This window comes from Vibrio mediterranei (assembly GCF_013364395.1).
In the GTDB taxonomy this organism is placed as follows: Bacteria; Pseudomonadota; Gammaproteobacteria; order Enterobacterales; family Vibrionaceae; genus Vibrio; species Vibrio mediterranei.
Genome location: NZ_JABXGK010000004.1, coordinates 1 through 57,671 on the forward strand (window position 1 = coordinate 1; position 57,671 = coordinate 57,671).

The following is a 57,671-nucleotide window of genomic DNA, read 5'->3' on the forward strand; positions in this document are numbered from 1 at the left end:
CATTAAAAGCTTAAGGGCTAATCCAATTTCGCTCGCCGCTACTTTCGGAATCTCGGTTGATTTCTCTTCCTCGGGGTACTTAGATGTTTCAGTTCCCCCGGTTCGCCTCGCTGAGCTATGTATTCACTCAGCGATAACTGCTTATGCAGTTGGGTTTCCCCATTCAGGAATCTCAGACTCACAGGTTTTTACTACCTAATCTGAGCTTATCGCAAGTTAATACGCCTTTCATCGCCTCTGACTGCCAAGGCATCCACCGTGTACGCTTAGTCACTTAACCATACAACCCCAAAGGGTCTTTGTTACGTAACCAAAGTTGTCTGCATTTTTATACATGTGCAGACTCGATTTTGCCGGACTCAAATTCCAAGAACACTTGAATGTGTGTTGGTACCTACATCTTTCGATATAGGATTTGAGAACTTTTAAATGAATAACATTAATCAAATGTTATTCGTCAGCTTTCCAAATTGTTAAAGAGCTATGCTCTGGGCCTAAACCCAAACCATCAATCTGTGTGAACACTCATCGCAATAATCTATTCGTATAAGGAGGTGATCCAGCCCCAGGTTCCCCTAGGGCTACCTTGTTACGACTTCACCCCAGTCATGAACCACAAAGTGGTGAGCGTCCTCCCGAAGGTTAAACTACCCACTTCTTTTGCAGCCCACTCCCATGGTGTGACGGGCGGTGTGTACAAGGCCCGGGAACGTATTCACCGTAGCATTCTGATCTACGATTACTAGCGATTCCGACTTCATGGAGTCGAGTTGCAGACTCCAATCCGGACTACGACGCACTTTTTGGGATTCGCTCACTTTCGCAAGTTGGCTGCCCTCTGTATGCGCCATTGTAGCACGTGTGTAGCCCTACTCGTAAGGGCCATGATGACTTGACGTCGTCCCCACCTTCCTCCGGTTTATCACCGGCAGTCTCCCTGGAGTTCCCGACATTACTCGCTGGCAAACAAGGATAAGGGTTGCGCTCGTTGCGGGACTTAACCCAACATTTCACAACACGAGCTGACGACAGCCATGCAGCACCTGTCTCAGAGCTCCCGAAGGCACACCTGCGTCTCCGCTGGCTTCTCTGGATGTCAAGAGTAGGTAAGGTTCTTCGCGTTGCATCGAATTAAACCACATGCTCCACCGCTTGTGCGGGCCCCCGTCAATTCATTTGAGTTTTAATCTTGCGACCGTACTCCCCAGGCGGTCTACTTAACGCGTTAGCTCCGAAAGCCACGGCTCAAGGCCACAACCTCCAAGTAGACATCGTTTACGGCGTGGACTACCAGGGTATCTAATCCTGTTTGCTCCCCACGCTTTCGCATCTGAGTGTCAGTATCTGTCCAGGGGGCCGCCTTCGCCACCGGTATTCCTTCAGATCTCTACGCATTTCACCGCTACACCTGAAATTCTACCCCCCTCTACAGTACTCTAGTCCGCCAGTTTCAAATGCAGTTCCGAGGTTGAGCCCCGGGCTTTCACATCTGACTTAACGAACCACCTGCATGCGCTTTACGCCCAGTAATTCCGATTAACGCTCGCACCCTCCGTATTACCGCGGCTGCTGGCACGGAGTTAGCCGGTGCTTCTTCTGCAGCTAACGTCAAACGAGCACGCTATTAACGTACCCGCCTTCCTCACTGCTGAAAGTGCTTTACAACCCGAAGGCCTTCTTCACACACGCGGCATGGCTGCATCTCGCTTGCGCCCATTGTGCAATATTCCCCACTGCTGCCTCCCGTAGGAGTCTGGACCGTGTCTCAGTTCCAGTGTGGCTGATCATCCTCTCAGACCAGCTAGGGATCGTCGCCTTGGTGAGCCATTACCTCACCAACTAGCTAATCCCACCTGGGCATATCCTGACGCGAGAGGCCCGAAGGTCCCCCTCTTTGGCCCGAAGGCATTATGCGGTATTAGCCATCGTTTCCAATGGTTATCCCCCACATCAGGGCAATTTCCCAGGCATTACTCACCCGTCCGCCGCTCGACGCCGTTAACGTCACCCGAAGGGTCAGTTAACTCGTTTCCGCTCGACTTGCATGTGTTAGGCCTGCCGCCAGCGTTCAATCTGAGCCATGATCAAACTCTTCAATTTAAGATTTTGTTCGGCTCAATGAATACTGACTTTAAACTACCTTAGTAGTCTAAAGCTATTATCGTTCCAACAGAACGATAATGAATTGACTGTGCCAAGTCTTTCGACTTGATTGGTCACTCAGTTCATTGAAAACCTAATTTGAAACCGAAGTTTCTAATTTGATTATCATCAACGAGTGCCCACACAGATTGATAGGTTTATATTGTTAAAGAACATTCTCTTCAAAACTCTGCGTTTCGCTTTCCGTTTGAAGAGGCGGCTATTCTAGCGAGATGATTCTAAGTGTCAAACACTTTTTTCTAATTATTTTTGATTTTTTCAAATTTAACTAGAAGACCATCTTGTCAGCTGAATGCCTTACTGACTATTGCCTTGAACCCTTGTAGGCTCTGCCGTGTCAGTGAGGACGCATTATAGAGATCCGGATCACATTGGCAAGCCTTTTTTAAAGAAAATCTTTAAAAACAGGTCATTTGTAACTTTATTGACCAATAATGGCTAAAACAGAACGTTTTTCACTCATTAATCCTTTAACTTACCCCATATTGCATCTTGGTAAAGCCTCAGATGTCTGTTACACGTACGAATTCTATAGTAACTAATGAGCGTTATTGTCTTCAAAATAGTAAGAAATTCGAGCTCGTGGGTTTAAGTATTCCCGAATCTCTTCTGGCAGCCTATCAGGGTGAATCACTGACTCCACTTTCAGCTCCTTCTCTTCAAGTGGAATGATGGGAGCTTGCAGTTTAGGTACGGTAGGATCGTAGATGAGTACATTCGGGCACAGTAAATTACCACTATTAATAGAAACGACGAGACCGACCATCTCATTAGAGAGTTTGACTACCGTACTAGGAGGATACACCCCCATATACTTAATAAGAATGTTTAGGTTTTCTTGGTTATACAACGCCTTTGTATGCTTATATAGATAAGACAAGGCGGTAAAAGGAATCTTTTTCTCACTCGGTATTTGGTGATGACATAGGTTATCAAACGCATTGGCAACAGAAATTATTTGTGCGAACGCATCAATTTCATTGCCTTTGAGACCTAACGGGTAGCCACTGCCATCCAACAACTCGTGATGTTGTTCGATGACGGTAATGACTTCTTGAGGCAGTGTATCCATCATACCAGCGATGTTGCTACCATACTTAGTGTGAAGTTTTAGGTAGTTAGCTTCTGGCTCCGTGAGCGGCGTAGTTTTTCTCAAAATTGCCGGTGGAATCTTCACTTTACCAATATCATGAAATAGTGCAGAAAGCGCTACTAGTTTGATCTCCTCGGCCTCTAATCCCCTTGCTTTAGCAATCATCATAGACAGCACCGAAACATTTAAACTGTGAAAGTAGATGTCTTCAAATTCACTTTTACTGCCCATTAAGTGCAAGGTCACTTCATCTTCAGATAAGAGAGTATCGACAATATCATCTACTAACAAACGTGCTTCTTTCGTCGCTTGTTCTGGCCGACTTCTGAGTTTGGCCATGACATTTCTAATTCGAGCCAAAGAGCGATCAAACTCTTTTTCGCAACGAGAAACTCTTCTTCGATAAGCGCTTAGTTGTTCTATACGCCTTTGCTTTTCTTCCCAGAGTAGATCCGAGCTTGCTTGAACATAAGCATTAGGTTCTTGAGAGGCTTGTTGAATAGGGAGCGGTAAAACATCACTTAAATCAGGGTTAACGTGGACGTACTTCACCCCTAACTGCTTAATAATGTGTACCTGCTCTTCTGATTTAATCTTAAAAACATTAAATAGAAACGGGTGGTCATTCCATTTGAGGGGAAGCCGGACATGAAGCCCAGGCTGAATTCGGTCCACTGAAATCTTGATACTTGCCACAATCCAACTGCAACTGACTGTAAAACACTCAGCGAGTTTAAAGAACTTCGTGCGCTAATTCATCTAATTATTATTAAAGTGTGACCAAATAATAAATTTGTAAACTAGCGCCTTTTCTATTGAGGGACGCTACTCTTGCTCTTTTTCGCGATTACTAAGAATAGCCGCAATTCTAGGATCTAGCGATTTACCATGTTGCTGCTCAAACTCTTCTCGCTTGAGATCAACGAGGTTTTTCACAGAGTGCTGAGCAAGGCCTTTTGGCACTTCTGTCACTAACTTGCCCTTCTCTTGCAAGCTCATCGCCTCACGATAAAACTCTTTAAAGCGACGGACAATCAGAGATTGTGGCAATCGACGAAGCTCATAGCCTTTGTTTTGCATAATCCACTTTTCCAGTTGATTATTGGGCTCTTTATTAACAACACGATTCAAAGCTTCCAAAGACTCTGATTCTGTAAGCTGAGTCTTGAGCAATGTCAATTCACCCATAATGGGTGGCCATTTTTCGCCAGCTTGAAGTCTCTCTCGGCAATGCTGCATGACACGCATTAACTCCGCTTCCGTTAAGCTATCTGCAAAATCGAGAAAACGTCCTGTTGGGCGTCGCCCGTAAGACTTAATCCACGTCGACTCATAAATACTCAGTAATGTACCGAATATATAGTTACACCAGTCACTAGGTTGACGTTCTTGTTCGACCTCGTTGATGCTTAAAGACTGAGACGATGACGAAGTTGTCGTCGAGACTTGAGTCGACTGCGGCTCACGGCGACCCTTATCAACTTTTGGAGTAACAGCATTAGAAGCCTTTAAATGCTCAAGGCTACCATTGACCCCCATTTCTCTGAGTTTCTTTTCCATTGTGCCAAAATCAACGCTTTTTGGCTTATTGCTGTTACTCATGTCTATTACCTATGTAAAGTGCGCACGTTGCGAGTCTTAAAAATTCGGATTCTTACCTTGTCCTCGTAAGTACTCACGAAACTCTTCTGAAGGACTCACATCACCAGACTTATTTGACGTTTGGTAAGATTGGCGACGTCTTTCTTCTGCTTGCTTACGTCGATCTTCCGCTTGTTTCTCGTTAACAATCCACAATCTAAGTTTATTAAGCATTTGAGTGACGTTGGTGTACTCATTTGCTCGGGTTTTGTAGTAAACCACAAACTTTTCCCAGAACAAGTTAGGATCAATCTCAAGTCGAGAAAAAGCGATCGTCTGCGACGCCCAGTCTGGTATTTCAAACTCATTGAGATCATGAGTTGATAAATATTGGCTGTTGGTGGCAGGCTGTGACTCTTTTTTACGAGAAGAAAACCCACTACTTTTATCCTTACGATAATTGGGTTGCTGCTCGCCAATCACCGCTTGTAAACTTCCCGAGCGTTTAGAGTATTCTAGCCAATCTTCAAGCTGACGTGCCAAACGAGTGATGTTCGTGGTGTTCGTCCCATGTTCACGTACAAAGTTTTGCCATACGCTGTCTCTGCTATTCGGCGGTACTTTATAGAGATCAAAGGAGGGTACTGCCCAACCTGGAGCACTCGATTCTTGCATCGTCGTAACGCGAGATGGCTGACGGACAACTGGAGCGGCACTTGAGGTTTCAATCACTGGCAATCGATTTGGTTCAGAACTTGCCAAAGTAAAGTGATGCCTTTGCCCTTGGGGGGTAGATTCAACCTGACCTTTAGTCAACAATCCCTTATTAGCAAGCGCAGTAAGCACATCTGCTAGCCCAAACTCTCCAAGTAAGCACTCTTTAGCAACATCTGACAGTGCAAAAGCCACATTCCCATCATTGCCGGAAATATCCGCTAACTTTAATAGTACTAACTTCTCACTAGCTGTGATGTCCGTTTGTTGCCAAGCAATATGGGTAAATTTTGCACTCACAGTAATTCTCCTATCTGTTACCTAGATTCTAGCGCTTCGACTGTTCATAAACAAACAGAGAAAAAGTGACCTTTGAGATTGGAACAGTATCAACGCTTATAAACGAGATCTATCGTCAATAGTTGGTAAGAGTTCGAAAAGAATAGGCTGCTGGATATGAGTCATCTTGCCGCAACGTGTTGGGCGTATCACAAGGTTTACATCTCGCAAAACGACGAAAGGCCGCTTAAATAAGCGACCTTTCTAATATGGTACCGGTGGGCGGACTTGAACCGCCACGCCCGAAGGCAACGGATTTTGAATCCGTCGTGTATACCAATTTCACCACACCGGCATCTTGGACTGATGTCCTTTGATGTTTGGCATTATACGTAAGCTCTCGTTGCGTGCAACAACAAAACGCTGAATATTCTATTGTTTGCTGATATTTTCGCCACAATGTGATGCTATTCGGGCAAAGAGGCTTTCTTCACGTCGATAGAATCGCTATCCTGTGGCCAGTTTTGGTTATTAAATGATGTATTCAATGGAAACTCAATCTCTTCCACCAGCGGGCTTTTTCAGACGACTTGGGGCGCTGTTTTATGACAGCTTAATTATACTTGCGGTTGTGATGATGGCCGGTGGCGTTGTTGTGGCAATCATGGAAGCGTTGGTCGCGGCAGGGCTAATGAGCTATGCACCGTATGCCGACGCCAGTGATTTTCTTGGCAGCCATCCCTTTTGGAGCCCTGTTTACACCGCTTACCTAGCGTTCGCGTGGATTTACTTCCTTGTGTTCTTCTGGACTCGCGCCGGACAAACATTAGGAATGAGAGCTTGGAAGATTGAGCTTCAAAACTTAGATGGTGGACGTATTACCGTGACTCAAGCGCTAATCCGTATCGCTACATCCGCGTTTGGTTTAGCAAACTTGTCGGTTCCTATCGACCCTCAAAAGCGAGGGTTTCATGATATTTGGGCGAAGACCAAGGTAGTTGTTTTACCTAAAGCAAAATAAACAACGATAAATATAAAAAAGGTGCCTTTCGGCACCTTTTTTATTACAAACGGCTTAGCAGACAAAAGTTAAGCTTTGTATGCTTTAAACGCGTTGATTAGACCATTAGTCGAACTGTCGTGAGAAGTGACTTCACTGTCGTCAGCTAGTTCAGGTAGGATTTGGTTAGCCAGTTGCTTACCAAGTTCTACACCCCATTGGTCAAAGCTGAAGATGTTCCAAATAATACCTTGAGTAAAGATCTTGTGCTCGTACATCGCGATTAGGTTACCTAGAGTACGAGGTGTGATTTGCTTCACTAGGATTGAGTTCGTTGGACGGTTACCTTCAAAAATCTTAAATGGTACAAGATCTTTGACTTCTTCCGCTGTCTTACCTGCTTTTGCAAACTCAGCTTCAACCGTCTCTTTAGACTTACCGAATGCAAGTGCTTCAGTTTGAGCAAAGAAGTTAGACATTAGCTTCTGGTGATGATCACTCACTTGGTTGTGAGAGATAGCAGGCGCGATGAAATCACATGGGATCAGCTTAGTACCTTGGTGAATTAGCTGATAGAACGCGTGTTGGCCATTTGTGCCTGGCTCACCCCAAATAATAGGACCAGTTTGGTAATCAACGGCTTCACCATTGCGGTCAGTGAACTTACCGTTAGACTCCATGTTGCCTTGCTGGAAGTATGCAGCAAAACGGTGCATGTATTGGTCGTAAGGCAGAATCGCTTCAGATTCAGCACCGTGGAAGTTGTTGTACCAAATACCGATAAGTGCAAGTAGTACTGGAATGTTGCTTTCTAGATCAGTTTCAGCAAAGTGCTTATCCATCTCATGAGCACCAGCAAGAAGCTCAACGAAGTTGTCGAAGCCTACAGCTAGAACGATAGATAGACCGATTGCAGACCAAAGTGAGTAACGACCGCCGACCCAATCCCAGAATTCGAACATGTTGTCAGTATCGATACCAAACTCAGAAACTGCAGTTGCGTTAGTCGATAGCGCCGCAAAGTGCTTAGCCACGTGAGCGTCATCTTGAGCCGAAGCTAGGAACCAATCGCGAGCAGAGTGCGCGTTAGTCATCGTTTCTTGAGTAGTAAATGTCTTAGAAGCAACCAAGAATAGCGTTGTTTCTGGATTTACTTTCTTAAGAGTTTCAGCGATATGTGTACCATCTACGTTTGACACAAAGTGCATGTTCAGATGGTTTGTGTAAGGCGCTAGCGCTTCAGTCACCATGTAAGGACCAAGGTCAGAACCACCAATACCGATGTTTACTACGTCAGTAATCGCTTTACCTGTGTAACCTTTCCAATCACCAGAAATAATGCGCTCAGAGAAACCTTTCATCTTCTCTAATACCGTGTTTACCGCTGGCATAACGTCTTCGCCGTTAACCATGATTGGCGTGTTGCTGCGGTTACGTAGTGCAACGTGAAGAACAGAACGACCTTCTGTTTGGTTGATTGTGTCACCAGCAAACATGGCTTTGATTGCGCCTTTAAGCTCAGTCTCGTTCGCTAGAGCAAATAGGTTCTTCATTGTTTCATCGTTGATTAAGTTCTTAGAGTAATCAACAAGAATGTCAGAGCCGAAGCGCGTAGAGAATTTGCCAAAACGGTCAGCGTCTTGTGCAAATAACTCTGCTAAGTCCATATCTTGCGCAGATTCGAAATGCGCAGTCAGTGCTTTCCAAGCTTCAGTTTGCGTTGGATTGATGTTTTTCAACATGGTCTCTATCCCAATTTTTAGTCGGTTTTATTCCCAATCCCCCCAAGGAAAAGGAACCCCCAGTTTAGCGAATAATAAACAGTATATTCTAAATACAGCCCAGTGCCTTTTTAGGTTCACTAGACGTTACAAACTTGTCTATGGTTTACAAAGTGTAGACTTTGTTTTCGTAATAATTTTTCAGGCGTAATTATGAACCAGAGCCATTGCACTCACCTTGAGTTAGGTCACGTAACGGTTCACAATATAAACAAAATAGGTAAACACCCTACCATTAAGCAGCACTATAATACATAGGAGTGATTATGTGGCAACAAAAGACATTGTACCTCAGCGCTAAGGCGCGCGGTTTTCATCTGATTACTGATGAAATTGAACAACAACTGCCACAGTTAAAAGACTACTCTGTAGGTTTACTACATCTCTTTATTCAACATACTTCGGCTAGTTTAACGTTGAATGAAAACGCGGATCCGACGGTACGTAGTGATATGGAAAGTCACTTCAATCGCTATGTCCCAGAGAATGCACCTTATTACAAACATACGTACGAAGGCAGCGACGACATGCCTGCTCATATTAAGAGCTCTCTTCTTGGAGCGAGCGTGACCATTCCAATTAACCAAGGACAGTTAGCTTTGGGGACATGGCAGGGCATTTACTTAGGTGAACATCGAGACTTTGGTGGGGAGCGACGAATTATTGCCACGTTGCAAGGGCAGATTTGAGGTAAAAACCCTTGCGATGCCTTTGATGGTTTACACCTTGCCTGCCTGTTGTGACGAGGCAGACAAAGGTTGGTTTGAAGGGCGCTGTAAGTAGATCCCTGCCTGCGCAGGAATGACAATACTTGGGTTTGGTATTGAAGTTCGGTATCAAATAGAGACCGACGTCACTTCGTACTGCTATAACTCATTTCAACGCGAGAAGTGAGCTTAGTCACCAGCTCATAAGCAATAGTACCAATGTGCTCGGCGACTTCTTCAGATGGGAGCTCTTCCCCCCATAAGATGGCTTCATCGCCCACTTGATCTAGGGCATCAGGACCCAAGTCAACAGTAAGCATATCCATCGATACTCGACCGGCTATTGGGACTTTACGACCATTAACTAGTACTGGTGTACCATTGGGTGCTGTTCGAGGATAGCCATCACCATAACCAATCGCAATCACCCCTACTTTGGTGTCCCTTTGACTAGTCCAAGTCGCCCCATAACCCACACTTTCGCCTTTCTTTACATCGCGCACAGCAATCAAGTGAGACTTTAAAGTCATAACTGGCTTAAAGCCCATATCGGCTGCGGTCTTATCTCCAAAAGGAGACACTCCATACATAATGATACCTGGACGCACCCAATCTAAGCGACTTTGCTGCCACTCAAGTAGGCCAGCTGAGGCTGCCATAGAGCGCTCCCCATTGCAGCCTTCTGTTAGTGACAGAAACAGCTCTATTTGCTGTTGAGTCATGGTGTTATCAAGCTCATCGGCACAACCGAAATGGCTCATATAACGTAGCGGCTTAGCCACGTTATCACAGCGATGTAAACGCTCGACGAACTCTTGGTATTGTTCTTCTCGAACGCCTAGACGGTGCATGCCGCTATCCACTTTAAGCCAAACAACGACCGGAGTTTCTAGCTCTGCCTGCTCTAGTGCATCGAGCTGTTCATAACAATGCACCACCGTTTGAATATTATTGGTCACCAACACAGGGAGATCATTGGGTGAGTAGAAACCCTCAAGCAGTAATATGGGTTTCACCACACCGCTTGCTCTTAGCTGCAGCGCCTCTTCGATGCGAGCTACACCAAATGCATCCGCACCCGTGGCATTTTTAGCAATGTGTCTCAAACCATGACCATAACCATTAGCTTTGACTACCGCCATGACTTTGCTATTCGGCGCTTTCTGTTTAATGCATGCTAGATTGTGCGCCAGCGCATCCAAATTAATGTGCGCTGTCGCTGCTTTCATATAACTCATACGTCTGCCCTACTACTCTTCGTCAAACGCAGGACCTGCGTAGTTATCAAAGCGAGAATATTGACCTTGGAAGGTTAAGCGAACCGAACCGATAGGACCGTTACGCTGCTTACCGATAATGATTTCTGCAATCCCTTTTAATGCACTGTCAGGGTGATAAACCTCATCACGATAAATGAACATGATTAAGTCGGCATCCTGCTCAATAGAGCCCGATTCACGAAGGTCTGAGTTAACTGGACGTTTATCGGCACGCTGCTCCAAGGAACGGTTAAGCTGCGACAAGGCAACAACAGGAACATTCAACTCCTTCGCCAATGCTTTAAGTGAGCGTGAAATCTCAGCGATCTCAAGGGTACGGTTATCAGAGAGTGACGGTACGCGCATCAACTGAAGGTAGTCCACCATGATAAGGCTAAGGCCACCGTGTTCGCGAGCAATGCGTCGCGCACGCGAGCGCACCTCGGTTGGGGTCAAACCAGAACTGTCATCAATGTACATGTTCTTTTTCTCCATGAGCATGCCCATGGTCGTTGAAATCTTCGCCCAATCTTCATCATCTAATTGACCAGTACGGATCTTAGTTTGGTCAACACGAGACAGCGACGCCAACATACGCATCATGATCTGTTCGGCAGGCATCTCCAAGGAGAAGATAAGTACTGGCTTATCATCCGACATCGCCGCATTTTCACATAAGTTCATCGCAAATGTCGTCTTACCCATCGATGGACGTGCTGCGACAATGATAAGATCCGAACCTTGAAGGCCAGCCGTTTTCTTATTTAAGTCATTGAAGCCCGTAGTCACCCCTGTCACACCATCTTGTGGCGTTTTATACAGGATTTCGATTCGTTCTAGTGTTTTTTCAAGTATGTTATCGACATTTTGAGGGCCTTCATTCTCACTGGTTCTTTCTTCCGCGATTTTAAAGACCTTACTCTCAGCCATATCAAGCAGATCTTCTGAGGAGCGACCTTGTGGGTCGTAACCCGCATCAGCGATCTCGTTGGCCACACCAATTAGATTTCGTACCAGAGCACGCTCAGCAACAATATCCGCATAAGCATTGATGTTTGCAGCACTTGGGGTGTTTTTCGCTAGATCGGCAAGGTAGGCAAATCCACCAACATCGTCCAACTGCTCTCGCAGTTCAAGGAATTCAGATAAGGTAATCAAGTCAAGCGGCTTGCTCTCTTCTAACAGAGCTTGAATGCCTTCAAAGATTAGACGGTGAGGACGACTATAGAAATCACTGCTGATCACCTTCTCGGCAACGGTATCCCATCTTTGATTGTCTAACAACAGACCACCCAGTACAGACTGCTCCGCTTCCAATGAATGAGGAGGGACCTTCACTGATTCCACTTGAGCATCTTTTACTTTTTGATTTCGGATATCCGCCATGACTCTACTCGATAACACATTATGACCAGACATTATATACTCAACTAAGTGTGGGCTAAAGCAAAGAAAACGCGACTAAAACGAGGATTACTCCTTCAAAATTTGACCTATTGCTGACGATGGTCGAATATGCCACACATATAATCCCGAACCCCGTATCCGCTCCGAGAGGTTTTTGTGTCAAAGAAGGTACTTTTTGGTCTAGTATTGCTTGCTTCGCCTGCGATCTATGCTGAAGAATTTCTCCCGCCAAGCGACACGGAAGACTCGCCGCCCTCACCACTTCAATCCGAAGTGGAATTTGGCTATCAAGCACACTCAGGCAATACCGACTCTCAATCACTTAATGCGCGTGTTGCTGCGGAATATACCGAGGGACGCCATCGTACCAGTGGGGAATGGAAATATTACCAACTCTATAAAGACGGTGATGAAGATAAAAATCAGCAGAACTATTTATTGCAAACTGACTACAAGTTAGGCCCTAAAGCGTATTTGTACGGAAACTATAACGGCTTCTCTTCACTTTATAGCTCATATTATGAAGATCATACCGTTTCAGGTGGTTTAGGTTATCAGCTCGCCAATCGAGACAATTTCCTGTTTGAAGTCGAAATCGGTCCGGGTTTTCGTTATCAAGAACCTAATCTTGATGAGATAGACGATAAAGACATTATTTTTAAGAACGTGGTTAAAGAAGCTATTATTCGAGGCAACATCAATTTGATTTGGAAGCCTTTGGATACTCTCACCGTCGGTACCAAGCTAACCGCTACATCTGGTAAAAGTAACACCCGTTTTGATACAGAATTAAATGTCACCAACGCCATTACTGAAACCATCGCGTTAAAGCTATCTTATGACAGCCAATACCACAGTAAAGTCCCTAGCCCTACTCTAAGCAAGCGCGACTCTATTTTCACCGTCAACCTGCTGTTCAGCTTCTAACCTTATAAAAATTGTAAAAAAAAACACCAGCCGAAGCTGGTGTTTTTCATTGTTCTTCTGACTGAGATTACTCAGCAGCAACAACTTGTAGGTTGATAGCAGCGAAAACTTCAGAGTGAAGTTGGATGCTGATTTCGAACTCACCAGTTGTGCGTAGAGCACCTTCAGGTAGGCGAACTTCGCTCTTAACTACTTCAACGCCAGCTGCAGTGATTGCATCAGCGATGTCGCGAGTACCGATAGAACCGAATAGTTTGCCTTCGTCACCAGCTTTAGAAGCGATAACAACAGCTTCTAGAGCGTTAACTTTCTCAGCACGAGCTTCAGCAGCAGTTAGTTGCTCAGCAACTTTAGCCTCTAGTTCAGCGCGACGAGCTTCGAACATTTCAACGTTACCTTTAGTAGCCATTACTGCCTTACCTTGTGGGATAAGGAAGTTACGAGCGTAACCAGATTTAACGTTAACTGTATCGCCAAGACCACCTAGGTTACCGATTTTATCAAGTAGAATAACTTGCATTGTTTAATCCTCTATCTAAATAAACGGTGCCGATTACTGATGCTTATCAGTGTATGGCAGTAGAGCTAGGTAGCGTGAACGCTTGATAGCGCGCGCTAGCTGACGCTGATATTTAGCGCTTGTACCAGTGATACGGCTAGGTACGATTTTACCAGCTTCAGTGATGTAGTTTTTAAGAGTTGCTACGTCTTTGTAATCAATCTCTTGTACGCCTTCTGCAGTGAAACGGCAGAATTTACGACGACGGAAGAAACGAGCCATGGGCTATCTCCTGATCTAAATTAAAGTCTTGTTGTCGGCAATTGAATCAATTACCAAGTACTAAATGAGTAACGAATTACTCTGCAGCTGCTTCTGGCTTAGCTTCAGTACGCTCTTCGCGACGTGGAGCACGCTCTTCTTTCTGCTTAAGCATGATAGAAGGCTCAGTGATTGCTGCTTTAGTACGCATAATCATGTTACGTAGAACTGCATCGTTGAAACGGAAAGCAGTCTCTAGCTCATCAATAGCTTCTTGTGGAGCTTCAACGTTCATTAGAACGTAGTGAGCTTTGTGAAGCTTGTTGATTGGGTAAGCCAGTTGACGACGACCCCAGTCTTCTAGACGGTGAACAGTACCGTTAGCTTCAGTGATAGAACCAGTGTAACGCTCGATCATGCCAGCAACTTGCTCGCTTTGATCAGGGTGCACCATGAATACGATTTCGTAATGACGCATTGGTTGCTCCTTACGGATTATTAGCTTCCACGTTTGGCTCGGTCGTCCAGAGGAAGCAAGGAACGAATAAAAAAGACCGAGAATTAAGGACCGCGAATGTTACAGAAAGGACGGAAAATAAGCAAGCAATTTTAGAGGTTTAAGAGGCTAAGCAATACCCCTCAATGCTTAGCCATCCAAAAAGCCTTGTTATTCATCAGCATAGATCTTTACAGTTAACTCACCATGGCAATCTACCGAGGCGCGGTACATACCTGAGCTATTCATACCAAAATGAACATCACCTTGAGCATCCACTGCAATTAAGCCACCCTCGCCACCCATGGTTTTCAGTTCACCTTGAATTACCGCTTCACACGCCGTATGAACGTCTTCTTTTAGATAGCGCATTCGCGCCGCGACATCACCTGCAACGGTTTTACGGATAAAGTACTCACCCATTCCGGTAGTTGAAACCGCAACATTGCCGTTTTCAGCGAAGGTACCTGCGCCGATAATCGCAGTATCGCCAACGCGGCCGTACTTTTTATTGGTTACACCACCAGTACTTGTCGCGGCAGCCAAGTTGCCATGGCTGTCCAGTGCCACCGCCCCTACCGTGCCGTATTTTTTGTCATCTGGATATTTCGATTCAGACAGGGCAAACAATCCTTTCTCTTTCATCGAAAGTAATTGTTCGTAGCGACGCTCAGTAAAGAAGTAATCTTGCTCGGTATATTCGTGTTGATGTTCAAACGCAAATTTCTCCGCGCCTTCACCGATTAATAACACATGATCGCTATCGCGCATCACATCTCGCGCCAGCTCAATGGGGTTACGAATATGACGAACGCCAGCGACCGCGCCTGCATCCATAGCCGCGCCATGCATCACAGAAGCATCCATCTCAACCATTTCATCATGAGTTAATACCGAGCCTTTTCCCGCATTAAAATGTGGCGAGTCTTCCATCACTTTAACCGCTGCTACTGTTGCATCTAGAGCGTCCCCACCCGCTTCCAATATCGCAGCGCCCGCCTGAACTGATTGAGTCAGTGCTGCCAATATCTCTTGCTTCAATGTCTCGGTCATCTGTTCACGCAATATGGTTCCAGCGCCACCATGAATCGCAATTGCAAAAGGCTTAGTCATACCGTTCGTTCCTACTTCCCTACTGTTTAAAACCAAAAAGACCTCCCATAGGGAGGCCTTTCAAAACTCAACGATTAGTGAGAACCACAACCGCCGCCACCGCAGCAACCGTCTTCTTTTTTCTCACCGTGGTCGTCACCACCACAACAGCCACCTTCTTCACCGTGACCTTCGCCGCCACAACAGCCGCCACCTTGGTGAATATGACCATGTTCAATTTCTTCTGCCTTAGCTTCGCGAATCGCAACCACTTCAACATCAAACGTTAGTGTTTGGCCTGCAAGCATATGGTTACCGTCAACCACAACTTCGTCACCGTCTACTTCCGTTACTTCAACAGGGATTGGACCTTGGTCTGTATCCGCTAGAAAACGCATGCCCACTTCGATAGTGTCAACGCCTTGGAATACATTCGCTGGTACACGTTGTACTAATGCGTCATTGTGTTCACCGTAAGCATCCTCTGGAGAAACAGTAGCTGTGAATTTATCACCCGCTTCTTTGCCTTCAAGTTCCTTTTCTAGACCAACGATTAGGTTGTTGTGACCGTGTAGGTAATCTAGAGGTGCTTCTACTGTTGATTGATCAACGACAACACCGTCTTCTGTTTTTACTTGGTACGCTAGACTAACTACTGCGTTCTGAGTAACTTTCATGTGAGCTCCAAAGGATTGGCCTTGAGAGATCATTAAAGCAAAGCCTTTTGCGAACAGCAAACCGACTCAAATGATCATCTCATCAAAAATTAATCCGCCTTTAAGCGGCGTGTTCGCATATTATGGGGTCAGAAATAAGAAACTCAATCATTCAGGCTTAAAAATTCCGATTAATTCCTCATCACTGCGTTCAGTTTTCTCTACAGCTTTTGGCGTGCGTTGTTCCTTGAACTCACACTCTACACACTCCACCCACTCAACATTGTTGTCTATCCACCAGCGCAAACTGTCTTGCTGGCTACACTTAGGGCAGCTTGCCCCCGCAATAAAACGTTTCTTGGTACTGCTCATGTTACTTCCTAATTCCGACCTTCAACCGCAATGGCTTTAACTTCAACGTTAATCCCAGAAATTACGCGATTGGCGATCATTTTCCATTTCACGGCCAAAGATTTCTTCGAGTTCTTTACGAGCTTCTTTCGATCTTTGTGCCAATTCTTTATCTTCACTGTGTTGAGGCAACAGCTCTTTAAGCATGGCATTATCCAGCTTTCTAAAGTGCGCTTCTGCGCGCTTTGCCTCATAAGGATGAAATCCTAGCTCCACTAATGCCTGTCGACCTAAATCCAAGGCGCCCAAAAATGTCTCTCGCGAATAACATTGCACGCCATGATTCATAAGCTGATAGGCTTCTACTCGACTTCGAGCCCTTGCTAAGACTCTAAGCTTTGGAAAATGGTTATGACAAAGGTCCACCACTTCCATGATCTCCTCAGGAGAATCGGTACAGATAATGATAGCCTCGGCTTTATCGGCGCCCGCCGCCCTTAACAAATCCACCTGAGTCGCATCACCATAAAACACCTTATAACCGTATTTTCTTAACAGGTGAATTTGGCTCGCATCACTTTCTAATACGGTAACTTTGACCTTATTGGCGTACATCAAACGACCGACAATTTGTCCAAATCGTCCGAAGCCAGCAATGATCACTCTCGGCTGTCGATCCTCAACATCGGTTTTAATGGTGGTTTCTTCTACTTGATTGAGTGATTTCTCAAACCATTTTTTCTGTCCCATAAGCAGCAATGGTGTGGTTACCATGGACAAACTCACCACAACCAGCAGAAAAGCAGACTCTTCGGCAGGCAATAGCCCTTGCGCGCTCGCCGCCGTAAAGATAACAAAGGCAAACTCACCGCCTTGACTCAAAATCGCCGCCATTTTACTGCGCGATTTCGGTCCGATACCAAACAAACGGGCCAGTACGTACAAGATAAGCCCTTTGATAATGACCAAAGACACCACAGCAAGCAGCACAGCGAGTGGTTCAGAAATCAGTAATCCAAGGTTTACCGCCATACCCACCGCGATAAAGAATAACCCTAGCAGCAGGCCTTTGAATGGCTCAATGGCGATTTCCAACTCATGCCGGTACTCACTTTCGGCAAGTAACACCCCTGCTAAAAACGTCCCTAAAGCCATGGATAACCCAAGCTTTTGCATAAAGGCAGCAATACCAATCACTAGCAGCAATGCGGCCACGGTAAACAACTCACGCACACCGCTCATGACGACATAACGAAACAGAGGACGAATCAGAAAGTGGCCGCCCACCAGCAAGCCTAAGACACCCGCTAACATCCAAATAATGTCCGCCCAGTTGCCCGCCGTGTTGCCTGCTAATAATGGCAGTAATGCCAACATTGGTATAACCGCAATATCTTGAAACAGCAGAACGGCAAAGCCGGATTGTCCAGTCTCGCCGCCTCCTAACCCTTGTTCTTCAATAACTCGAAGGGCTATCGCAGTAGATGAAAGCGCGAGGCCCATTCCTATCGCTAAACTGGTTTGCCAAGAGAGATTAAATAAAGAAGCAATAGCAGAAAGAATCAAAGTAGTGATGACAACCTGTGCACCACCTAAACCAAGGATGGGAACTCGCATCTGCCACAGCTTCTTAGGATTCAGTTCCAAGCCAATTAAAAACAGCAGCAGTACGACACCAAATTCGGAGAAATGAAGTATTTCATCCACATCGCTAATAAGCCCTAACCCCCATGGGCCAATGGCAACACCAGCCAACAGATAGCCGAGAACACTGCCCAATCCAAGGCGCTGGGCAATGGGAACCGCAACCACAGCAGCAGAGAGGAAAATAACACCGCTTTGCAAGAAATCGTTAGTCATCGCCATGTTCCACCTCCGCACCTTGCAGCGTGGACATCATCAAAGATTCATCAAACGGATGCATTAACCATTGGCGGTACAATTCCGCATGTTGATATCGATCCATATCACCGACACGTCGTGACCAATAGAGCACCAGCGGCTCCAGCCACTGCATTTTACACAAGGCAGCCGTTAGCTCGAATGGCTGCAAAATCTGCTCTAACGGGTACTTATTGTAGCCCGATTGACTAAAGGCAGACTCTTTACCACCAGTGGTAATGACACTGCGCCAGTACTTACCCTCCAATGCGCAATCATCACCAAAAGCAAAGCCTTTACCCAGCACACGGTCAATCCACTCCTTTAATAAAGAGGGGCAGGAATACATATAAAGTGGATGCTGAAGCACAATCACATCATGCTCGAGCAAAAGCTGGTGCTCAGCTTTAACGTCAATAAAGAAGTCAGGATACAGAGCGTACAGATCTCTTAGGGTGACATTATCAAGAGATTGAATCTTCTTGAGCATAACCTGATTGGCAATCGAGTTTTGCGGCTCTGGATGGGCATAGATGACCAGAACCTTGGGGGATGTGTTGGTGCTTTCGAGTATGGAAGTCATTCCTAGACGTCTATCCTTAAACCTAGCGATACCCTTAAAGCTTAAGGGTAGATAGATATGATTGTTATTTAAATCATTCTATTTTTGTTATCAGTTTGTTCCATCATAACCCAAACTTACGCCAAGGTGCAGGTTAGTTTGCGATGAGTAGGATCGGATAATGATCGACATTTAAACACTTTGCCCCTAGTATTCGTTGGTCAAAAACTCAATAACAAGCTAGCTGTATTCATATGATCACCTTCTCTGATATTCAATTGCTTCGAGGTGGTAAACCACTCCTCGATCAAGCCTCTGCAACCATTCACCCAGGTGATAAAGTAGGTTTAGTAGGTAAAAATGGTTGTGGTAAATCCACACTATTTGCTCTACTAAAAGATGAGCTTTCCATCGATGCTGGCTCGTTTAGCCAACCTGCGCATTGGGAGTTAGCTTGGGTAGCACAGGAAACCCCTGCGTTAGATCGCAGTGCTATCGAATATGTCATTGATGGTGATAGAGAATATCGTGCACTAGAACAAGATCTGGTTGAAGCCGAGAAACAAGACAACGGCACACTAGTGGCAGAGCTTCACGGTAAGATTGAAGTGATTGGTGGCTACAGCATCCGTGCACGTGCCGCTGAACTGCTTGATGGCCTTGGCTTTAGTCAAGCACAAATGAGTTGGAGCCTAACGCAGTTCTCAGGTGGTTGGCGCATGCGTTTAAACCTCGCACAAGCTCTACTATGCCGCTCTGATCTACTGCTACTCGACGAACCAACCAACCACTTAGATCTAGACGCCGTCATGTGGCTAGAGCGTTGGCTGCAAAACTATCCGGGTACCTTGGTTCTGATCTCGCACGACCGAGACTTTTTGGATCCGATCGTGGGTCGCATTATTCATATCGAAAACCAACTGCTAAATGAGTACACGGGGAACTATTCTTCGTTCGAAGATCAGCGTGCGCAAAAACTGATCTTGCAACAAGCGCAGTATCAGAAGCAACAAAAGCAGATGGCTCACATGCAAAGCTATATTGACCGCTTCCGTTATAAGGCGTCTAAAGCTCGCCAAGCACAAAGCCGTATTAAAGCGTTAGAACGCATGGAGAAGGTACTTCCCGCTCAGTTTGATAATCCATTCAGTTTCGAATTTAGAGAGCCAGCCGCGCTTCCTAACCCTATCATTATGATGGATGATGTCTCGGCCGGTTACGACGATAACGTCATATTAGAGAAGATTCGTCTAAATCTCGTTCCCGGTAGCCGCATTGGTCTGCTAGGTCGTAATGGCGCAGGTAAATCGACACTGATTAAGCTGCTTTCTGGAGAGCTCAACGCAAAGGGTGGCGATCTCAACTACTCGCAAGGCGTGAAAATCGGTTACTTTGCTCAGCATCAATTAGAGACACTTCATCCGGAAGAAACACCTTTACAGCACATGATGCAAATTGCGCCTCAACATACCGAGCAGCAGCTTCGTGACTACTTAGGTAGTTTTGGTTTCCAAGGCGAAAAAGCACTGGAGAAAGTCGCGCCTTTTTCTGGGGGTGAAAAAGCACGTCTGGTGTTGGCTCTGATCGTTTGGCAAAAACCAAACTTACTATTACTCGATGAACCGACCAACCACTTAGATCTTGATATGCGCCAAGCGCTAACTTTGGCACTGCAAACCTTTGAAGGTGCGATGGTTATCGTCAGTCACGACCGCTATTTATTGCGCGCGACCACCGATGATCTTTATCTTGTGCACGATCGCCAAGTGGCACCATTTAATGGTGATTTGGTGGATTACTATAAGTGGCTCACCGACCAGCAGCGACTAGAGCGCAAAGAAGCCCAAGAGAACGAGCCAGAGAAAAGCTCTAACAATAGCGCAGCAGCGAAGAAAGAGCAGAAACGTAAAGAAGCAGAGTTTAGAAAGCAAACTGCACCAATTCGCAAAACACTGACAAAACTTGAAGAAAAAATGGATAAGTTATCCGCCCTTGTCGCTGAGGCAGAAGAGCAATTGTCCGATACTTCTCTGTATGATGCGGAAAATAAAGCTAAACTCAATGAAGTACTTGCCAAACAGGCTTCTAGCAAATCCGAGCTCGAAGACGTAGAAATGGAGTGGATGGCCCAGCAAGAAGTTCTTGAGCAAATGGAACAGGAATTTAATCAGTAATGACAACAGAGCACGTATCTTCCACACTCACCCTAGAACACCTTTGGCAGTTTAGCCTGCAATATTACGGTGTGCGTGAAGTGAAAGAAGCGTGCTTAAATTTGCAAAATCAATTTCATGGTAATGTGAATCTGCTACTGTTGCTGAAATGGCTCGACGAACAATCGGTTCGCTTTCAATCTGAAGACTGGCATCTAGTCCAGTCTTGTTTAGGGCGAACCGAACAGCTCCTGCACCAATATCGCGATATCCGTCGCCAACTCAAACACAACGTAGTTGATAGCCTTTATCGTGAAGCCCTAGAATTTGAACTCAGTCTGGAAAAACAACAGCAGTCTGATCTTGTTGACTGTATCAATAGCCTTGCACTGATCCCCCACGATCACGAGCCACTAGTACTGATCTACTGTCGACAACTTGGCGCCGAACATCTGGGATTGATCTTCGCTAAGCCTATCAGCGAACTCCCTACCAGATAAACACTACACAAGAAGCCGTCAGCGCCGCCATGCTAGAGTTAAAGCGTCGCCACGCAGTGGGAGTCGACAGCCAACGGCGAATAAAGGTGCCAAAACCAACCCACACAGACGAAGTTTGTAGCTGAACCACTAGAAAAATCACCGAAATGCCAATCAAGGACCACCAATAATACTCACCAGCAATGGCAAATGAACTGACCGCCGTAACTGACATAACCCACGCCTTAGGATTCAGATATTGAAACAACATTGCTTCCAAGCATGTCATGGGCTTTGCCTGCTGAGCACCATCTCCTTTGTTAATACCAGCGGTTAGAATGCGCCAAGCCAAATACAACAAGTATGCACTACCAAGCCATTTCAAAATTTCTTGCACCACTGGGTAAGTCTTAAACACCACACCTAAACCCACACCATTGAGCAAAATGAGGCTAATCAAGCCAAATCCAATACCGAAAAAATGAGGTATCGAGCGCATGTAGCCAAAGTTCGCGCCTGAAGCTGTCAGCATGACATTATTTGGGCCAGGGGTCCCAGTCATGACAACGGCAAAAAGTGCCACAGACAAGAAAAATGACCAGTCCATATGATTCCTCCAAAAATTGTACCGATACAATTACAAAAATTACGTTGCTTTATTGTTAATTAGCGACCAAAATAACCCTAACAAACGATCAAAACAGACGCAAAAGGTTTATTGTCACCATGACAATCGAAACAATTACGGTATACAAGCAGGATCCAACACCGATCTACAAACAGATCGCCGATCAGATCGCACATCAAATTGAGTCAGGAGAATTGGCAAGCAACAGCAAGTTGCCGACCCATCGTTGGCTTGCTGATCAGCTGCATGTCACGGTTGGCACCATTACTCGCGCCTATTCTGAAATCGAGCGTCGTGGATTAGTTGAAGCTCGAGTAGGTGCCGGCACTTACGTGGCTGATACCAATAAACCCAGCTGGGCGTTTGAAGAAAGCAGTGTCGATCCGAATGAATACAATTTTGGTTATAACATTCCACCGCAGCTGGATCGCAGTGACATGCTGAAGCAAGCGATGCAGAGGATCTCCACCTCTCCGGCTCATTTGAACCAACTAATGATCTATCAGCCTCCTTCTGGTCTGGATGCACATCGTTCGATTGTCACTAAGTGGTTAAACAGCAAAGGCATCAAACTGCACGCCCACAAGTTACTATTTAGCTCGGGGGCTCAACATGCCATTCAAATGGTTTTAGATACTTTCACCAGAGCAGGTGATACGGTGTTGGTTGAAAAGTACACTTATCCAGGCGTCATTAGCCTAGCGCGCCAGAACCAATTGACCCTAAAAGGGGTTGAGATGGATGAGTTTGGTGTCACTCCAGAATCGCTTGAAGTCTGTTGTCAGCGCTATTCACCACGATTTATTTATCTCACGCCGACACTACAAAACCCGACCACGGCAATCATGCCTGAAGATCGTCGACTCGATATTATTCGTGTGTGTGAGCAGTACAATGTTTACATCATTGAAGATGAAATCAACGGATTGCTACTCGAATCTCCACCAGCCCCTATGGTGAATTACGCCCCAGAACGAGTGGTTCATATTGGCGCTTTCTCAAAATGCCTCGCTCCCGGGTTGAGGGTGGGTTATGTCCATGCACCAGAAAAACTGTATCAAAAGCTGTTGGTGACGCTACAAACTCATAGCTGGATGATTAGCCCTCTACTCACTGCACTAACCTGTGAAATGCTAACCTCTGGCGACGCAGAACGTAACTTAACGCTCATACACAGAGAGATGAAAGCGCGTATTGATATTGCGACGCGTGCTCTCGATGGTTTTGAGCTAGGCTATCAAACAGGTGGGTTTCATATTTGGTTAACTCTCCCGGAAAACTGGCGCCTCAGTGAGTTCGTTAGTAAAGCCCAAGAGATGGGTATTATCGTTAAATCCGGTGAACTGTTTGCCCCACCCGGGGGCTCGGTAGCGCCGGCAGTGCGTTTGTCGTTAAGCTCGCCACAAACGATCGAACAACTTCAAATCGGCGTAGACAAATTAAAAGCCCTGTTATTATCCAACACAGTCGATGAATTCACCTTATGAGTACTGCTAAATTTATTGCCGCCAAAGGACTTGGTAACCCGCACATACAAACCTTGATTCCTCGCTTCGTAAGAAGAAAGCCTTTGTTTGAACCAACTTGGGAAACGTTGGACACGCCAGATGGCGACTTTGTTGAGCTTGCATGGAGTGAAGAGCCTCATTCATCAAGCGCGAAAAGCAAACCTGTTTTTGTTCTGTTTCATGGGCTAGAAGGCTGTTTCAATAGCCCTTATGCCAATGGCTTAATGCACGCTTTTGCTCAGCAAGGCTGGCTTTCTGTTATGATGCATTTTCGCGGCTGCGGTCCCAACCCGAACCGGCTAGCTCGTGCCTATCACTCTGGTGAAATTGGTGACGCTAGGCAGTTCATCGAGCTTTTGGATCATCGTTACCCAAATGCCAAAAAGGCTGCTGTGGGCATTTCGTTAGGGGGCAACATGCTGACGAACTATCTTGCTCACTACCAGAATGACAGCAAGCTGGATGGTGCGACGATTGTCTCTGCACCATTGGACCTTGGTGCATGTGCTCGACGAATTGAACAGGGCTTTTCCAAGCTATATCGCTCATACCTACTCAGCTCAATGAAAAAGAACGCGCTAAACAAACTGCACCTTCTCAGTGATGTATTAGGTCTTACGGCGGAAAAAATCCAAAACATGCGCAAACTGTACGAGTTTGATGACCTAATCACCGCACCACTGCATGGTTTTCGGGATGCTGAAGACTATTACAATCAATGCTCTGGATTACAAAGAATGTGTGACATTACTGTTCCCACTCAATTTATCCACGCAAAGGATGACCCATTTATGAGCCATGAAGTCATTCCAAACTTCGCCCTCCCTGCTCATATTGACTATCGCCTACACGAACGTGGTGGCCATGTGGGTTTTATGTCTGGCACTCTGCGTCAACCTAAGTTTTGGCTAGAAGAAACCTTGCCAAACTACTATCGCCACCTACTCCACTCGTCCACATGACGGTATACTCTCCCGTATCATAGAGTGATGAGGTATTTATGATTATTCCATGGCAACAAATCGCAGCAGAAACGCTGGATAATTTGATCAAAGAATTCGTATTGCGTGAAGGTACTGACTACGGCGACACTGAGTGGTCGTTGGACGATAAGGTATCGCACGTCAAAGCTCAACTAGAGAACGGAGAGGCTGTAATTGTCTTCTCCGAATTACATGAAACCGTCGATATTCAGCTACGTCGTTCGATGTAAATGACGTGAGCATGACAATCTAGTGCTATAGTAAAACGCTATTGAACCTAAATGAGCAAACAACGTCTAAATAGTTCATAGGGTTAGCAAAACAAAATTATAACTATCATTACACAGGAAGTGTTATGTCTGCAAAACACCCCATTATTGCGGTGACCGGCTCTTCTGGAGCAGGTACAACAACAACGTCAGAAGCGTTTCGCAAAATGTTCAACATGATGAGCGTGAAGCCCGCTTTTATTGAAGGTGACAGCTTTCACCGCTTTACTCGTCCAGAAATGGATATCGAGATCCGCAAAGCCAAAGAGCAAGGAAAACACATCAGTTACTTTGGCCCGCAAGCAAATGACTTCCCTGCGTTAGAAGAATTCTTCCGCAACTACGGACAAAATGGCACAGGTCAGTTTCGTCGTTACCTGCATACGTTTGATGAAGCTGTACCATACAATCAAATGCCTGGCACATTCACGCCTTGGCAAGATCTGCCTGAAAATTCCGATGTACTGTTTTATGAAGGCTTACACGGTGGTGTTGTCGACGGAGAGGTAAACGCAGCTCAACATGTCGACTTACTTATCGGCATGGTGCCGATAGTCAACTTGGAGTGGATTCAGAAATTTGTTCGTGATACTCGCGATAGAGGGCATTCCAGAGAAGCGGTTACCGACTCTATTGTCCGTTCAATGGATGATTACCTTAGTTATATTACCCCGCAATTCTCACGCACTCATATTAACTTTCAACGCGTCCCTACGGTGGATACCTCCAACCCACTCAACGCCAAAGGCATTCCAAGCTTAGATGAAAGCTTCGTGGTGATTCGTCTACGTGGTATCAAAAATGTCGATTTCCCTTATCTACTGGCAATGATAGATGGCTCATTCATGTCGCGACATGACACCATAGTGGTACCGGGCGGTAAGATGAGTTTTGCGATGGAATTAATCGTCAGACCAATACTTCAACAGCTCATAGAAACTGGAAAAATAGGTTAGCTTTCACGCTTTAACCGTAGATGATTTTTTATACCGTGATCATGTGCACAATTTTGTATAGAAAAATGGTCTGATGACACGATTAAAATCAAGAAAAATGGCGCAAAAAAGGATACTATTTCTAGGAAACAGAAGATCGCTTGCGCCATCTTCAAAGTGCTTTTATGCTAGTAAGTCTTAACCAACGGGCTTGCTAACAAATATGGAAAGCAGCAAGCATACCCTGCAGAGGAAGTAAGATATATGGTTCTAGGTAAACCTCAAACCGACCCAACGTTAGAGTGGTTCCTTTCACACTGCCACATTCACAAGTATCCTTCTAAAAGCACGCTAATCCATGCGGGCGAGAAAGCGGAAACTCTTTACTACATCGTAAAAGGTTCTGTAGCGGTACTGATCAAAGATGAAGAAGGCAAAGAGATGATCTTGTCTTACCTTAACCAAGGTGACTTCATTGGTGAACTTGGCTTGTTCGAAGAAGACCAAGAACGTACGGCATGGGTACGTGCAAAATCTCCTTGTGAAGTTGCGGAAATCTCATTCAAGAAATTCCGTCAGCTGATTCAAGTTAACCCTGATATTCTAATGCGCTTATCTGCTCAAATGGCAAGTCGTCTACAAGTGACTAGCCAAAAAGTAGGTGACTTAGCGTTCCTAGACGTAACAGGCCGCATTGCTCAAACGCTACTAAACCTAGCGAAGCAACCAGACGCAATGACTCACCCAGATGGCATGCAAATCAAGATCACTCGTCAAGAGATCGGCCAAATCGTTGGCTGTTCACGTGAGACAGTGGGACGCATTCTTAAGATGCTAGAAGAGCAGAACCTAATCTCTGCTCACGGTAAGACTATTGTTGTTTACGGTACTCGTTAATTTCTAGCGACGTTACTTTTACAAAAGCTAATAGCTAAAAAGCCACCGCAAGGTGGCTTTTTTATTATTTATTGGTGCGTACTCTCAAAAATCTTATCCGCAGATGCTGCGACGAAGCCTTGATAGTAACTGCCGTCCGCCATTTGATATCGCTTAGCAAACTCATAGAAGCCGCCAGGGATAGTCTGTTCACCATCGGTGAACATCACTGGCACTTTATCCGCCATTGTTGAAGACTGCTCAAGTAACACCTCAGGAGAACCTTTCACTTCGCCCCCAGATTCATTGATAGCAAAACTGGCCTCACGAAGATGTTGGTTTACTTCTACGACTTCCTGAAAACGATCCAGCTGATTTACGCTCACCGTAAAGTGGTTAGCACCATAACCGTGGGCAGCCAACCACGATGCATACTCGCTCTCTTCGGCTAGCGTCTGAAAATCAACGTAACTCAAGTCCCATAGACGCCCACCATAAAGGAAGTCTGCGCTATCCAACTTCTCCGCTTCAACTTGAGCCACCAGTTTAGCGACAATATCTTGCAGCTGCTGCGAACACAGTTCGACTCTAAGCTCACTAATAAACACTTTTGGTAATAGAGCATTACTATGCTCTAAATGAATCGCAGAGAGCTTCTTAGCCTCAAACACATAATCACCAGAGACTTTGTAGCCAAGAGCGATAAAGTGCTTTGCCAACGAATCGATGCCCAGAGGGCCGACATTAAAAGTACGTAGCGCAATGTGGTCGTTAATCAGCGCTTCATCCTCTTTGAGCAGAGCATGGACTTTATCAGCAGAAGGGCAAAGACGGCGAATATAGTCTTGCCATAAATGGTTAAATAGAGCGTCTACAGTCATAACAGAATTTCCTTAGAGTTCAATACCAGGGCTTAGCGTTGCAGGAAGCACGGTATTGTCTCCTTCCATGGACGCCATAGGGTATGCACAGTAATCGGCCGCATAGAAAGCACTTGGTCTTAGGTTACCTGATGCACCAGGTCCTCCGAATGGCGCATCACCACTCGCTCCAGTAAGCTGACGGTTACGGTTTACAATGCCTGCACGAATATGGTCAACGAAGTACTGCCACTCTTCATCGCTTTGCGAAATCAAACCAGCCGACAAACCAAAGCGAGTATCGTTTGCGAGTTCTACTGCTTGTGGTAGCGTTTCATAGCGTACTAGCTGTAACAAGGGACCAAAGTACTCTTCATCTGGTAGCTGCTCGATATTCGTTGCATCAATCAACGCAGGCGTAACGAAAGCGGCTTGTAGGCGTTTCGCTTCCACTAAGCTCTTGCCACCTAGTTTCAGGAGCTCAGCTTGCGCCGCAATAATATGATCAGCTGCTTGTTCAGAGATTTGTGGCCCCATAAATGGTGCTGGTTCGGCGAACGGCTCATCGATACGAATCTTACCAATTGCAGAAACTAAGCGTTCAACCAGTTGATCACCTCTTTGCCCAAATGGTACATAAAGGCGTCTTGCACAGGTACAGCGTTGTCCAGCACTGATGTATGCCGATTGCAAAATGGTATAAACCGCAGCATCAATATCCCCAAAGTCTTCACTGATCACCAGCGGGTTATTGCCGCCCATTTCTAGCGCTAACATCTTGCCCGGTTGCCCCGCGAATTGCCTATGCAGAATGTGTCCCGTATTGGCGCTACCTGTGAACAGTACGCCATCAATGCCTTTAGAATCAGCAAGCGCAATGCCCGTCTCCTTGCCGCCTTGAACAAGGTTAATGACACCAGATGGAAGACCAACCTCTTCCCAAAGTTTCATGGCTAACTCACCAACTAGCGGCGTCTGCTCAGACGGTTTAAAGACCACTGTGTTCCCTGCTAGTAACGCAGGCACAATGTGACCGTTAGGTAGGTGACCAGGGAAATTATAAGGCCCAAAGACAGCCATGACACCAAGAGGCCTGTGACGGAGGACGATTTGGTTGCCAGCGGCTTCGCGTTGGGTCTCGCCGGTACGCTGATGATAAGCACGAATAGAAATCGCAATTTTGCCAGCCATCGCTCCCGCTTCAGTGCGCGTTTCCCATAACGGTTTACCCGTTTCTTTGGCGATGGCTATGGCAATATCTTCACTACGTTCTTTCACTTTCTCTGCGAAAGACAAAACGATGGCTTCACGCTCTTCAAATGGACGCTTCTTCCACTCGACAAATGCCTGACGAGCAGCAGAGACAGCGCTTTCAACCTGTTGAGTAGTGGCTGACTGACCTTCCCAAATAGTTTGATTGTTGTATGGGGATAGTGACTGAAAAGTGTCACCTTGGCCTGCAACCCAGTTACCTGCGATCCATTGAGTCATAGTGAAGTTCCTTAAATTGAATGAGCTAAGAGCAAGCAGAACTTCCGCTTCTCTTAAACCGTGGTGGTAATCGACCACCATCTTATTATTTGACTGTTATTGAGCCAGCATACGCACCATATCGCCCTCGGCGACATTCAGTGCTTGTGCTGCTTCTGTTGTGAGCAATACCTTGCCACTTTCTGGGTCGTATGCCGCTTTGGCCGCGACCGCTCGGAAGTTCTCAAACGAGGTATTTGCCACCAAATAATCTTGAGAGCTCGAATGCTCTGCAATCGCTACTTGAGCTCGGAAAGAGTCACGAACCGCTTGAATATTGCGAAGGTCACATTCAACCGTTGGGCCTGCATCGAAAATGTCGACATAGTTACGGCAAGTAAAGCCTTCGTTTTCAAGCAGCTTCAAAGCCGGACGCGTATTCTCATGCACCTGCCCAATCACCTCTTGCGCTTCTTTGCTGAGCAAGTTGATATAGATAGGAAGCTTTGGCATTAGATCTGCGATAAAGCCTTTTTTACCAATTCCGGTCAGATAATCTGCCAATGTAAAATCGATAGAAAAGAAATGCTCTTGTAACCACTTCCAAAATGGAGAATTGCCTTCCGCATCGGACACACCACGCATTTCAGCAAAAATCGTTTTAGAAAAACGTTCTGGGTGCTCTGCCATCATCAAAAAGCGGCATTTAGACATCAATCGACCATTCAATCCGCCACGGAATTCAGGGCGTAAGAACAAGGTACAAATCTCACTGCATCCAGTGTAATTATTCCCAAAGGTCAGAAGCTTAACGACATTGTTGACGTTGAGTTTTGGTGACGAATGCACCACCGTACTAATGTGATAAGAATAGAAAGGGACATCCCAGCCAATCGCACCTTCTATACCTGTGGTACCCGCCACTTCACCAGTTTCTGTATCAACACCCACCATCAAATAACCTTCATCGGTCGGCGTCGTCACGTCTTGCTTGGCAAAACTGTATTCAGAATGGGTAATTCGGTTAGTAAGAAGCTCTTCATTCACAGGAAGAGAAGTAAAACCGTGTCCTGATTCTACCGCGCAAGTATGCAGCGCGTCGTAATCAGACATAGAGATAGGACGAACAACAAGCATCAATAATCCCTCCTGACGCAAACTCTCCCGGCACATCCAAACATCCGAGAGAGTATTTAATTGCTAACTAAGTTTACGACGCCACTAAGGTGCTGATCGCTTTATCTAGTTTAGCTAATCCTTCTTCAACTTCTTGTTTGGTAATCACCAATGATGGGGTAAAACGAACCACATTTGCACCCGCAACCAAGACCATTAGGCCTTGTTGACCTGCAGCTACTAGAACATCACGAGCACGACCTTGCCACTCTTCATTCAGCGCAGCACCAAGAAGTAGGCCTTTTCCACGAATTTCGCTGAAAATACCGTATTTTGCGTTTATTTTTTGTAGACCATCGCGGAACCACGCTTCACGCTCAGCGACACCAGCCAGAACATCTGGGCTCGACACCACATCCACAACCGCTTCTGCTACCGCACACGCTAACGGGTTACCACCGTAAGTAGAACCGTGCGTCCCCACTTTCATGTGTGCAGCAAGTTTCTCAGTCGTTAGCATAGCGCCAATCGGGAAACCACCACCAAGAGATTTCGCAGTGCTCAAAATATCGGGGGTTACACCTAGACCTTGGTAGGCATAAAAGTGACCAGTACGGCCATTACCCGTTTGTACTTCATCAAAAATAAGCAGTGCATTATATTTATCACATAACTCACGAACTGCTTGAACAAACTCTGGCTGAGGAGAAACAATACCACCCTCACCTTGTAGCGGCTCCATCATCACTGCACAGGTTTTTTCTGACATCTGAGCTTCAAGCGCAGCAATATCATTATAAGGAATGTGTGATACGTCGCCCGGCTTAGGACCAAAACCGTCAGAATAAGCGGCTTGACCACCAACAGTGACCGTAAAGAAAGTACGACCGTGGAAACCTTGGTTAAAAGCAATGATTTCTGACTTTTCAGTACCATGAACATCTGCCGCCCAGCGGCGTGCTAGTTTCAGCGCCGCTTCATTGGCTTCCGCACCTGAGTTAGCGAAGAAAACTCGTTCAGCAAAGCTAACTTCCGTCAGTTTTTTCGCCAAGCGCAGTGCTGGCTCGTTGGTCATGACATTACTCAGATGCCAAATCTTGTTAGCTTGTTCAGTAACTGCATTTACCATCGCCGGATGGCAGTGGCCTAAACAACTCACGGCAATACCACCCGCGAAGTCGATATATTCATTCCCCTGCTGGTCCCAAACGCGAGCACCCTCGCCTTTTACTGGAATCATTTCCATTGGGTTGTAGCAAGGTACCATTACCTCATCAAACCACTCGCGAGTTACCGCTTTTTCCGTTGTCATAACACATTCCTTCTCATTACAGCATGTTGGAGAAAGGCGCTTCACTCTTCCGATTTTTGGTTAAGGACCAAGAGCGATCCCTCGAACTCATAAAGGAAGAAAAGATTTTCTATCGCTTTTCCACAGATGCAGCATTGTATTTACAATTATTTAACCATAGCAATAGTGAAAAATACTTTTTAAGTAGTCAAAGAACAAAATTCACTGCCGCCTCATGAGTATTTATGCATCAAAAATGAATGGGAATGAAGCGTTTTTTCCTGCATTGACTAAGAAAGTCAGCAAATAAGGTTTTGCTCACTTTGATATCAGTAAAGACGAATAAACTTTCAATTTAATAAGTAAAACTTATGATGGATAAGAAAACAGAAAAGAGTGATCAAGATCGACTATTTTTGAGACAGGAAATTGTTAAGAAGTTCGTGACCTTGTTCGGTTTTGATAGATTCTGGGTGGAATTGAACCGCATGTAGACAAAGCGACTTGTGCTGATAACCCATAATTTCGTCGAAATCACCATTCTCTAACTCAGTCCAAGCCGTTACTTCAAAGCAATCTGGAAGCGACTCTTTTTCGACGATTAATGAGTGATAACGGGTAACAGTTAATGGGTTATTGAGGCCAGCAAACACACTTTTGTTGTTATGACGAATGGGTGAGGTTTTACCATGCATCACTTCACGAGCACGGATCACCTTACCACCAAAGACCTGAGCGATCGCCTGATGACCTAAACAAACACCGAGTAGTGGCAATTTACCTGCAAAGTGCTTGATCACCTCTAAGGAGATTCCTGCCTCATTAGGTGTACAAGGTCCTGGAGAGATAACTAAATGAGAAGGGTTTAACGCTTCAATACCAGCAATATCAATTTCATCATTGCGCACCACTTTTACTTCGGCACCCAGTTCAGAAAAATACTGAAACAGGTTAAAAGTAAAGGAGTCGTAATTATCAATGATGAGTAGCATAGCGCTCGCTGTGGTATTGAGTTTGCGAAAAATAAGGCGGTATTTTGCAACAAGATGGCAGAAAGGCAAGTAAAAATGGGGAGAAAAAAAGCAGCAAGGCTGTAAACACCTTGCTGCAGAGGATAATTATCCTTGTTTACGTCGACGTAGACCTAACAGCAGCATCGCTGATAAACCCACTAAGCCAACCGAACCACCACGCATATTCAGATCAATTACCGCTGGATCATGGTCAGAAGAACGGTAATGGTCTTGATACTTAGGCAAATCACCTTTGTACTCATCGTTATAGTCAAACAGCGTCGACTCCGCCGCATTGATGTGCCACTCAGTGGCATCAACGACACGCTTCGATAAGCTTGGACTAATAAGGATATGGTCGAGCGCGCCGACTTCATCATTGTATGAGTAACTCCAACCTTGTGGATGCATCTCTCCCAGTACGTTGACGTAACCATAGCTGTGGTCAATGACCGCACCATCATCACCAAATTGCTCTTGTTCACCAATAAAGGTATTGCGAGCAGCACGAATGGTTTTGCCATACTTCTCTTGACTGTAGTCAGTCAGAATTAGCAGTGGATCTTCTTTTCCATACGCATTGAAGTCACCCAAGACAATTTTATGTCCTTTAATCGCTTCCAACGCATCACCTAACGCAACAGCCGCTGCGACACGGAAGTTTTCACATGACCCTTGCTGATCAGTATCTTTGCCAGCTTGACCACCTTCAGCAACAGGAGCTGCATCTTCCCAACATTTAGAGCCTTTTGATTTGAAGTGATTGACCGCTACCGTCAGCTTCTCCTTCGCCCCTTTCACCTTAAAGGTTGGTGCCAGAGTATTACGTTGATAGTTCTTACCGTCTTCAATTACTTTGCCATCGTCATCCAGCACTTCAGGCGCAACCTGACGAGGCATTTCCAGTACATTAACTTGTTTTAGTTTCACTTGCTTAGGACGATAAATAACGCCAGTTGTAATGGCATCGGTACCCACTGCATCAAGCTTATCAATGACACCATCTTGATTGCTGTCTACCGAAACGAAGTCATAGTGCAATTTCTTGTTATCTATACGAGCGTTAAGCTCTCTGACTAACTGAGCAATGGCTCCATTGTCACCAAAGCCGTTGTTCTCTATTTCCATCAAACCAACAATGTCGGCATCAAGCTTGATAAGCGCATTGAGTATTTTCTCTTGCTGGACTTCAAACTCAGCAAAGTTGCTAGCACCTCGATTGCTGCCGAAGCGGTTTTCATCACCACCGAATGGCGAGGTAAAGTAGTTAAGAACGTTAAAGGTCGCAACACGTAGGTCTTTCTTGTTCCATGGCTGCTCAGCAAGCTCAGGAGCTTCAGTGCGCGGTGTATTACGAACGAAGTTATCAGCAGAAATAGTATTCGTCACAAACAAGCGGTAATCACCGTAGCTGTACCCAATGACCCCTTCAATATCAAACAAGGTATCGTTGATACGAATATAATCTTCCGTGCTGCCATCTTGGTCCACATCGGTACGACCAAATTCTGGGTAGTACGGCACTTTGCCATTTGGTGCTGCCGTTGGTGACTCAACAAATAGTCGACGTAAGCCGTTATCTTCGCTTTGCGCTTTAGCTTCATCAGAACCTGCGGCAAACTGCTGATTTGGATGCAGATTCACGCGTTCATGCGCCAACACCATATTATTGCGACGTGCGCCATAGTCATAACCAAAGGTGCGACTAATACGCATATCAAGCGCTTTTGGTAGGCGCACTAGCATGCCTTCGTAACGCTCTAATGTCTGCTCAAAGTTCTCATCAGACTCAAGCACTTCAATTGCTGTTGCTTGTGGGGCTGCCTGTTCTCCTTGCTTAAACCAATCTTGTTCATTGAGCTTAAGCTGAGTCTGTCCATAGAACTCTTGGATTTGACCACGAACACAAACCACATCGCCAGCAGCTAGGCTTGGATTTGCTTGAGTGTAAACATACAAACCATTAGACGTTAACGGGTTATGATCATCCTGCAATGCCTCTAAATAGAAGCCTTGATTAATGCCCGTGCTTACCGCCGAGACCACGCCTTGAACAAAATACTGTTCACTAGTGATGTATGGGTAGCCATTGATATAAGGAGAACTGCTACCTTCACCCTGAATCGCTTGAATGTCAGTAAAGGTTGGTGCAGAACCGTTGTCGAGACATTGGAAAGGTGCTGGTGGTGTTAGGTCCTCCAACTGACCTAAACCGGTAACATCGTTCTTACTCAGTGTTGCCCATTGTTCTGGTTGGTAAGTCACCGATGGTTGATGATAAGGCGTGTAACGCACTAAGGTTTTATCTGCACCAAAGTTGTCGCCCATCATGCCAATCATATCGATGATTTGGCCATTACTATCCATCAGTGCAATCGGGTCGTCACCATTAAAATTCAATACTTGATCAGAGGTTGAAAGCGTTGCGACACCCAGAATGGCATCGTCTGCGCGAGAGTTTGCGAACACAAGTACTGACTTAGCTGGAATGACATAACTAGAGAGATCTAGTGTGCTCCAACTGCCGTTCCCATTTGGCGATTTAGCCAGTTGGTAACCCACCAACTGAACTTCTGAGTCACCAGAGTTGGCTATCTCAACTGCCTTGTTATAACCACTTCCCTCCACATATTGCGAAAGAAAGATCTCTGCGTTGGCACCTCCGGCTAATGCGGACGCTATCGCTAACGCTAACCACTGCTTTTTATTTGTGCGTGTCATCATTCACCTCGAATTAACTGGCAATGTTATCCCTTGCCTTTATTGCACTTTATTGAATATAAAAATGATTATTTTCGAGACGAGTGTTGTCATTTAGAGTGCAAATGAACAATGAATATTCAGTTAACTGAGATACAGCTCTCATTCAAAGTTTGAACAATTTAGCCTGTGCCAAAAATTCAACAGGAAACGTTAGTAAGAGAATGCAGTGCGATAACACAAAAAAAAGCCCTTTAGCGAACCAAAGGGCTTTTCAATATCTGGAGTATAACTTGTGCTATGGGCGAGTCACAAAACCTACCGCTTTGTAGGCTTCAGCCAGTGTCACTGCTGCACGAGCAGAGGCCTTTTCAGCGCCTTGGCGCATGACTTCATCCATATAAGCACGGTCGGCACGAATACGGTGGTATTCCGCTTGAATTGGCTCAAGCATAGCAACCAGCGCTTCACCTACATCTTTCTTAAACGGACCGTACATCTCCACACCAGCATATTGCGCTTCAATTTCTTCAAACGTTTTGCCCGTTGCTGCAGAGTAAAGGCCCATTAGGTTAGAGATGCCCGCTTTGTTTTCCCAATCGTTGGCAATGCGTGGCGGTGTCTCGGCATCAGTTTGCGCTTTATTGATCTTCTTGATGATCGACTTAGGCTCCTCGAGCAGAGTAATCACGTTCTTACGGTTATCATCCGACTTAGACATCTTCTTAGTCGCATCTTGTAAGCTCATAACACGAGCGTTCACCGTTGGGATATAAGGCTCAGGAATAGTGAAAATCGGTGCTTCAGGGCTGTAGATATTGTTGAAACGAGTCGCGATATCACGCGCTAACTCTAAGTGCTGCTTCTGGTCACTACCCACTGGTACTTGGTGTGCACCGTAAAGCAGAATATCTGCAGCCATTAGCACTGGATAATCATAAAGACCAACGTTAACGTCATTAGCGTAACGCTGTGATTTGTCTTTAAACTGAGTCATACGATTCAGTTCGCCCATTTGGGTATAACAGTTAAGAAGCCAACCAAGTTGAGCATGCTCAGGTACGTGTGACTGTACAAATAACGTGCTCTTCTTCGGATCAACACCAACTGCAAGGCAGATTGCGAGTGCGTCTAGTGTCGCTTCATGCAGTGCTTTTGGATCTTGACGAACCGTAATCGCATGAAGGTCAACAACGCAGTACTGGCAATCGTAATCATCTTGCATCTGTTGCCATTGACGTAGAGCACCCAAGTAGTTTCCGATACTTAGTTCACCTGACGGCTGAACACCACTCAATACGATGGGTTTGCTCATGATAATGATTCCTTCGACTTCTTAACGAGATAATTAGGATAATGAAAAACCGCGTAATTCCTTACGCGGTTCTAGCAGTGTACTCATTGGCGAGTATATTTCTAGTACTTTACTTGGCTTTTCACTCAGCAATGCACTTTTTGTCGCGATTTAGCCGTCAATTCCTACGGCTTCAAGCACGTTCGACACGATATCAGCAACAAAGTCAGGGTTCGCATTGGCAATAGGTTCACCGTGGTTATAACCATAAGTGAGTCCGAACGCTTGGCAACCTGCGTTACGCGCCGCCAAGATATCGTTTTTAGAATCCCCGACCATCAACACTTGTTCGGCAGATAACTGCTCTTGCTCCATCAACCAATGTAATGCAATTGGATCCGGTTTGCGTTTCGGGAACGCATCGCCGCCCAGTACATGCTTAAAGTACTTATCGAGCTTATGTTGCTCTAGCAATTCTGGAACAAACTTCGATGGTTTGTTGGTGAGCAGAGCTAAAGTAAAGCCATTCGCCACCAAGGTATCCAAGGTTTGATGTACAGCTGGATACAAGTGACTTAGCTTATGCCCACTGGCTTTATAAAAGTCATCAAACAAAGTACGAGCCTTCGCGAGCAACTCCGGCGACAGCTCAGGGTCAACAGTGATGCTTTGGCTTAATGAGCGACCAATTAAAATATCGGCACCGTTACCTACATAGTCACGAACTTGTTCTTCGGTGACACTCGGATAACCTAACTCTTGAACCGCCTGATCAGCCGCTAATGCCAAATCAGGTACGCTGTCGAGTAACGTCCCATCTAAATCAAAAACAACGAGTTTAATTGCGCTCATTTCTACTTCCAAATCTATTTGCTGTTTACTTTTGCCAGTTCAGCACGCATCTCGTCGATAACTTCTTTGTAGTCTGGACGATTAAAGATAGCGCTACCGGCAACAAACATGTCTGCGCCCGCTTCGGCAATTTCTCGAATATTATCGACTTTCACGCCACCATCAATTTCTAAGCGAATGTTACGACCAGAAGCATCAATGCGTTTACGAACTTCACGTAACTTGTCTAGCGTCGACGGAATGAAAGATTGACCACCAAAGCCTGGGTTCACTGACATCAGTAGAATCAAGTCCACTTTGTCCATGATGTAATCAAGGCAAGAAAGAGGGGTTGCTGGGTTGAGTACTACACCAGCCTGACAGCCGTGTTCTTTGATAAGTTGCAGTGTACGATCTACGTGCTCAGACGCTTCAACGTGGAAAGTAATCATACTCGCACCTGCTTTAGCAAAGTCAGGAACAATACTATCGACAGGTTTAACCATTAGGTGAACATCGATTGGAGCGGTAATGCCGTAGTCGCGTAGAGCTTTACAGATTGGTGCACCAAACGTCAGGTTAGGAACATAGTGATTGTCCATCACATCAAAATGAACAACGTCAGCACCCGCAGCGAGTACTTTTTCAACGTCCTCACCTAGGCGAGCAAAATCTGCAGAGAGAATGGATGGAGCAATTAAAAAGTCTTTCATACCTAACCTCAGTTGAATTCAAAGCAAGCGAGTATCGCCAAGTTCGCGCAATTCTACCGAAGCGGTTGATTAAATCCTAGCCCTTACCAAGCAGTTATTGATCTTGCGGCTCAAATAACGCCAATAATTCGTCAACCTTATTACGACCTGCGCCATTACGGCTGATGGTTCGCTTAACCTTGACCACATTCAGTTGCGCACCGTGATATAGACGGCGTGTCAAAGTAGTGTCGTGGTTAGAAATCAGCACCGGAATACCACGATCAAACGCGGCGTGCTCAGCCACGTCAGCAAGCGCTGCTTGGTCATCAAGACTAAAACCATTACCCGCATAAGAGGTAAAGTTGGCCGTGTTCGATAGTGGTGCGTATGGCGGGTCGCAATATATAACGCTGCCTTTGCGCGCTCGTTTAAAAGTGTCGTGATATCCCTCGCAAACAAACGTGGCTTTCTTCGCTTTCTCAGCAAAGAAAATCAGCTCATTTTCTGGGAAATACGGTTTTTTATAAGAGCCGAAGGGCACGTTAAAGCCACCTTTTTTGTTGTAACGGCACAAGCCGTTAAAACCAAAACGGTTCATATAAAGAAAGGCGACGGAGCGAAACAAGACGTCGTCAGTCTGATTAAACTGGGCGCGAATATCCAAATACACTTCTTTGCGATTGTGTTCAGCAGTGAATAGGCGCTTTGCTTCAGCGACGTAGGTCTCGGGATCTGTTTTTAACAGATTATAGAGGTTAATTAAATCGGGATTGATATCGGCAAGTAAATACTGATCGTAGTCAGTATTTAGGAAGATAGACCCAGCACCAACGAAAGGCTCTACCAGCTTTCTTGCGTCTGGCAAATGCTTTTGAATGTCTTCAACCAAGCCATATTTTCCACCAGCCCACTTAAGAAAGGCGCGTTGCTTTTTCATTACTTGCTCTATCTACTGCCACCCCAAAAATTAAGGCTGGGGAATATATCATAATTCAATTTGTTATGTTGACCTTTCTAGCAGAAAGGTCAGCGAAAATCACCCTCAGTGTTCACTGGAAGGTTACTCTTTCCAACGAGTAATTTCTCGCTGTACTTGGCTAAGAGATTTTGGCCAAGGTCCAAGAGACTGGATTTCTTCCGGTAACGCTTCCGCTGCATCACGTGCCGTTTGAATACTTGGATACACATCGTAAGTCACGATGTACCACTTCTCATCTCCACGCAACGTTGGATAAACACGGACTGGTTTGTCAAACGTGTGTTGGTTCAAAAACAACTGAACGTCTTTTAGCTCAGTCATCGCGGCGATTTGCAACGTGTAGTTATTTGCAGGCAAGGCATTGAGTTCTTCACGCGCGAAGGAAAACGTAATTGGAGTCTGCAGTTTCTGCGCACTATCCACATCAACTACTTCCACTTTTGGTGTGACCACATTTTGAACCTCAGCCGCTTTTGCTACTGCGACAGCAGTATTGTCATCTAATAAGGCATCTACAACGTCCGAGGTAATTACTACGCGCTCTCCAGATTCTGCTACACCGACACTCGCGGTTTCTGATGTTACCGAAGGCGGTAGCGAAGCGGTATCATCCGTGGGCTCTAACTGGGACGGCATTTCTTTGTTAGCCCCTTCTGCTTGTTCTTCAGTAGCGGCATCGACTGGCCCATCTAAGGTAGGAATCACCGTTTGCTCAATCGGTACTTCGCTAGGCTCTGTGCTCTGCGGCGTTGGCGATTTTAGTAGCCAGCTGTAGCCTAAAAATAGCAGCAAAACGATAACTGCCACTGTTGCTGCAATCTTGGCAGGTGAACCAACCAATGAACGAATAATCACCTTCTTTTCCATTTTTTGCTCTCCTAACGCCAAAATTTCACCCGGAAGCGGTTTAATGCTAGTAAACGCGCTTTTGACTCTTTTTTCAACGCTTTCATCAATATAGCGCAGCACCAGAGTATCAAAAAAACGCTCAGCCTCCGCGTCGGTCAGTTCATCAACATCCAACTCTACCGGTTTACTATCAAGGCCATGACTCAATCGCGCTAGTCGAGAACTGAGCGAATCGCTAGCACTGAATAATACGATACTTATGTTCTGTTTAGTGACATGCAAAGAGGCTGTATACAGCAGCCATAGCTCGGCAAGTAAGGCTTGTGAGATGTGCTGAGCATCATCGACAACAATAACAATATTGCTCGCCTCACCCTCCAGAATACGCTCAACGCTGTCATGCAGTGAGTCGGTAGCGCTGTACATTGAATGAGGAAAGAGTTGACGAAGAATATTACTGCGGTTCACTTCATCATCTTGATTCGCGAAACAGGTAATCAGTGATTGATTTTTGCCATGTGCCCAGGCTTCGAGATAGCGGTGTGCAAGCCAAGTTTTTCCGGCGCCAGACTCACCTTTGATAACGACAAAACTCGACGCAAATTGAGTCAGTAGCTGCACACGCTCTAGTAGTTGGGTCTGCGAATCTAATTCCAATACTCGCAGCTCATACGACAAACTCATTCTGATCCTATCTACCTAGTCATTAAACCTAAAAAAGGCCCCATTACGGAGCCTCACATCTAACTTACCTTCAATAGCATCGACAATATCGAACTACTGTCGGCACAAGTCGATAGCTTGTTTGATGATGTCACTCGGAACGTCAGAAACCACCTGAGCAGTACCAACAGACATTGGTAGCACGAGACGTAACTTACCCGATAAGACTTTTTTATCACGCATCATATGCTTGATAAAGTCTTCAAAACTCATTGATTCCGGAGTGTGTACAGGCAATTTAGCGCGCTCTAGCAAAGTGATAATACGGGTCACTTGCTCTGCGGTTATATCACCAAGCAAATGCGCGGTATGGGCGGCCATAGCTGTACCGGAAGAGACTGCCTCTCCATGTAACCATTTACCATACCCTAGTTCTGCTTCAATCGCATGACCAAATGTATGACCTAGATTCAATAACGCGCGAATACCCGACTCTTTCTCATCTTGAGCCACAACCTCAGCTTTAATCTGACAGCAGCGAGCAATAGCATAAGTCAGGGCTTGTTGATCCAATGCATAAAGCTTATCGAGGTTTTGCTCTAGCCATTCAAAGAAGGCTTCATCATAGATGATGCCATACTTGATCACCTCAGCAACACCCGCGGCGAATTCACGCGCTGGTAAGGTCTTAAGACAGTTGGTATCAATGATGACAGATTGAGGCTGATAGAAAGCACCAATCATGTTTTTGCCAAGCTCGTGGTTAACGGCGGTTTTGCCGCCCACAGATGAGTCGACTTGGGATAATAGCGTGGTTGGGATTTGAACAAAATCCACGCCACGTTGATAGCAAGCGGCAGAAAAACCGACAAGATCGCCAATCACACCACCACCAAGGGCAACAACTACTACATCACGACCATAGTTACCTGACAGTAAATGTGTCATAACCGTATTGAAGGTGTCTAGTGTCTTGTATTGCTCACCATCAGGCAGTTCGAGTAATGAGGTTTTGCAACCTTTGTTATCAAGCTGCTTAAGAATAGCATCAGCGTAGAGGGGGGAAACGGTGGTGTTAGTGATAACAACCACTGATTTTCCATCTGGAATTTGGGCAAATTGAGCCGAGTCATTAAATAACCCGGCACCAATTGAAATTGGGTAGCTACGCTCACCAAGTTCGACCGTAATCCGTTCCATGGTTTGCTCTCCTATTGAAGAAAGAAAGTTAGACTTGACCTTCTTCTAGCATTTTTACGATCTGGTTGGCTACCACTTTTGCACTTTGATCATCAGTACGAACCACATAGTCCGCCACATCTTTGTAAAGATCATTGCGCTCGTCCGCTAAAGACTCAAGTACTTCGCGCGGGTTGTCCGTTTGAAGCAGCGGTCGTTTTTTGTCGCGATTTGTGCGAGCAAGCTGTTTTTCGATGGTTGTTTCCAGATAGACAACAATACCACGCGCAGAAAGGCGATTACGGTTGTCTTTACTTTTAACTGAACCACCACCTGTAGCAAGTACAATACCTTGCTGTTCGGTTAGATCGTTAATAACGGTTTCTTCGCGTTTGCGGAAACCTTCTTCACCTTCAACGTCAAACACCCATGCGATGTCTGCGCCTGTACGCTCTTCAATTACTGTATCAGAGTCAACAAACTCCATGTGTAGTTGTTGAGCTAGGTGTCTACCGATTGTACTTTTGCCGGCACCCATAGGGCCAACAAGAAAAATATTACGTTTCTCAGCCATGTTTAGCATTAATTTACAACGTTAATTCAATGACATCGCCACAAGAAAAGACCGAAAAGGAGCCTCGGAAAAAGGGCTTGTGGCACCAATTCCTCACAGATAAGTCGTGATAAGACCCGAAATTATCAAGGTAAGGTGCCTTGAATGCAACTTTATTTTTAGTCCTTTTGAATTATTTGATACTTTACAGATAGTTACTGAGTAATAATCTTAGGAGTTACGAAGATCAGTAACTCATTCTTACCGATGTTTTCATAGGTTCGTCTAAATAATGCCCCTAACCCCGGAATATCACCAAGAACTGGCACTTTATCTACCTTGCTGGTCATGGCATGTTGAAAAATACCGCCTAGCACCACAGTTTCGCCATCGTTAACCAGAACTTGAGTCCCTATCCTTTGAGTATCAATCGCCACAGTTTCACCCTCTAGGGTTTTCAGCACTTCACCAACCCTGTCTTGAGTCACATCTAAGTCGAGAATAAGTCGATTGTCGGGCGTGATCTGCGGAGTCACCGTCAAGGAAAGCACCGCTTTTTTGAACTCAACTGCTGTCGCTCCACTCGATGTCGATTTCAAATAAGGAATTTCTGTTCCCTGCTCTATATAAGCAGACTTTTTATTGGTAGTGATAAGACGTGGACTGGATATGATTTCGGCTTTCGATTCACTTTGTAATGCGGACAACTCTAGATCAAGTAACGTATTTGAGCCGAGGCTTGCTACTTGAAATGCGATACTGGCGGCATTGTCAGACAGCGCCCCCAAGTTAACATTAAGGAAGTCATCAATGTCCACTTCTCCCCCACCGATGCCAGACGAAGCAAGGTTGCCTTCTATCGTACTGCCGATCGTGGTGTCACCATTTATCGATGTATAACCCCACCGTATCCCCAACTCTTCAATATTACCCTCTTTGATAGTGACCACTCGCGCTTCAATTTGTACCTGTTTCACGGGTATATCGAGTGAGGCAATAATCTCTTTAATCACGCGAAGATTATCCGGCAGTTCTCGCACCAATAAGGCGTTGGTGCGCTCATCGATAGCAACTGAACCTCGTTCAGATAACATACTGACATCACTATCTCCACCAATCATGGCCGCTACATCCGCCGCTTTAGCATAGTTAATATTAATGATTTCCGATTTTAGTTGACCGATTTGCTCGGCCAAGCGACTCTTTTCTAACGCCTGCTTCTCTTGTAAATCTAACTCTGTTTTAGGGGCCACCATGATGATGTTGCCCTTGACCCGTTTATCTAACCCTTTTACTCGCAGGATAATGTCGAGGACTTCCGTCCATGGCACGCCATCTAAACGCAAGGTTAAGTTGCCTTGGACACTATCGGATGCCACTAAATTAAAGTGGTTATAGTCAGCCAGAAGCTGTAATACACTGCGCACAGGAATGTCTTGGAAATTGATTGAAGTGAGCTTGCCACTATGACTACCAAACAATTTTTGTTCATCACTTTGTTGCTGAGACAGAGGTAAAATTGTCACTTTCAGTTGTTTACCATGCATCGTATATTGATATTGAACTGCCATAGCGGTCTCGACAAAGATCCGAACATCGGGACTATCATCAAATAGTTCTATCTGATTCACTGCGGTAGAAAAATCCGTGACATCCAAAATCGCCAGCTTGTCTGACGCTATCTGGGTTTGCTTTACCACTATCTTTATTCCTTGCGACTCGGCGCTAATGTCTACAACACTACCAACATGAGAAAGCTCAACAACGACTACTGCACGCTTCTGTTTATCCAGTTCAAATGAGACATCAACAAGTTGATTAGTTTGGGGCATAGCGATCAAATCAGTACTGATGATTAACGCCCACAAATAGACAGTCCCCCTCCAAGTGGACAACATTTTTCTCGTCACTGTTTGTATCTCCATTACTTCAGTGCCAATGTAATTTGCCTTTGACGCCAACACCCTAATCCATCGGGAAGCGTCTCATGAATAATTAGCTTATCTGCTGTTATCTGTTTAATTAGGCCGCTGTTTTCACCTATGTATTGTCCCGCGCTAACTGTCACTATTCGATTTATAGGTAAAGCCACTAGTCCTCTGCGCTGCTCCCCTTTCCCCATCACTCCTTTCAATTGCATGTCATTAAGCGAGTAACGCTCTAAAGGCACTTTGCTACGGATCTTAGGCTGCCAGCAAGATAAGTTGGCCACAGATTGAGAGTGATTCTGAATCATTGCAGGCAAGTCAAAAGGCGAGCTCCGATTTATGGGCGTAAACTTAATAACCTCGATAGTAGGGAAAAAAGGCGTATCGGCTTGTGTTGTTTTCGCCTCTCGCAACACCTGAGTAACGAACTCATTCAATGGGTCCTGTTTTGCTCGACAACCCATTAACACTGCAATGCTGATAAGCATTAAACTAATTCTTACCAGCATCGCCTTTCTCCCCAAAATCCTCATGCAGTTGATAGGTTGCAGCTTGAACTCGGAAATGTAATACACTGCTTTCCTGACTCACTCGCTGCCACTCAGCATCTTCGATAAGCACCATTCGAGATAACTGTGCAATGGCCTGACTAAAGTGACCAATATCGTTGTAATTTCCAGTGAGTTCTATATTTATTGGCAGCTTATAGAGAAAGTGCTCCGAAGCGCGCTTACCCCAGTCAATTCGAGTGAAAGTGAGTTGGTTGTGCAGCCCTTCTTGGTTGACACCGGCAAGTAGTGTCGCGAGTTCTTGTTGAACTGGTAGTAAATGAAGTAACCGTTGATAGCGACTTCTCACCAGCTCAAGTTGCTGCTTTTTATTCGGCAGGTTCGCCGTTTGCGCAACTACTGTTTTTAGCTCTAGTTTTAACCGTTGTTCCAACTGCACAGCTCGTTCTAACTCATCAGAATTAGACTTTGTTGAAAACCAAAACCATGCATAACTCGATGACATGAAAACCAATAGGCCGATAACAAGCTGGTAGTTAAATGGCCAATCTTTTATGTCATCCAGTTCAAAGTCCAACACTTGTCGTTACCCCACTTCTTTCGACTGAAATATCTTTAGTGCTGGCGGCAACAAAGTACTCAGAGATACTTGAAACGAGAGTTCAAATGCTTGGTAGCTTTTATCAAACCGCTGACGACCATGAACAATAGAGTGAATTTCGACATAACTAACGGTGGGTTCCTGTTCAAATCGTTCCAACATTTCGGCCAGCAGCGCTGTATTTTCACTGATACCAAACAATTTAAAGCGCTGTCCTCGCATACGAATCTTATCGATGTACACACCTTGAGGAATCAGGGCTGGAATCAGATTCATTACTGCTGTTGTTTTCCCCCGCTCCGCTTGCAGTGTTTGCACCAACTCTAGACGCTGCAGAAGATTTTCGTATTGAGTGGTTACATCCGATAGCTGATTCATCCGCAGCCTTTGCTCAGTGATAGCCTTTTGAAGATAGACAACACGCTGATTCTGAATCGCCACCTCCGACTCGAAATGGTGCAGCGCCAATGTAGAAATAAAGTAGCCACCTAATACAGCAGTGATGATCAATATTACAAAGCGCTGTCGGTGATGACGACGCTGCTGCTCACGCCAAGGCAGTAAATTAATCACTGACATTTAGTGCTCCTGAGTCCAGTGAATCGCGTTAAGCGCGATGCCCAACGCAGTAGCATAAGTACTGCCTAATTTATATTGGTTATCACTCAGCGAGGTGAGATAGTCACTGATGCACTCAACGCTCATATTGGTGCGGGTGGTAATCAAGTCCACCACATCGCTGTCTTGAACATGACCACCGGTAAGGAACAGCCCTCCAACTTGATGTCCTTCAAGCATGGAACGGAATAATTGTAATTGCGCACTCACTTTATGCAGCACGGTCCCAAACTGCGTTGAAATAGCGGAGTTATAAGGCGCTTGAATAGCGAGATGAGCGTCTTGATCGCACGTTATGCTCCAAGCTTTGTGCAGCTCTAAAGGCAGTTGAAGCGGCGGCAGTAATGACACATTTTTCTGTCCTACATCTAGTAACACCCAATTACTGAACTGTGGGTAGGTCGTCAACACTAACTTCTGAACACTGCGCAACGCATGAATATTAGTGCTAATCAGTTGTGGTTTAAAACCAAGTGCTTTTACTACTTGAATCCGATTATCAATGATATTGTGACGTGCTACATGAACTTGATAGGCTGCTGTCTCTTGATTGGGATGTGGCTCGTTTTGGGGGGGCACAGCGACATAGTCAATCGCTAAAGCCTCTGAATCATACGGCGTTTGATAGCTCATTGCTTGGTGAACGGCGTACTCAAGTTCATCATTAACAAGTCTAGCGTCTAGGTTAATCACTTTGCTCACCACGGTACTTTCTGGAATCGCTATGGCTGCCTGTTTACGGAAAATGGGCACGATCTTTCGGAGAATTTTAAGTTTCTTAACAGTTTCTTGATGTTTGAGCGTATAGGGATCAGCGAAAATGGCGGCGCAACCATTAAGCTCTAGTTGGTTTACAATTTTGATGTCAGAACCTTCATACGCCAGCACGACTGCTTTCGTACTGTGATGACCGATATCGATACCTGTAATCCATTTTCTTGCCATTTAAATAACCTCAACGAATGCATTAACAACGTGAAAAGGTTGAGATCGACGCTCAAATAAGCGTTAATTAACCCTAATAGGTAAATTTTTGGTCTAGAGTACAAGTAATTGCCTACCCATAACCTTAATTAATCAGGGAATCTCCGGTGAAGTTCATAAAGAGACTGTTGGTTTTTGCATTGATTTGCATGCTGCTTGGAGTCGGTACCATCTTCGGGTTTTACTACTACGTAAAACCTGAGTTACCCGACGTTGCAACGTTAAAAGATGTACAGCTACAAACTCCAATGCAGGTGTTTAGCCAAGATGGGAAGTTGATCGCACAGTTTGGCGAAAAGCGTCGTATTCCAATATCTTACGATGAGATCCCTCAAGAGCTTATCGATGCGCTGATTGCGACGGAAGACAGTCGCTACTACGACCACTATGGTTTTGACCCAATTGGTATTACACGTGCTGCAGTAGCCGTCATTGCTTCTGGTAGCGCGTCTCAAGGTGCGAGTACCATTACCCAACAGTTAGCTCGTAACTTCTTCTTATCTAATGAGAAGAAGGTCATGCGTAAAATTAAAGAGATCTTTATTGCGGTACACATTGAGCAATTGCTAAGCAAGCAAGAGATCATGGAGTTGTACGTCAATAAAATCTTCCTAGGTTATCGCTCATACGGCTTTGGTGCAGCAGCACAAGCTTATTTTGGACGCGACCTTAAAGATCTAACGCTAAGTGAAATTGCTGTGCTGGCTGGTTTGCCTAAAGCGCCATCAACAATGAACCCGATCTATTCGGTCGAACGTGCAACGCAGCGCCGCAACGTGGTGCTGTCTCGTATGTTGTCAGAGAAGTACATCACTCAAGCGCAATTTGATGAAGCTCGTGCCGAACCTATTATTTCTCAATATCATGGTGCAGAGATCGAACTCAGCGCACCTTATGTAGCAGAAATTGCTCGAGCTTGGATGGTAAATCGCTATGGTGAAGCAGCATATGAATCTGGTATGCGCATCACCACAACAATTGACTCTAAGCTGCAAAAAGCGGCTCATATTGCAGCCATCAAAAACTTGCTTAGCTACGATGAACGTCACGGTTATCGTGGTGCTGAAAAAGTACTTTGGAAACCAGACCAAACAGCAATGAGTCAAGAAGAGATCGCCAAACATCTTCGCAGCCAACCAACGTATGGCGAGCTACGCCCAGCCGTTGTTGAGAAGGTCGAAGGTAAAACAGCTACGGTATACGTTAAGAGCTACGGCGAGCAGACCATTGATTGGGACAACATGAAATGGGCACGTAAGTTTAGAACCGATGACCGTCAGGGCGATGCACCAAAAACAGCGTCAGATATCGTAGCGGTTGGTCAGCAAATTTGGGTACGCGCTGCCGATTTAGACGGTACGCCAGATGTGGCCCCTGAGGATAGAGAAGTACAAACCGAAGAAGGCGAGACACCAGAACCTGTAGCGATTACATGGCGCTTAAGCCAAGTTCCGAATGCAAATACCGCTTTCGTCGCTATCAACCCTGAAAATGGTGCTGTGCTTTCTTTAGTTGGTGGCTTTAACTTTGTTCACAGCAAGTTTAACCGTGCTACTCAGTCGGTGAGGCAAGTAGGTTCTAGTATCAAACCATTTATCTATGCCGCTGCATTGGATAAAGGGATGACACTGGCAAGCCTAGTCAATGATGCCCCAATCAACAAATGGGACAAGAGTGCAGGTACCGCATGGCGCCCGAAAAACTCACCACCGACCTATACTGGCCCTACTCGTCTAAGAATTGGTCTAGCACAATCTAAAAACGTCATGGCTGTACGCGTACTACGTGAAGTTGGTTTAGATGAAACTCGTGATTACCTGACTCGTTTTGGCTTTGATAAATCGAAGCTACCACGTTCAGAAACGATTGCTTTAGGTGCAGGTAGTTTGACACCTATCCAGATGGCACAAGGTTTCTCAGTGTTTGCCAATGGTGGCTACTATGTAGAGCCTTATTACATCAGTAAGGTTGAAGACCCATTTGGTAAGGTCGAGTTCGAAGCGAATCCAAAAGTAGTGTGTCACCAAAACTGTCCAGAAATGCAAGCACCAGAAATGAACAGTGCAAGCAATGATGACAACAGTGCAGCACCAAGCATTGAAGAAGCGACAAATGCGACAGAGCTAACACCAGTCGACATCGCTCAGTTCAATGAGGAGGACATGAACTCGGACGAACCACGCTATGCGCCAAAAGTTCTATCGGAACAAACTGCGTTCTTAACTCGAGAAATGCTCTACAGCAACGTCTGGGGTGGCGGTAACTGGCGAGAAGGCACTGGCTGGAACGGGACTGGTTGGCGAGCTCAGAAGCTCAAGCGTCGTGATATCGGCGGTAAAACCGGTACGACTAATGACTCGAAAGATGCATGGTACAACGGTTATGGTCCAGGTATTGTTGCCACTGCGTGGGTTGGCTTTGATGACCACCAGCGCAAGCTAGGTCGTACCACAGCAAACCCGAACCTAGGTAAAGACCAAATTACTGGCGCAGAAGCTGGTGCTAAGACTGCGCAACCAGCTTGGGTTGACTTTATGCATGTTGCTTTAGAAGGTCACCCTCAACAAGCGAAGCAAATCCCGAATGACATTACTCGTGTTCGTATTGATCGTGATTCAGGAATGCTAACCAATAAGACCGATGGTTCTACCATGTTTGAATACTTCAAAATTGGTACCGAACCAAAAGAGTATGTCCAAGACAGCCTTACTGACACCTTATATTCAAGCGATGAATCGGGTGGCGATAGTCTGTTCTAAGTTTGAACGATAAATAAGAAAAAAGGGGCGTTTACGCCCCTTTATGATATCTGAGAGTTGCTATTTAGAGCAGTCTCAAAGCTAGCCTGATCGTTAGCTTAAATACTCGGTAATCGCCTTAGCCAACTTTTCAAACCTTGCGCGAAGCGGCGAACCTGGTCGATAAGCAAGGACAATACTTCGAGAAGGCGTTGGATTAATCGCAGTCACATAACAAACACCATCTTTCACTTTTTCAGTCGGTAAGGAGAGCTCTGGCAATAAAGTAATACCTGCGCCAGCTGCCACCATATTTCGTAGCGTCTCAAGGCTCGTCGCTTTAAAACGCTCATCATCCCGAGCGCCAGCAGCAAAACAGAAACCTAACGCTTGGTCGCGTAAACAGTGTCCATCGCCTAATGAGAGTACGGTCTGGCCATTCAACTCTGCCATTTCGATCTGGTCCTTGTTAGCCCATTCATGATCACAAGGTACAGCCACACTCATTGGCTCGTTATATACTTCAATTTCTTTAAAAGGTGCCGTTTCGGGTACCGAAGCCAGAACTAAACAATCCAATTTACCCTCTTCCAACTGTCTTACTAGCTGATGAGTTTGCGCTTCATGCAAATAAAGCTCTAGCTCCGGAAACGCATCTTTCAGTTTAGGGATGATTTTAGGAAGTAAATAAGGTCCAACGGTGGGAATGAAACCAATGTGCATAGGTCCAGTCATTTCACCACTCTGCCCTGCCGCCATCTCACGAAAGGTTTTTACTTCTTTTAACACACGCTTAGCCTGCTCCACCAACTGCAAACCCGCATCGGTGAATAACACTCTTCGACTGCTGCGTTCGAGCAGTGACGTGCCAATTTCATCTTCGAGTTTACGAATTTGACCACTTAAGGTCGGTTGACTGACAAAACATGCCTCAGCAGCCTTACGAAAGTGCTTATGTTCCGCTAGAGCGACGAGGTACTCAAAATCGCGAATGTTCATTGCTGACTCCGATAGAATATAGCTATCGATACCATAACAATAAACGATTAGAACTATCAATCCATTTTTTTGATAATGGTCTCAACGAAGCACAGCAGTAAGCGCTAAGCTCACAGAGATTTTCAAGTTAATCGAATTTAAGATTCCATAAGGACAAGATTATGTTTGCATCTAAAGAAGGCCAAGCCGTTCCTCAAGTGACATTTCCAACTCGTCAAGGTGACGCATGGGTTAATGTAACCACTGATGAACTTTTTAAAGGTAAAACTGTTATCGTATTCAGCTTGCCGGGTGCTTTCACACCAACCTGTTCTTCTAGCCACTTGCCACGTTACAATGAACTGTTCCCAGTCTTCAAAGAACATGGCGTAGATGAAATTCTTTGTGTGTCTGTAAATGATACATTTGTAATGAACGCTTGGAAGAACGACCAAGAAGCAGAGAACATTACCTTCATCCCAGATGGCAATGGTGACTTCACTGAAGGCATGGGTATGCTGGTTGAGAAAAACGATCTTGGCTTTGGTAAGCGCTCATGGCGCTACAGCATGTTGGTGAAAGATGGCATCGTAGAAAAAATGTTCATCGAACCAAACGAGCCGGGCGACCCGTTCAAAGTCTCTGACGCAGATACTATGTTGGGCTACATTGCACCTGATTACCGAACTCAAGAATCAATTACAGTATTCAGTAAGCCTGGTTGTCCGTTCTGCATGAAAGCAAAACAGAACCTAATTGACCACGGCTTGCAGTATGAAGAGGTCATTCTGGGTAAGGATGCAACAACGGTAACACTGCGCGCTATTTCTGGTCGTACTACAGTTCCGCAAGTCTTTATCGGCGGTAAACACATTGGTGGTAGCGAAGAGCTAGAAGCTTATCTAGGCTAAAGCTTCTTACACTCAAACAGACACTAAAAAAGCGAGTCCCATATGGGCTCGCTTTTTGGTTTCATCTAAGGGTAGCTTTTGGCTTACTTTGTCTCAATTTCAGCAGCAATAACAGAAATCTCAACCAACAGCGCTTCACGCGCCATATCACCAGTCACACACGCACGAGCTGGAGCAAAACCAGCGGGAACCCAAGCATCCCATACTGCGTTCATTGCTTGGAAATCTTGCATGTCTTTTAGGTAGATAGTTGCCGACAGCATGTGCTCTTTGTCACTACCTGCTTCCAAAAGCAACGCTTCAACCTTATCGAGCATGGTTTGTGTCTGCTCTGTAATATCTTTCGTCGCGTCTGCACAAACCTGACCACATAGGTAAATCGTACCGTTGTGCTTAACAATGCGGCTCATGCGCTCTTTCGTATGGATGCGTTCAATCATTCTTCTCTTCTTAGTCTCAGAGGACGGCTTATAGTGAAACAGGAAAGCGTATTCTAACGGATTCGATAGAAGTTCAACACGGCTACACTGTGACATGCTTGGCGATAACAGAATTCAATCAAGGATTTGCCGAACGGCAGAAAGAAAAAAGCCCCGTAGTCAACCTTGACTCGGGGCCTTCTTAGATTCTTCTAAGAAAAAGCAGTGGTACTTTAATAGACCGCGCCTTTTCTTATTTGTTCCCAGAAAAATGATCTTTTTTTAAAATTTTTTCGATCTTTTTCTTACTCAGTTATTTTTCAATGATTTAGGCAACATTCATCTTAGTAATTATTTGCTCTACTAAGTTAACTTCCAACGCTACCTCATCACAAGCATGCTGTCTTGGACACTGATCACAGTCTTTCAGAACTTTCTCAGGCAATAGCGTCTTCGACGTTGGAATGAAATCATGCTTCATAAAGAACTCTGGCGTACGAGTTAGTACAAAGACCTTCTTAATCGCCATCTTACGCGCTTTCTCAACCAGGTGTTGCACAATAGCAGTACCTTGCCCTTGACCTTGCCAACCTGCTTCGACACCTAGTGAGCGAATTTCAGCCAGTCCTGAGTCATACACATACAAGGATGCACAGCCTGTTACTTCCCCATGATGTTCTGCTACCGCAAATGAGCCAATGTCACGCACCAATTCATTACGACTGCGCGGTAAGTTCTCTCCAAGGTTGGCCCAATAAGCCACCATGCTTTCCAAAGCATCGATATCAGTGAGTCTTGCAGAACGGACTTTCACTGCCGAGTTATCACGAGCACTTAGACGCTTTTCTGCCTGATCAACTGCATAAGCCACTTGCTGAGGCGCAACACCACCTAAGGCACTACGTTTCTCAAGACAGCTTTCAATAGTAAGAATGTCATACACGTCTTGTTCAATGACTGGAGAGAACTCTTGCAGCTCAGCAATAGATAATTCTTCTAGAGCACAGCCCTTAGCAATTGCACTCACCACCGCAACGCCAACAATATGGTGCGCCTCACGGAACGGAATACCTTTAGCTACCAGATAATCAGCAAGCTCGGTCGAGTTTGCGTAACCTTGCTTCGCCGCTTCAAGAGTACGTTCACCATTTACCTTGATACCATCAAAACACAGTGCTGCCATTTCCATGCAGTCGTTCCAGGTATCTAGTGCATCGAATAGACCTTCTTTGTCTTCCTGCATATCTTTGTTGTAAGCAAGTGGCAACGCCTTTACTGTCATCATCATGCCAGCCAATGAACCGTAGACACGGCCCGTTTTACCACGAATTAACTCAAGCGCATCCGGGTTCTTTTTCTGTGGCATTAGAGAAGAGCCAGACGTCACTGTATCTGCGAGCTCAATGAAATTAGATTCACCAGAATTGTAGAAGATCATGTCTTCAGCGAGACGAGATAGGTGCAACATCGAGATAGATGCGATAGACATCAGCTCCATAACATGGTCACGGTCTGATACGGAATCCAGACTATTACGTGTTGCTCTTCTGAAACCAAGGTTATGAGCTAGCTGCTCACGATCCATCGGATAAGCCGTCCCAGCAAGTGCTCCTGAGCCTAATGGGCATGTATCCAGACGCTTGATAGCATCTTCCAAACGCGAATAATCACGCTCAAACATCTCTACGTAAGCCAAACACCAATGTGCAAATGTCACCGGTTGAGCACGCTGCAAGTGAGTGTAGCCAGGAAGCACAGTATCTTGATGGACTCTCGCCACCTCAACCATTTGCGATTGCAGTCTATCTAAACCGAGTAATAGCTGTTGACCTTGCTGACGACACCATAACTTTAGATCGGTCGCTACTTGGTCATTACGAGAACGTCCAGTATGCAGTTTTTTGCCGAGGTCGCCGACTTTGCCAATAAGCTGTTGTTCAACCCAGCTATGAATATCTTCCGCATCAGAGCGTAAGATTTGCTTAGGATTTTCCATGACCTCAAGCTTAAGTTCGTTTAATGCTAACTCAAGCTTTTGCTGTTCTTCCTCAGTTAATACATCCACCGATACCAACGCTTTTGACCAAGCAATTGAGCCAACAATGTCTTGCTCAGCAAGTCGGTAGTCAAAGCGCAATGAATCATTAAAGTCTTTGAATCTCGTATCTGCTGCTTGGGTAAATCTTCCGCCCCATAATGCCATCGTGTCTCTCCTAACTGCTCAATCTTCACTGCTTTGTTCGGCTTGAATCTGATGCAACTCAGTTTCTTTATTGTTAGGGTTCAACTTACGGCAAATTGAATTAAAAATAAAGTAAAAATTCATTTATTTCACATAAATATTCAAAATAAATCAATTTAGTGACTGGCGTTGCGGCAAAAAACAAGAAACCCATTTGATATCAAATGGGTTTCGTTATTTCAATCAGTATAGCGAAGCATGCGATCTCATGCAGGGTGATATGAGATTACTTTCTCTTCACTTCGTTAAGAGCACGGATACGGCTTGAAAGTGAGTACAGGCGGATAAAGCCTTCTGCATGACTTTGGTCATACACTTCATCTTCACCAAACGTCGCAAACTCTTCGCAGTACAGGCTGTTCACACTGCGTTTTTGCGTCACAATCGCTTGACCTTTGTATAGTTTGATAACAACTTCGCCGTTAACGTCTTGAGCAAGCTCTTCTGACGCCGCGAGAATTGACTTACATAGCGGTGTAAACCAACGACCATCATAGACAAGGTGCGACGCTTTAATGCCTAGCTCTTCACGGAACTCAAACGACGTTTTATCCAAAACAAGTTGCTCAACCGCACGTAGCGCTTCCATCATAATAGTGCCCCCCGGAGTTTCATAACAACCACGAGACTTCATACCAACCAAACGGTTTTCAACGATATCAATACGACCAACACCGTGCTTCGCGCCTTTTTCATTTAGGTACACTAGCGCATTGTATGGCGTCATTTGCTCGCCATCGACAGCAACGACTTCACCTTGTTTCACTTCTAAAGTCACATACTCCGCCTCGTTTGGCGCTTGCTCTGGGTCAACAGTCCATACCCAGCAATCTTCATTTGGCGCATTCCAAGTATCTTCTAGAACACCACCTTCTGTAGAGATATGCCATGCGTTCGCATCACGTGAGTAAATCTTGGTCAGAGAAGCAGTACACGGAATGTTACGCTCTGCCAGATAGTCTAAGCACTCCTCACGGCTAACGAGATCCCATTCACGCCAAGGTGCTATCACTTTTAGGTCAGGGGCAAGCGCTGCGAATGCACCTTCAAAACGAACTTGGTCATTACCCTTACCTGTACAGCCATGACACAGTGCGTCCGCGCCTACTTTACGTGCCACTTCAACCTGAGCCTTCGCAATGATAGGACGTGCCATTGACGTGCCTAGTAGATATTTGCCTTCGTAATACGCACCCGTTTTTAACGTAGGGAAGATATAATCTGCGACCATTTCTTCTTTAAGGTCAGCGATGTAACACTCTGATGCACCCGATGCTTTGGCTTTTTCTTCAATGCCGATAAGCTCTTCTTCGCCCTGACCAACATCCGCCACAAATGCTACAACTTCACAGTCATAGTTTTCTTTTAGCCATGGAATGATCACAGACGTATCCAGACCGCCGGAATAGGCTACAACAACTTTTTTTACAGATGGTTTGCTCATGTTTCTCTCCTTGTCCGAGCCTGATTTTGGCGGTCAGTGCCTCGGGTTACTCAACTATTCAGATAACTGTTTTAACAAAAATTAATTGGGTACGAACTGGGTGCCGATGCTTTTACCAGCAAACAATTCGACTAACTTATTCGGATAGCGCCACGTGGCGACTTCGATTGGACGGCCAAGATCGTTCGCCGCTTCCAGAGCAGCTTGAACTTTAACGATCATGCCGTCGGTAATCACTTTGCCTTCAATCAAGGCATCCGCCTCTTGCTGAGTTAAGCTCGACAACAAATGACCTTTGCCATCTAATACTCCACTCACGTCAGAGAGCAGGACTAATTCCGCATCTAATGCACCTGCTACAGCAACAGCCGCTTGGTCCGCATTAATATTCATTAGCTGACCTTGGTTATCAAGACCGATGGAGCTAATGATAGGCAGAGCACCGGTTTTGAGGACAGCTTGTAATACCGCAGGGTTACCTGGTTTCGCACTACCAACAGCACCTAGTTCAGGATCTAACTCGCTCACTTCACACAAGCCGCCATCAGCAAGGCTCAAACCTACCGCATTAATACCCGCTTTGATGGCATCACCTTGAAGCAACTTGTTGGCCGTACCAGCCAGTGCGCCAGCAATTAATGGAATTTGGTCGTAAGGAGTAACACGTAGCCCTTGCTTTTTTACTGTTGGAAGATTCAATTGCTTCATTAAATCATCCACCAGGTAGCCACCACCATGAACAATCACAATCTCTCGTTGTGCTTGTTTCTGATAGTCGGAGATTGCTGCAAACAGTTGCCCCAGTGTCTTTGAACAAGACAGCGCAGCACCACCTAATTTGATAACTAATGGTGTATTTTGATTACTCATTCCGCGTTCCTCGCTCTAGATAAGTGCCGTTAACTGGGCAAACTGGTTTTTAATGTTTAGGCACTGCATTGCTTGGCTCGATGCCCCTTTTAGCAAGTTATCAATGGCTGAAACAACGATGATATGTTGACCCTGTAGCTTCCAACCTAAGTCGCAGAAAGGGGTGTTCTCAACATCTTGAATTCTTGGAATCACATTACCTTTAACGCGTACACCAGGCTGTCCTTGATACGCTGACGCGAATGCAGCTTCCACTTGTTCCTCAGTCACACCCTCATTGAGCTTCATGGTAATCGTTGCAAGGATGCCACGTTTAAAGTTGCCTAAATGAGGCGTAAAGATCACATCACAACCTAAGTGCGTAGCAATCTCTGGCTGATGTCTGTGATTGAACAACCCGTATGGTTGCAGGCTCACTTCACAAAAACTATTGGTCATGGTCGCTTTGCGGCCCGCACCTGTCACTCCACTAGTGGCGTTAATCACTGGCCACATTTGGGTATCGATAATGCCAGCTTCCAGCAAGGGCTTAATCGCCAGTTGCGAAGCGGTTGGATAACATCCCGGAACAGCAACTAATTGAGCCTGCTCGATATCTTGTGCATTCCATTCAGCTAAGCCATACGCCGCCTTGTCCAACCAGCTTTCATTTTGATGCTCAAAGCCGTAGAACGTGGTATAAAAATCGTCGGCTTTAACCCTATAAGCACCTGATAAGTCAAACACTTGGCAACCATGTTCTAAAAATTCTGGTGCCAAGTCATGACTGACTTCATGCGCTGTGGCAAGAAAAACAATATCGCATTCACTTGCCGCCTTTTTGACGTCGTTTAATGGTTGAACCGACATATCGACTAAGCCTGCAAGTTTGCCATGCAGTTGTGAAATCGGCTTACCTGCATCCACACTATTGGCGGACACGTATAAACCTGATAGCGTGAGTTCAGGGTGTTTTGTGACCATAAGAGCGAGCTCCGCTCCTGTGTATCCTGTTGCGCCAATAATGGTGGTTTTCAGCATTTCTCTACATCCGTTAATGAGTCTGTTGAACTAGGCTTGTTATATCGGTTTATGAATATGGCAACTAATGACTATAAATATAAAAAAAAGCTCTTTAATTGATTTTTTATTCATTAATTTTGATTTAATATGTGTTTTACCGTCTTAAGATTAATCTGTCAACAGTAGAAGCGAAGATAATATGCAATTACCCAGTTTTTTAGAGGTCTACAAAGGCCTAATTAGCACTCCTTCGATCAGCTCCACCGATCCGAGTTGGGACCATGGCAATGCAAAAGTCATCGAAAAGCTGGCGACTTGGATGAAGGATCTTGGCTTTGACGTTGAAGTTATCGAGGTAGAGCCAAACAAATTCAATATGATTGCGAAGAAGGGC

Annotated in this window: 52 protein-coding genes, 1 tRNA gene and 2 rRNA genes (1 of these 55 running past the window's edge); 13 read left to right on the forward strand and 42 right to left on the reverse strand. The window is 45.4% G+C overall.

What is annotated here, in order from left to right; translation table 11 throughout:
- From HOP38_RS14695 to HOP38_RS14720, 6 genes are all read right to left on the reverse strand, one after another.
- Positions 1 to 280 (reverse strand): 23S ribosomal RNA (locus HOP38_RS14695); the annotation flags it as partial.
- 267 nt (positions 281 to 547) lie between these two features.
- Positions 548 to 2,100 (reverse strand): 16S ribosomal RNA (locus HOP38_RS14700).
- A gap of 601 nt (positions 2,101 to 2,701) precedes the next feature.
- Positions 2,702 to 3,952: a cyclic di-GMP phosphodiesterase gene (locus HOP38_RS14705; RefSeq protein WP_198558369.1), complete on the reverse strand. Its 1,251-nt coding sequence runs from the start codon at positions 3,950 to 3,952 to the stop codon at positions 2,702 to 2,704.
- A gap of 129 nt (positions 3,953 to 4,081) precedes the next feature.
- A complete protein-coding gene (locus tag HOP38_RS14710; RefSeq protein WP_198558370.1) occupies positions 4,082 to 4,858 on the reverse strand; it encodes a hypothetical protein in 777 nt (258 codons plus the stop codon).
- Between the two features lie 36 nt (positions 4,859 to 4,894).
- The gene (locus HOP38_RS14715; protein ID WP_198558371.1) at positions 4,895 to 5,851 is read right to left on the reverse strand and encodes a hypothetical protein; all 957 of its coding nucleotides are present in this window, start codon (positions 5,849 to 5,851) and stop codon (positions 4,895 to 4,897) included.
- Positions 5,852 to 6,100: 249 nt separating this feature from the next.
- Positions 6,101 to 6,185 (reverse strand) — tRNA-Leu (locus tag HOP38_RS14720).
- A gap of 192 nt (positions 6,186 to 6,377) precedes the next feature.
- Here HOP38_RS14720 and HOP38_RS14725 point away from each other — a divergent pair.
- Complete coding sequence (locus HOP38_RS14725; protein ID WP_006074938.1) at positions 6,378 to 6,851, forward strand: RDD family protein; 474 nt, start codon at positions 6,378 to 6,380, stop codon at positions 6,849 to 6,851.
- A gap of 68 nt (positions 6,852 to 6,919) precedes the next feature.
- Here HOP38_RS14725 and pgi read toward each other — a convergent pair whose 3' ends face one another.
- On the reverse strand, positions 6,920 to 8,572 hold the full coding sequence (gene pgi, locus HOP38_RS14730; protein ID WP_198558372.1) for a glucose-6-phosphate isomerase: 1,653 nt from the start codon (positions 8,570 to 8,572) through the stop codon (positions 6,920 to 6,922).
- 305 nt (positions 8,573 to 8,877) lie between these two features.
- Between pgi and HOP38_RS14735 the strand changes: the two genes are divergently transcribed.
- Entirely contained in the window at positions 8,878 to 9,300 is a 423-nt protein-coding gene (locus tag HOP38_RS14735) for a secondary thiamine-phosphate synthase enzyme YjbQ (RefSeq protein ID WP_124940350.1), read from the forward strand.
- Positions 9,301 to 9,464: 164 nt separating this feature from the next.
- On the opposite strand, the gene alr is transcribed toward HOP38_RS14735, so the two are convergent.
- Positions 9,465 to 10,547 carry an alanine racemase gene (gene alr, locus HOP38_RS14740; protein ID WP_197697713.1) on the reverse strand — a complete coding sequence of 361 codons (1,083 nt, stop codon included), beginning with the start codon at positions 10,545 to 10,547 and terminating at the stop codon, positions 9,465 to 9,467.
- A 21-nt stretch (positions 10,548 to 10,568) separates the two neighbouring features.
- Positions 10,569 to 11,963 (reverse strand): replicative DNA helicase, encoded by a 1,395-nt coding sequence (locus HOP38_RS14745; RefSeq protein ID WP_006075652.1) that lies wholly within the window; start codon positions 11,961 to 11,963, stop codon positions 10,569 to 10,571.
- A 177-nt stretch (positions 11,964 to 12,140) separates the two neighbouring features.
- Here HOP38_RS14745 and HOP38_RS14750 point away from each other — a divergent pair, with 177 nt between their 5' ends.
- Entirely contained in the window at positions 12,141 to 12,911 is a 771-nt protein-coding gene (locus HOP38_RS14750; RefSeq protein ID WP_006075653.1) for a DUF481 domain-containing protein, read from the forward strand.
- A gap of 67 nt (positions 12,912 to 12,978) precedes the next feature.
- Here the strand turns inward: HOP38_RS14750 and rplI are convergent, their stop codons facing one another.
- From rplI to kefG, 8 genes are all read right to left on the reverse strand, one after another.
- On the reverse strand, positions 12,979 to 13,431 hold the full coding sequence (rplI, locus tag HOP38_RS14755; protein WP_031493946.1) for a 50S ribosomal protein L9: 453 nt from the start codon (positions 13,429 to 13,431) through the stop codon (positions 12,979 to 12,981).
- A gap of 33 nt (positions 13,432 to 13,464) precedes the next feature.
- Positions 13,465 to 13,692 (reverse strand): 30S ribosomal protein S18, encoded by a 228-nt coding sequence (gene rpsR, locus HOP38_RS14760; RefSeq protein ID WP_000090472.1) that lies wholly within the window; start codon positions 13,690 to 13,692, stop codon positions 13,465 to 13,467.
- Between the two features lie 76 nt (positions 13,693 to 13,768).
- Positions 13,769 to 14,149, reverse strand: a complete 381-nt coding sequence (gene rpsF, locus HOP38_RS14765) for a 30S ribosomal protein S6 (RefSeq protein WP_006074804.1) — start codon at positions 14,147 to 14,149, stop codon at positions 13,769 to 13,771.
- 189 nt (positions 14,150 to 14,338) lie between these two features.
- On the reverse strand, positions 14,339 to 15,280 hold the full coding sequence (locus HOP38_RS14770) for an isoaspartyl peptidase/L-asparaginase family protein (protein WP_198558373.1): 942 nt from the start codon (positions 15,278 to 15,280) through the stop codon (positions 14,339 to 14,341).
- A 74-nt stretch (positions 15,281 to 15,354) separates the two neighbouring features.
- Positions 15,355 to 15,936: a peptidylprolyl isomerase gene (gene slyD, locus HOP38_RS14775; protein ID WP_038223079.1), complete on the reverse strand. Its 582-nt coding sequence runs from the start codon at positions 15,934 to 15,936 to the stop codon at positions 15,355 to 15,357.
- A 147-nt stretch (positions 15,937 to 16,083) separates the two neighbouring features.
- On the reverse strand, positions 16,084 to 16,287 hold the full coding sequence (locus HOP38_RS14780) for a YheV family putative zinc ribbon protein (RefSeq protein WP_006074807.1): 204 nt from the start codon (positions 16,285 to 16,287) through the stop codon (positions 16,084 to 16,086).
- 48 nt (positions 16,288 to 16,335) lie between these two features.
- A complete protein-coding gene (gene kefB, locus HOP38_RS14785; RefSeq protein WP_198558374.1) occupies positions 16,336 to 18,132 on the reverse strand; it encodes a glutathione-regulated potassium-efflux system protein KefB in 1,797 nt (598 codons plus the stop codon).
- Positions 18,119 to 18,730: a glutathione-regulated potassium-efflux system ancillary protein KefG gene (kefG, locus tag HOP38_RS14790; protein ID WP_198558375.1), complete on the reverse strand. Its 612-nt coding sequence runs from the start codon at positions 18,728 to 18,730 to the stop codon at positions 18,119 to 18,121. Before kefG ends, kefB begins: the two co-directional genes overlap by 14 nt.
- Before the next feature lie 233 nt (positions 18,731 to 18,963).
- On the opposite strand from kefG, the gene HOP38_RS14795 reads away from it, so the two are divergent.
- The gene (locus tag HOP38_RS14795) at positions 18,964 to 20,883 is read left to right on the forward strand and encodes an ABC transporter ATP-binding protein (RefSeq protein ID WP_006074810.1); all 1,920 of its coding nucleotides are present in this window, start codon (positions 18,964 to 18,966) and stop codon (positions 20,881 to 20,883) included.
- On the forward strand, positions 20,883 to 21,362 hold the full coding sequence (locus HOP38_RS14800) for a TIGR02444 family protein (RefSeq protein ID WP_038230928.1): 480 nt from the start codon (positions 20,883 to 20,885) through the stop codon (positions 21,360 to 21,362). Before HOP38_RS14795 ends, HOP38_RS14800 begins: the two co-directional genes overlap by 1 nt.
- Here the strand turns inward: HOP38_RS14800 and HOP38_RS14805 are convergent.
- Positions 21,352 to 21,948: a LysE family translocator gene (locus HOP38_RS14805; protein WP_006074812.1), complete on the reverse strand. Its 597-nt coding sequence runs from the start codon at positions 21,946 to 21,948 to the stop codon at positions 21,352 to 21,354. The two genes, HOP38_RS14800 and HOP38_RS14805, sit on opposite strands and share 11 nt — an antisense overlap.
- Before the next feature lie 119 nt (positions 21,949 to 22,067).
- Here HOP38_RS14805 and HOP38_RS14810 point away from each other — a divergent pair, with 119 nt between their 5' ends.
- The 5 genes from HOP38_RS14810 (at position 22,068) to crp (ending at position 26,561) form a co-directional block, all read left to right on the forward strand.
- Positions 22,068 to 23,456 (forward strand): aminotransferase-like domain-containing protein, encoded by a 1,389-nt coding sequence (locus HOP38_RS14810; RefSeq protein ID WP_198558376.1) that lies wholly within the window; start codon positions 22,068 to 22,070, stop codon positions 23,454 to 23,456.
- Entirely contained in the window at positions 23,453 to 24,439 is a 987-nt protein-coding gene (locus HOP38_RS14815; RefSeq protein ID WP_198558377.1) for a hydrolase, read from the forward strand. The genes HOP38_RS14810 and HOP38_RS14815 overlap by 4 nt, the downstream gene beginning before the upstream one ends.
- A gap of 38 nt (positions 24,440 to 24,477) precedes the next feature.
- Positions 24,478 to 24,690, forward strand: a complete 213-nt coding sequence (locus HOP38_RS14820) for a YheU family protein (protein ID WP_038230936.1) — start codon at positions 24,478 to 24,480, stop codon at positions 24,688 to 24,690.
- A gap of 125 nt (positions 24,691 to 24,815) precedes the next feature.
- On the forward strand, positions 24,816 to 25,685 hold the full coding sequence (locus HOP38_RS14825; RefSeq protein ID WP_006074816.1) for a phosphoribulokinase: 870 nt from the start codon (positions 24,816 to 24,818) through the stop codon (positions 25,683 to 25,685).
- Positions 25,686 to 25,928: 243 nt separating this feature from the next.
- Entirely contained in the window at positions 25,929 to 26,561 is a 633-nt protein-coding gene (gene crp / locus HOP38_RS14830; RefSeq protein WP_004410522.1) for a cAMP-activated global transcriptional regulator CRP, read from the forward strand.
- Positions 26,562 to 26,629: 68 nt separating this feature from the next.
- On the opposite strand, the gene HOP38_RS14835 is transcribed toward crp, so the two are convergent.
- From HOP38_RS14835 to pilM, 18 genes are all read right to left on the reverse strand, one after another.
- A complete protein-coding gene (locus HOP38_RS14835; protein ID WP_198558378.1) occupies positions 26,630 to 27,421 on the reverse strand; it encodes a DUF1338 domain-containing protein in 792 nt (263 codons plus the stop codon).
- Between the two features lie 12 nt (positions 27,422 to 27,433).
- A complete protein-coding gene (gene astD, locus HOP38_RS14840; RefSeq protein WP_198558379.1) occupies positions 27,434 to 28,891 on the reverse strand; it encodes a succinylglutamate-semialdehyde dehydrogenase in 1,458 nt (485 codons plus the stop codon).
- Between the two features lie 96 nt (positions 28,892 to 28,987).
- Positions 28,988 to 30,007 carry an arginine N-succinyltransferase gene (gene astA / locus HOP38_RS14845; protein WP_006074820.1) on the reverse strand — a complete coding sequence of 340 codons (1,020 nt, stop codon included), beginning with the start codon at positions 30,005 to 30,007 and terminating at the stop codon, positions 28,988 to 28,990.
- A gap of 73 nt (positions 30,008 to 30,080) precedes the next feature.
- Positions 30,081 to 31,298, reverse strand: a complete 1,218-nt coding sequence (locus HOP38_RS14850) for an aspartate aminotransferase family protein (protein WP_006074821.1) — start codon at positions 31,296 to 31,298, stop codon at positions 30,081 to 30,083.
- 389 nt (positions 31,299 to 31,687) lie between these two features.
- Positions 31,688 to 32,269, reverse strand: a complete 582-nt coding sequence (locus HOP38_RS14855; RefSeq protein WP_038230946.1) for an aminodeoxychorismate/anthranilate synthase component II — start codon at positions 32,267 to 32,269, stop codon at positions 31,688 to 31,690.
- A 126-nt stretch (positions 32,270 to 32,395) separates the two neighbouring features.
- Positions 32,396 to 35,011 carry an ExeM/NucH family extracellular endonuclease gene (locus HOP38_RS14860; RefSeq protein WP_423250095.1) on the reverse strand — a complete coding sequence of 872 codons (2,616 nt, stop codon included), beginning with the start codon at positions 35,009 to 35,011 and terminating at the stop codon, positions 32,396 to 32,398.
- A gap of 277 nt (positions 35,012 to 35,288) precedes the next feature.
- A complete protein-coding gene (trpS, locus tag HOP38_RS14865; RefSeq protein WP_038230950.1) occupies positions 35,289 to 36,305 on the reverse strand; it encodes a tryptophan--tRNA ligase in 1,017 nt (338 codons plus the stop codon).
- 150 nt (positions 36,306 to 36,455) lie between these two features.
- Entirely contained in the window at positions 36,456 to 37,136 is a 681-nt protein-coding gene (locus HOP38_RS14870; RefSeq protein ID WP_062463036.1) for a phosphoglycolate phosphatase, read from the reverse strand.
- Between the two features lie 14 nt (positions 37,137 to 37,150).
- A complete protein-coding gene (gene rpe, locus HOP38_RS14875; RefSeq protein WP_006074826.1) occupies positions 37,151 to 37,828 on the reverse strand; it encodes a ribulose-phosphate 3-epimerase in 678 nt (225 codons plus the stop codon).
- A 94-nt stretch (positions 37,829 to 37,922) separates the two neighbouring features.
- Positions 37,923 to 38,747, reverse strand: a complete 825-nt coding sequence (locus HOP38_RS14880) for a Dam family site-specific DNA-(adenine-N6)-methyltransferase (protein WP_006074827.1) — start codon at positions 38,745 to 38,747, stop codon at positions 37,923 to 37,925.
- Positions 38,748 to 38,870: 123 nt separating this feature from the next.
- The gene (locus HOP38_RS14885; RefSeq protein WP_088876313.1) at positions 38,871 to 40,322 is read right to left on the reverse strand and encodes an SPOR domain-containing protein; all 1,452 of its coding nucleotides are present in this window, start codon (positions 40,320 to 40,322) and stop codon (positions 38,871 to 38,873) included.
- 93 nt (positions 40,323 to 40,415) lie between these two features.
- A complete protein-coding gene (gene aroB, locus HOP38_RS14890; RefSeq protein WP_198558381.1) occupies positions 40,416 to 41,501 on the reverse strand; it encodes a 3-dehydroquinate synthase in 1,086 nt (361 codons plus the stop codon).
- Between the two features lie 28 nt (positions 41,502 to 41,529).
- Positions 41,530 to 42,054, reverse strand: coding sequence for a shikimate kinase AroK (gene aroK / locus HOP38_RS14895; protein WP_038231065.1), 525 nt, complete (start codon positions 42,052 to 42,054; stop codon positions 41,530 to 41,532).
- Between the two features lie 194 nt (positions 42,055 to 42,248).
- On the reverse strand, positions 42,249 to 43,865 hold the full coding sequence (locus tag HOP38_RS14900; RefSeq protein WP_423250096.1) for a type IV pilus secretin PilQ: 1,617 nt from the start codon (positions 43,863 to 43,865) through the stop codon (positions 42,249 to 42,251).
- A gap of 92 nt (positions 43,866 to 43,957) precedes the next feature.
- Positions 43,958 to 44,470 carry a pilus assembly protein PilP gene (locus HOP38_RS14905; protein ID WP_006071131.1) on the reverse strand — a complete coding sequence of 171 codons (513 nt, stop codon included), beginning with the start codon at positions 44,468 to 44,470 and terminating at the stop codon, positions 43,958 to 43,960.
- Positions 44,454 to 45,050 (reverse strand): type IV pilus inner membrane component PilO, encoded by a 597-nt coding sequence (locus tag HOP38_RS14910; protein ID WP_031493730.1) that lies wholly within the window; start codon positions 45,048 to 45,050, stop codon positions 44,454 to 44,456. The genes HOP38_RS14905 and HOP38_RS14910 overlap by 17 nt, the downstream gene beginning before the upstream one ends.
- A 6-nt stretch (positions 45,051 to 45,056) precedes the next feature.
- Entirely contained in the window at positions 45,057 to 45,650 is a 594-nt protein-coding gene (locus HOP38_RS14915) for a PilN domain-containing protein (RefSeq protein ID WP_006071134.1), read from the reverse strand.
- Positions 45,651 to 46,634 carry a pilus assembly protein PilM gene (pilM, locus tag HOP38_RS14920; protein WP_198558383.1) on the reverse strand — a complete coding sequence of 328 codons (984 nt, stop codon included), beginning with the start codon at positions 46,632 to 46,634 and terminating at the stop codon, positions 45,651 to 45,653.
- A gap of 146 nt (positions 46,635 to 46,780) precedes the next feature.
- Here pilM and HOP38_RS14925 point away from each other — a divergent pair, with 146 nt between their 5' ends.
- A complete protein-coding gene (locus HOP38_RS14925; protein WP_198558384.1) occupies positions 46,781 to 49,432 on the forward strand; it encodes a penicillin-binding protein 1A in 2,652 nt (883 codons plus the stop codon).
- A gap of 93 nt (positions 49,433 to 49,525) precedes the next feature.
- Here the strand turns inward: HOP38_RS14925 and oxyR are convergent, their stop codons facing one another.
- The gene (gene oxyR / locus HOP38_RS14930; RefSeq protein ID WP_006071140.1) at positions 49,526 to 50,410 is read right to left on the reverse strand and encodes a DNA-binding transcriptional regulator OxyR; all 885 of its coding nucleotides are present in this window, start codon (positions 50,408 to 50,410) and stop codon (positions 49,526 to 49,528) included.
- A gap of 161 nt (positions 50,411 to 50,571) precedes the next feature.
- On the opposite strand from oxyR, the gene HOP38_RS14935 reads away from it, so the two are divergent.
- Positions 50,572 to 51,300 (forward strand): redoxin family protein, encoded by a 729-nt coding sequence (locus tag HOP38_RS14935; RefSeq protein ID WP_006071142.1) that lies wholly within the window; start codon positions 50,572 to 50,574, stop codon positions 51,298 to 51,300.
- A gap of 83 nt (positions 51,301 to 51,383) precedes the next feature.
- Here HOP38_RS14935 and HOP38_RS14940 read toward each other — a convergent pair whose 3' ends face one another.
- From HOP38_RS14940 to argC, 5 genes are all read right to left on the reverse strand, one after another.
- Positions 51,384 to 51,740 (reverse strand): RidA family protein, encoded by a 357-nt coding sequence (locus HOP38_RS14940; protein WP_006071144.1) that lies wholly within the window; start codon positions 51,738 to 51,740, stop codon positions 51,384 to 51,386.
- Between the two features lie 307 nt (positions 51,741 to 52,047).
- Positions 52,048 to 53,922: an argininosuccinate lyase gene (gene argH, locus HOP38_RS14945; protein ID WP_006071145.1), complete on the reverse strand. Its 1,875-nt coding sequence runs from the start codon at positions 53,920 to 53,922 to the stop codon at positions 52,048 to 52,050.
- A gap of 265 nt (positions 53,923 to 54,187) precedes the next feature.
- Positions 54,188 to 55,405, reverse strand: coding sequence for an argininosuccinate synthase (locus HOP38_RS14950; RefSeq protein WP_006071150.1), 1,218 nt, complete (start codon positions 55,403 to 55,405; stop codon positions 54,188 to 54,190).
- An 81-nt stretch (positions 55,406 to 55,486) separates the two neighbouring features.
- Complete coding sequence (gene argB, locus HOP38_RS14955) at positions 55,487 to 56,275, reverse strand: acetylglutamate kinase (RefSeq protein WP_198558385.1); 789 nt, start codon at positions 56,273 to 56,275, stop codon at positions 55,487 to 55,489.
- A gap of 15 nt (positions 56,276 to 56,290) precedes the next feature.
- On the reverse strand, positions 56,291 to 57,295 hold the full coding sequence (argC, locus tag HOP38_RS14960) for an N-acetyl-gamma-glutamyl-phosphate reductase (RefSeq protein WP_062463063.1): 1,005 nt from the start codon (positions 57,293 to 57,295) through the stop codon (positions 56,291 to 56,293).
- A 181-nt stretch (positions 57,296 to 57,476) separates the two neighbouring features.
- Between argC and argE the strand changes: the two genes are divergently transcribed.
- Positions 57,477 to 57,671, forward strand: partial view of an acetylornithine deacetylase gene (gene argE, locus HOP38_RS14965; protein ID WP_038230971.1) — the beginning only. The gene runs 945 nt beyond the window's last position; only the first 195 of its 1,140 coding nucleotides appear in the window; it begins with the start codon at positions 57,477 to 57,479; the stop codon falls past the right edge of the window.

Bases quoted from the DNA above. Each gene is read 5' to 3' on its own strand.
- HOP38_RS14710 (WP_198558370.1), bottom strand. From the start codon at position 4,858: ATGAGTAACAGCAATAAGCCAAAAAGCGTTGATTTTGGCACAATGGAA.
- HOP38_RS14725 (WP_006074938.1), top strand. From the start codon at position 6,378: ATGGAAACTCAATCTCTTCCACCAGCGGGCTTTTTCAGACGACTTGGG.
- pgi (WP_198558372.1), bottom strand. From the start codon at position 8,572: ATGTTGAAAAACATCAATCCAACGCAAACTGAAGCTTGGAAAGCACTG.
- HOP38_RS14735 (WP_124940350.1), top strand. From the start codon at position 8,878: ATGTGGCAACAAAAGACATTGTACCTCAGCGCTAAGGCGCGCGGTTTT.
- alr (WP_197697713.1), bottom strand. From the start codon at position 10,547: ATGAAAGCAGCGACAGCGCACATTAATTTGGATGCGCTGGCGCACAAT.
- HOP38_RS14745 (WP_006075652.1), bottom strand. From the start codon at position 11,963: ATGGCGGATATCCGAAATCAAAAAGTAAAAGATGCTCAAGTGGAATCA.
- rplI (WP_031493946.1), bottom strand. From the start codon at position 13,431: ATGCAAGTTATTCTACTTGATAAAATCGGTAACCTAGGTGGTCTTGGC.
- rpsR (WP_000090472.1), bottom strand. From the start codon at position 13,692: ATGGCTCGTTTCTTCCGTCGTCGTAAATTCTGCCGTTTCACTGCAGAA.
- rpsF (WP_006074804.1), bottom strand. From the start codon at position 14,149: ATGCGTCATTACGAAATCGTATTCATGGTGCACCCTGATCAAAGCGAG.
- HOP38_RS14770 (WP_198558373.1), bottom strand. From the start codon at position 15,280: ATGACTAAGCCTTTTGCAATTGCGATTCATGGTGGCGCTGGAACCATA.
- slyD (WP_038223079.1), bottom strand. From the start codon at position 15,936: ATGAAAGTTACTCAGAACGCAGTAGTTAGTCTAGCGTACCAAGTAAAA.
- HOP38_RS14780 (WP_006074807.1), bottom strand. From the start codon at position 16,287: ATGAGCAGTACCAAGAAACGTTTTATTGCGGGGGCAAGCTGCCCTAAG.
- kefB (WP_198558374.1), bottom strand. From the start codon at position 18,132: ATGGCGATGACTAACGATTTCTTGCAAAGCGGTGTTATTTTCCTCTCT.
- kefG (WP_198558375.1), bottom strand. From the start codon at position 18,730: ATGACTTCCATACTCGAAAGCACCAACACATCCCCCAAGGTTCTGGTC.
- HOP38_RS14795 (WP_006074810.1), top strand. From the start codon at position 18,964: ATGATCACCTTCTCTGATATTCAATTGCTTCGAGGTGGTAAACCACTC.
- HOP38_RS14800 (WP_038230928.1), top strand. From the start codon at position 20,883: ATGACAACAGAGCACGTATCTTCCACACTCACCCTAGAACACCTTTGG.
- HOP38_RS14805 (WP_006074812.1), bottom strand. From the start codon at position 21,948: ATGGACTGGTCATTTTTCTTGTCTGTGGCACTTTTTGCCGTTGTCATG.
- HOP38_RS14810 (WP_198558376.1), top strand. From the start codon at position 22,068: ATGACAATCGAAACAATTACGGTATACAAGCAGGATCCAACACCGATC.
- HOP38_RS14815 (WP_198558377.1), top strand. From the start codon at position 23,453: ATGAGTACTGCTAAATTTATTGCCGCCAAAGGACTTGGTAACCCGCAC.
- HOP38_RS14820 (WP_038230936.1), top strand. From the start codon at position 24,478: ATGATTATTCCATGGCAACAAATCGCAGCAGAAACGCTGGATAATTTG.
- HOP38_RS14825 (WP_006074816.1), top strand. From the start codon at position 24,816: ATGTCTGCAAAACACCCCATTATTGCGGTGACCGGCTCTTCTGGAGCA.
- crp (WP_004410522.1), top strand. From the start codon at position 25,929: ATGGTTCTAGGTAAACCTCAAACCGACCCAACGTTAGAGTGGTTCCTT.
- HOP38_RS14835 (WP_198558378.1), bottom strand. From the start codon at position 27,421: ATGACTGTAGACGCTCTATTTAACCATTTATGGCAAGACTATATTCGC.
- astD (WP_198558379.1), bottom strand. From the start codon at position 28,891: ATGACTCAATGGATCGCAGGTAACTGGGTTGCAGGCCAAGGTGACACT.
- astA (WP_006074820.1), bottom strand. From the start codon at position 30,007: ATGCTTGTTGTTCGTCCTATCTCTATGTCTGATTACGACGCGCTGCAT.
- HOP38_RS14850 (WP_006074821.1), bottom strand. From the start codon at position 31,298: ATGACAACGGAAAAAGCGGTAACTCGCGAGTGGTTTGATGAGGTAATG.
- HOP38_RS14855 (WP_038230946.1), bottom strand. From the start codon at position 32,269: ATGCTACTCATCATTGATAATTACGACTCCTTTACTTTTAACCTGTTT.
- HOP38_RS14860 (WP_423250095.1), bottom strand. From the start codon at position 35,011: ATGACACGCACAAATAAAAAGCAGTGGTTAGCGTTAGCGATAGCGTCC.
- trpS (WP_038230950.1), bottom strand. From the start codon at position 36,305: ATGAGCAAACCCATCGTATTGAGTGGTGTTCAGCCGTCAGGTGAACTA.
- HOP38_RS14870 (WP_062463036.1), bottom strand. From the start codon at position 37,136: ATGAGCGCAATTAAACTCGTTGTTTTTGATTTAGATGGGACGTTACTC.
- rpe (WP_006074826.1), bottom strand. From the start codon at position 37,828: ATGAAAGACTTTTTAATTGCTCCATCCATTCTCTCTGCAGATTTTGCT.
- HOP38_RS14880 (WP_006074827.1), bottom strand. From the start codon at position 38,747: ATGAAAAAGCAACGCGCCTTTCTTAAGTGGGCTGGTGGAAAATATGGC.
- HOP38_RS14885 (WP_088876313.1), bottom strand. From the start codon at position 40,322: ATGAGTTTGTCGTATGAGCTGCGAGTATTGGAATTAGATTCGCAGACC.
- aroB (WP_198558381.1), bottom strand. From the start codon at position 41,501: ATGGAACGGATTACGGTCGAACTTGGTGAGCGTAGCTACCCAATTTCA.
- aroK (WP_038231065.1), bottom strand. From the start codon at position 42,054: ATGGCTGAGAAACGTAATATTTTTCTTGTTGGCCCTATGGGTGCCGGC.
- HOP38_RS14900 (WP_423250096.1), bottom strand. From the start codon at position 43,865: ATGCCCCAAACTAATCAACTTGTTGATGTCTCATTTGAACTGGATAAA.
- HOP38_RS14905 (WP_006071131.1), bottom strand. From the start codon at position 44,470: ATGCTGGTAAGAATTAGTTTAATGCTTATCAGCATTGCAGTGTTAATG.
- HOP38_RS14915 (WP_006071134.1), bottom strand. From the start codon at position 45,650: ATGTCAGTGATTAATTTACTGCCTTGGCGTGAGCAGCAGCGTCGTCAT.
- pilM (WP_198558383.1), bottom strand. From the start codon at position 46,634: ATGGCAAGAAAATGGATTACAGGTATCGATATCGGTCATCACAGTACG.
- oxyR (WP_006071140.1), bottom strand. From the start codon at position 50,410: ATGAACATTCGCGATTTTGAGTACCTCGTCGCTCTAGCGGAACATAAG.
- HOP38_RS14935 (WP_006071142.1), top strand. From the start codon at position 50,572: ATGTTTGCATCTAAAGAAGGCCAAGCCGTTCCTCAAGTGACATTTCCA.
- HOP38_RS14940 (WP_006071144.1), bottom strand. From the start codon at position 51,740: ATGATTGAACGCATCCATACGAAAGAGCGCATGAGCCGCATTGTTAAG.
- argH (WP_006071145.1), bottom strand. From the start codon at position 53,922: ATGGCATTATGGGGCGGAAGATTTACCCAAGCAGCAGATACGAGATTC.
- HOP38_RS14950 (WP_006071150.1), bottom strand. From the start codon at position 55,405: ATGAGCAAACCATCTGTAAAAAAAGTTGTTGTAGCCTATTCCGGCGGT.
- argB (WP_198558385.1), bottom strand. From the start codon at position 56,275: ATGAGTAATCAAAATACACCATTAGTTATCAAATTAGGTGGTGCTGCG.
- argC (WP_062463063.1), bottom strand. From the start codon at position 57,295: ATGCTGAAAACCACCATTATTGGCGCAACAGGATACACAGGAGCGGAG.